Below are 56,355 nucleotides of genomic sequence, written 5' to 3'. Positions count from 1 at the left end.
AAGATATGGGCGGGGATAAACAAGCCGCCCATATCCTGCACTTTTTTTTGCAGGTTTAAGCCCGTTTCATAAATCCGCTGCGAGCTTAAATGAATATTTTTCAGCCGGGCTGACAGCCAGTTTGAAAACTGTTTCATATCAGCCAGCGTCGGCATAAATACGAGCACATGGATCGGTCCGCTACAGGCTTCATCATAAATCTCCAGTTCGCTCCCCAATAAAAGAGTCGTGCTGCGATAACGGATTCCTCCCCCGTCAAGCTCGCGATATTTTCCAGATGAAATGCCTTCCTCAAGCTCTAGAATGACTTCCGGAGAATGACAGTCGATAATGCCGAGGAGTTCAATTCCTTTATGTTCACTGGCTTCAACCAAAATTCTGTCCAGCGTTAATGTTTTGGCGCCTGTTATTTTGACAGCCCTTCCTGTAAAGGTCCGGCCGATATGAATGTGCAAATCCGCGTAAATCTTTTTCATTTTTGTGCTTGGAGCGCTTCTTTCAGTTGAAGATACTGAATCGCGTAGGCAGTTTTAGCATCATATACTTCACGCGATTCAACCAGCTTTAGCGCATCTTCAAGCGTCACCTCCATCACTTCAACAAACTCGTCCTCATCAAGCTCCCGTTTTTCTTCAAGCACAGAAAGCTCCTCAGCAAGAAAAACGTGAACGATCTCATCTGCAAATCCGGGTGATGTATAAAACGCAGTTATTTTTGTCAGTTTTTTTGCTGTATAACCGGTTTCCTCTTCAAGTTCCCGAAGTGCCGTATACTCCGGCTCCTCACCTTTTTCAAGCTTACCGGCCGGAATTTCAACGATCGTCCGCTCAAGCGGCTTACGGAATTGTTTGACCATGATGATTTTCCCTTCATCTGTGACGGCTAGTACCGCTACAGCTCCAGGGTGTTTCACAATTTCACGTTTACTTGCTTTGCCGTTTGGCAGCTCTACATCCTCGACATAAAGATCAATGACTTTACCCGAAAAGATCTGTTCTTTGGCAATTGTTTTTTCTTCTAATGATTTCATTTCTTCATCTCCCGTTCTGTCTCTATATGATGCCCCATACATTTTATCATACTAGAGCAAAAGGGGGCTTCTTCGTGAAAGTGCACCGCATGCCAAAAGGTGTTGTCTTAGTCGGAAAAGCATGGGAAATTCGGGCGAAGTTAAAAGAGTATGGACGCACATTTCAATATGTGAAAGATTGGATCTCAAAGCCATAAAAGTTGAAACTTTAGCTCCTTTATATTACGGTCAATACAAAGCCTAAAAAAGGAGTGTGCACATGAAAAAGCGCAAATTGGGTACATCTGATTTAGACATTAGTGAAGTCGGACTCGGCTGTATGTCTCTTGGAACTGAAAAAAACAAAGCATTGTCCATTCTGGATGAAGCGATCGAGCTTGGCATCAACTATTTGGACACAGCGGATTTGTATGACCGAGGCCGCAATGAAGAAATTGTCGGTGATGCGATCCAAAACAGACGCCAGGATATTATACTGGCAACAAAAGCGGGAAACCGTTGGGATGACGGAAGCGAGGGCTGGTATTGGGACCCTTCAAAAGCTTACATAAAAGAGGCAGTAAAAAAGAGCCTTACACGTCTGAAAACAGATTATATCGACCTTTATCAGCTTCACGGCGGCACGATAGAGGACAACATTGATGAAACGATCGAAGCGTTTGAGGAATTAAAACAAGAAGGTGTCATCCGCTACTACGGCATTTCTTCCATCCGCCCGAATGTGATTAAAGAATATGTAAAAAAATCAAACATCGTCAGCATTATGATGCAATTCAGCCTGTTTGACAGACGCCCTGAGGAATGGCTCCCGCTTTTAGAGGAACATCAAATCAGCGTAGTCGCCAGAGGTCCTGTTGCCAAAGGGCTCTTAACTGAAAAACCGCTTGATCAAGCTTCAGACAGCATGAAACAAAACGGGTACTTGTCCTATTCATTCGAGGAACTGACAAACGCCCGCAAGGCAATGGAGGAAGTGGCTCCCGATCTTTCCATGACAGAAAAGTCGCTGCAGTATCTGCTAGCACAGCCGGCTGTCGCTTCAGTGATTACAGGCGCCAGTAAGATTGAGCAGTTACGGGAAAATATTCAGGCAGCAAATGCACGGCGTTTAACCGAAGAGGAAATCAAAGCGCTCCAATCTCATGCGAAACAAGACATTTACAAAGCTCATCGCTCATAGCAGAAAAACCAGCACCCGTACAGGCAGGTGCTGGTTTATTTATATTGATGCCAATCCATTTGGCTTTCATTTAGGAGTTCTTCAAAGCTCTTATTTTTTTCGATCTCTTTTTTCTTTCTGATCTGTTCTGCTTTTTCTCTTTCCTGCCTCTTTTCATCCTCTTCCTTCAATTGGCTCTTCATCTCCATAAGCTTTGCTTTGATATCGGATTGAAGGCCGTCTTTTAGCTGGTGTTTGTCAGCGGATTTTTGTTTTTTCATTCAGACTTCCCCCTTGTTTTGTTTTGAAGACAGTTTATCACGGAGCATATACACTGAACAAGCATACTCTCTTCTGATTACTTTCTCAGCGAAGCAGTGTTTAGGTATAATGATTTTAAACACGAATTACCTATATTTAGTTGAAAGGTGCTGTGACTTGTTGAAGAAAATCTTTTTGGCCATTGGCGCTCTCGTAACAGCTGTCATCGCAATCGGAATTGTTTTTTCGAATATGATTCTATACATCAAGAAAAAAACGGATGAAGACATTATCAAAAGAGAGACAGACGACGGACATGATGTGTTTGAATCATTTGAACAAATGGAGAAAACCGCTTTTGTGATACCATCCGCTTACGGGTACGACATAAAAGGATACCATGTCGCACCGCATGACACACCAAATACCATCATCATCTGCCACGGGGTAACCATGAATGTGCTGAATTCTCTTAAGTATATGCATTTATTTCTTGGTCTCGGCTGGAATGTGCTCATTTATGACCATCGCCGGCATGGCCAAAGCGGCGGAAAGACGACCAGCTACGGGTTTTACGAAAAGGATGATCTCAATAAGGTTGTCAGCTGGCTCAAAAACAAAACAAATCATCGCGGATTGATCGGAATTCACGGTGAGTCGATGGGAGCTGTGACCGCCCTGCTTTATGCTGGTGCACACTGCAGCGATGGCGCTGATTTTTATATTGCCGATTGTCCGTTCGCATGTTTTGATGAACAGCTTGCCTACCGGCTGAGAGCGGAATACAGGCTCCCGTCTTGGCCCCTGCTTCCTATCGCCGACTTCTTTTTGAAGCTGAGAGGCGGCTATCGCGCACGTGAAGTATCTCCGCTTGCTGTCATTGATAAAATCGAAAAGCCGGTCCTCTTTATTCACAGTAAGGATGATGACTACATTCCTGTTTCTTCAACCGAGCGGCTTTATGAAAAGAAACGCGGGCCGAAAGCGCTGTACATTGCCGAGAACGGTGAACACGCCATGTCATATACCAAAAATCGGGATACGTACCGAAAAACAGTGCAGGAGTTTTTAGACAACATGAATGATTCAACAGAATAAAAAAGCGAAAGGCCTCTTCGGCTCTTTCGCTTTTTTATGTTACAGAACGTCGGTAATGCCATCCATATTTTCTCTGATCCATTCAATCGCAAGATCTATCGTTGTAAACTCCTGCGTCTCGAAGGTCATTTCATCCTGCAATAGCCAGACATCTTTCTTGATGGACTCTGCTCCTCCAATTGACCAGTGAAGCAAGGTATAGGGATGGTTTTGATTCAGGAAGGATACCCACGTTTTATTTTGTGCTGTGTTCTTCATTGCCTTCAGCTTTTGTTCCACGTTTCGCGTCTCCTACTTTACTAATATGCTCATTCTGGGGCTGAGCATTTCAGCCGGGCTTTTCAGCGCCAATGTTTTGGCTTTTTCATTGTAATCGATCGTCATTTGATCGTCAAAAAACACTTTTTGTGACGATTGGATATACAGCGGAACGCCGTTCGTTTCCAGCTGCTCGCACTGTCCCGTTAATTCTTCTGCCAGCCAGATTGTCGGGACACCGCTTACCGCGCAGCCGCATCCTTCTGCATCGTAACGAAGCTGGGCTTTTTTCCCCGGGTTGGCGTCAAACGCCTGCTGCAGTGCCTGTTTTGCTGCATCTGTCACATGTATGTTCATAAGGTGAAACCCCCGTTTTCATCATTTTCGCTATTGTAGCATACAACACTGCCATTCGCATTGTTTCTGCCTTTTTTCCACCGCTTCGCATTTTCTTCTGCAGTCTTGATCCACTCATCTTTCCCTTGTATGTACTGATTGATGCTGTCAGGATGCTGGGCCGCCAGCCGTTTTTTGAGAACGGCGTATTCCTTCGCTATGTTTGGATGAGCTCTGAGATAATCTCTGAATAACAGATGCCTTTCAATAGCAGGGTTTCCCTGTTCGTACATATGGACATGATGAGTGCGTTTATTTCCGCCCTTTTGGAAATAACGCCTGCCCGCTATGCCGTTCTCACCTTTTGGTATATAGCCGTTAGCCTTCATTTGTTCATCAAATTGGCTCACGGCTTCAATGCTTCTGACTTCAATTAACATATCAATGATTGGCTTCGCTGCCATGTTCGGTATTGATGTGCTTCCGATGTGATGAACAGCGATAATCTCCGACCCGAACACCAGCTTCAGCCGTTCTTTTTCTTCATCGAAACATTCTGCCCATTTTTCGTTGTAGAGAATGACCTCAACTTTTCTTTTCGGATACAAATGAAAGACCGACAGCAATAGACCCTGCGCTGCTTTGACGGTTTCTGCCTTTTGGAATCCGGCCTGTGTATAGAGTGACACGGCCGGGATATTGTTCTCGGCTGTGACTACTTCGATTTTCTCAGCGTCTTCATTATGATCAATGACAAATTGCAGAAGCGCTCGTCCAATTCCTTTTCTGAAACCGTCAGGATGTACAACAAGCCTGCAAATGGTGAGATGATGCATGTTTTTCTCATATGAAATGACACCGATCAGCTTGCCGTTTTCCCGATATCCCGCAAACCGTTCATGGGATGCTTGAATATCCTTCACCTTCTCTTGTAAAGCGGGAATACCGTCAAAACCGATAATCTCTGTTTCCTTTATGTAGGCGGGGATCTGTACGGCTAAAATCTCACGCGCTATAGCGGCTTCCTTATGCTGGAGAAATTCAATCATTCGTGTTCTCCTGAAACAGCCGCTGTCTGTCGACTTTTGCGACGCGGACTGCATACGACTCGTACCAAAGGCTTTTTCCTTTTTCTTTTGCTGCTTGATGTTCAGTGTGATGCCTCCAATGGTTAATTGCGTCCATACTGTCCCAATAGGAAACTGTGATGCCCCTTCCATCCGCTTCACGTACGCTTTCCACGCCTAAAAATCCAGGCTGATCCGCCGCAAGCGATACCATCCGCTCCGCTGTTTCTCCATATCCTGTGTCATTTTCGCTTTTGACAGAAGAAAAAATGACTGCATAGTAAGGAGGCTCAGGTGTTTTTGATAAAAAATTCATCATATTTCCCCCTCATATGTTTTTGACAAACAGTACCCTGTCTTGGCCTGGGCCATCATAGTTTGCAAACACTGAGATGCCATTTACCGTCTTGGTGCCCTTTTCAATATCAAACCCCAATTTTGTGTGATATGCGATTGATACCTTATTCACAGGTGAAGTGACGCACTTTACCCGGGTGCAGCCTCTTTGTTTTACTGTTTCGATAAATACATCATACAATTGTTTCCCAATTTGCATTTTTCTGAAATCTGGATGCACACCGGAAAAATGAATGTACGCCGTTTCAGAATCCGATTGCGATTGAAATCCGATTAAAAATCCCGTCATGCTGTTATGTTCGGATGTAATAAAGCTTGTGTCCTGAAAATGCTCAAAAAATAGTCTCGGCAATTTTTCTTTCAGCTGTCTGCCGCCCCACCATTCATTCAGTACAGACGTTACCATTTCATAATCTGAAGACGTGATTGTTCGAATATCCATTACGATTTGATCTCCCTCCGTCTGGCAAAACGAATGTCAGCTCTTTTTCTCACAATATAAAAATTATATTTTGCCTGGCTGGAATTGTAAATGCCTTCTTTCCTTTATCATACGTTTCCAGACTGCCGAGGGAACAATGTTTCATCATTTTAGCCTATTTCTCCCCCAAGCAGGAGGAGAGACTTTACAGCACAATATCAAGCACTTGATCAAGTCTCAGCTTATAAAGCTGATCCTCGTCTCCTTTTATCCATACTGCTTTTTCAAACTCTTCATACCGGCAGATCTTCCCGGTGCAGCGGACAATCTCACCGTCCTGAAAGCAGCTGACAGTGATATCCTGAGCGAACTCCATCGCGGCGCAAAGCGTTTGATTCATCTCTTCCAGCTTATCGGGGTCAAGGATCGGCTTTTGCAGCTTCTGTTTAAGCCGCTTTCTCTCCAGCAGGCTTTGCTTATGTTCCGGCAGAAACATCCTGCTCCCTTCCCACAGCAGGTTGCCCCTTTTTAAATGATCGTTCATTTATAATGCCCCCCTATTTTAGCCGCACGTTCAAATGCCTGGCCTGCCGCTGTCAGTGACGCCGCCCTGATGATTGCTGTGTCGCCGAATCGATTTTTAATGCCGTCCATCACATAGCCTAGGCTCATTTTCTTTGCATAATCCTGAAATAAATTGAGCTGCCATATGTCATCAGATGAGAGCTGAGACAGATTGACACCGAGACGGCGGACAGGTTTCCCGTCCCAAAATGTAAGAAACAGCCGGCGTACAGCCTCATATACATCCTGCGTAGAATTAGTCGGCTCTGCCAGCTTCACTTGCCGGTTGAAGCCCGTCGGCCAATCAAAATCAGCACCCCGGCAGCTCACTGACACCGTCTGCCCCATGACCCCGGCGTTTCGGCTTCGCCTGCACACTTCTTCACTCAGCTCAAGCAATACGACCTTGATTTCTTTGTCAAAGTGTTCGTAGTCTCTCGGGAGAGTCATTCCATGGCCTATCGCCTTTTGCCCGTCCAGAGACGAAGTTGACACAGGGGAATAGTCGATTCCGTTTGCCGTCATCCACAGCACGTGGCCGTTAATGCCCCATTTCTTTTTTAAAAGATCGAGCGGAAAAGCCGCGAGCCCGCCGATCGTGCTGATGCCCATTCGATTTAAATGATGCTTCATGCGGCTCCCCACGCCAAACATGCTGCCCACCGGGAGCGGCCACATTTCGGTTTTCATATTTTCTTTCGTTAAGGTAAAAATGCCGTTCGTATTCTTTTTGGCAAAATTGTCACACGCAATTTTGGCCAGCGCTTTGTTAGGGCCGATTCCGACCCGTGCATAAACGCCGATCTCCCGCATGATTCTGCCCTGAATGCTTTTCGCGATCTCCATCGGCGTCCCAAACAGCTTCTGGCTGCCTGTAATGTCCATGAACTGTTCATCGATAGAATAAGGCTCCACAAGGTCTGTATACTCCTCGAGAATGGCCGTAATTTGCAGTGATACATCAATATACCGCTGCATACGCGGCCGGAGCACAACAGCCTCAGGACACTTTTCCTGCGCCTCCCACAGCCGTGAAGCATTCACCACACCCTTTTGTTTCGCCAGCGGGCAGGCAGCCAGTACGACTCCGCCCCTTTTTTCAGGGTCACCCGAAACAATGACGGGCTTATTTTTCAAATATGGATTTTCCGCTTTCTCTACAGATGCATAAAACGATTGCATGTCAACGAGAAAAATCACTTTTTCTTTCATCATACACACCTCTAAAAAGAACTTATGTTCGTTTTTCATTATATGCGAAAGTATGTTCGTTTTATACTGGTAAATGATTCTTGTCTGACAGAAAATATGATCCAAGGGTTTGAGAGAAGAAAAACATTTAGTAGAATAAAAGCGAAGCATAAGGATAGGAGAGTCATGATGGAGAAATTTGTCGAAAAAATGATGGAACAGGCATTGCGGCAATACGGCAGAAACGTTGCTATAGATCCGTTAAGCCCGTATGAAAAACAAAGCCTGAAAGCGGCTCTACAAGAGAGACGGAATGAAGAACCAGATGAGGATTTGCATGCGCATATAGAAGATATCATTTATGACTATGTCACAAACCAAGGCCTGTTCTCTTAAACGCATGACTGTCAGTTCTTTCAGCCGCTGATGCGGCTTCCCTTTGAAAACACCGCCTGAAACAAATAAACAGTCTCAGGCTTACAGAAAAAGCAGGATTTTCTCACGCTCCATAGATTCATATGGCCTGGCGTAAAATTCCCCCTCAGAACTCGCGCAAAACGGAATAAGCTGTCCATGATCACGCGTATACACTTTTTCGAAGAGATGTGCTCTCTTGTTCTGTCATGCGGCCCATGCCGGTTTTCAGCGTACATCTTGATCTCATATCCGGTTTCACTGCCGATATGATCCACGTTCTGGCGGCTTAAACTAACACACTCTCACTGACCAATCGCTTTTCTTTTCATCGGACATCCCGTCATTTTCCTTCTTCAATTTCAAGATGTCAACCCCCCGCCACACGCATCCTCAACGCATAGTATATTGCCATCCATACAATCAGGCATACTACATGTCAATAACGAAATATTTTGAACGATCTATTGGAGAAGGAAATTTTTTCATATATGATAGAGAAAGATCATACATACAGGAGAGAATATAATTCATGAAGAAATGGAAAGATATCCACCCGATCAGCTGGACAATTATAATCGGAACCATTTTCGGCAGAATGGCAACATCGATGAGCATTCCTTTTTTAGCGATTTATTTGACAGCCGTCCAAGGCGCATCAGCTTCCTATGCAGGGCTGATCATCGCCGCGAGCTCATCAGTCGGCATCCTCGCAAGCTTTTACGGCGGATATATCTCAGATAAATTCGGCAGAAAAAACATGATGCTTGTATCGATTTTCGGATGGATGCTGGTATTTGCAGGCTTTGCGGCAGCATCTAATCTCTGGGTGTTTTTTGTAGTAAACGCATTAAACGGTCTTTGCAAATCACTGTTTGAGCCCGCTTCAAAGGCCTTGCTGTCTGATATGACAGAAGAAAAAACGAGACTGCTAGTTTTTAATTTACGCTATGCGGCTATTAATATCGGCGTTGTCTTCGGACCTGTGCTTGGCCTATATTTCGGCTCATCGCAATCGACTACGCCCTTTTTGGTGCCTGCAGTCATTTACGGACTATACGGAATTGTGCTTGCCCTCCAATTTAAAAAACATCCATCCTTATCAGCACCAGCCCAGTCCCGAAATATGAGCGTGCGGGAAGCGTTTATGGTCACGCAAAAGGATTATCTTTTTACCATTGCTTTGGTCGGCATTACGCTATGCACCTTCGGCTACTCACAATTCAGTTCCACATTCCCTCAGTATATGGCGCAGAACCCCTTGATCGGCAATGGAACGAAGCTGTATGGGCTGATGCTGACATTAAACGCAATCGTTGTGTTGGCGACGCAATTTCCCATTGTCCATTTTGCAAAGCGGTTTTCGCCGCTTTGTTCTCTTATGCTCGGTAATGTGATGGTTAGCATCAGCATGGCCATTTTCACCGTATCACACGGTGTTCCATCAATTGTGATGATTGTCATCACATTTACAATCGGCGAAGTGCTTTTATTCTCTCTGATGGATTTGTATGTAGACCAGATTGCAAAACCAGGATTAAAAGGCACTTATTTCGGGGCAATCGGTTTTTCACAGCTCGGAAACGTCATCGGCCCTTGGGTCGGGGGGATATGTATAGACCTGTTTGGCGCTGGCCGGCCGATTTATATTTTTTCTGTCCTGAGCGGCATTACCCTGCTCGGCCTGCCATTTTTAGCGTTCGCCTATCGGCAAATGAAAATGGAGACCACAAACACCGTTCCCGTCTGGAAAAGCCGCTTTAAATAAAAAACGGAAGAGAATGAATCTCTCCCGCAAACATGAGGTGAAGAACATGAATATAGGTGATGTGATGTTTCAGCTGTTTGTATTTATTATATTTGCCGCTGTCGTCTTTGCGGCTGTTACAGGCTTCAAGTATGCGAAAAACCGAAAAGCGCAGCTGGATCGCATTGAGAAAAAGCTGAACAGCCTGTCCGAAGATCACGATTAACAGCTTGGGGCAACGAGCTCTACCTTAATCCGGTCTGGATCCTCACAAAAGACTGCATAATGCCCGTCTCCTCCGGCAAAAGGATGCCTGTCTCGGTACAACACACGATAGCCTTTTGCCGTCAATTTTTCAGTCATCTGATCGACTTGAAGCTTGGATTCAGCATGAAATGCGAGATGGTTCAGACCGACTCGGCATCTATGGTATTCCGGCTCTAGAAATGGCTCTTTCGCCTGCACAATCACTAGGTAAAAACGATCTTTCTTCCAGCTGATGCCTGAGCTCCATTTTTGATACTCTTTATAGCCAAGTTCTTTTAAGAACCAGCCCCAAAACCGCCTAGACGCCTCCAAATCAGAGACATACAGTTCAATATGATGCACAATTTCATACCCTCCTTACCAGCACTTCCTCGACCTTATGCCCGTCTCCCTTACGCAAAATGAGATCTGACCTGAATTTAGTCGGCAAAATATTTTCATATAAATTCGGCCGGTTGACACTCTCCCAAATCGAGGCTGCCATCTCGTCAGCCTCCTGATCGGACAAGTCTTTAAATTTATGAAAATATGAATCAGGATTTTGAAAAGCAGTTTCCCGAAGAAGGCGAAAACGCTCTAAATACCAAGTGAAAATCCGGCTTTCCTCCGCATCCACATAAATCGAAAAATCAAAGAAATCGGAAACAAAAATACGCGGGTTTTCCCGGTCATCCTCCAAGGTGGGCGACTGAAGAACATTAATGCCTTCAATAATCACAATATCCGCCTGTTCTACAACCTCGAACACACCTTCCTCGCGGTCATAGGTTAGATGGGAATACACCGGGGCCTTTACGCTGTCCTTTCCTGATTTTAAGTCATTCAAAAACTCAAGCAGCGCCTTTACATCATAGCTTTCAGGAAACCCTTTTCTAGACATCATATTTTTCTTTTTCAGCTCGGCAGTAGGAAATAAAAAACCATCTGTCGTGATAAGGCTCACTTTTGGACGGTCAGGCAAACGCGAAAGCAGCTTCTGCAAGATCCGCGCCGTCGTGCTTTTTCCGACTGCGACACTGCCGGCAATGCCGATAATAAACGGAATTTTGGCTGAATGTGGGTGCTTCAAAAAAACATTGACATGCTTATTGCGTTCAGCCGCAGACTTGACATGCAAATGAAGCAAGCGAACAAGCGGAATATAGATCGTTTCCACTTCTTCAACAGATAGATAATCATTCAATCCTTCCACAGCTTTTGCCTCTTCTTCAGATACAGCAATCGACAAATGCCCCCCAAAACCAGACCAAGACTCCCGATTGTGCTGTGTATATAAAGTATGTAGGTTAAGTTCTTTATTTTTCACTGTTTACACCTGACTCTCTGTAGGTTAAAACCCTTACAAAGATTGTAACGGAAAACCTTTTCACTGTCTGCTTATTTTTCATTTCGTTTTTTTAGCAAATCAGCACCAATTCGGTTATACGCAGCCATTTCATCTTTTGGAACCATGCTTCCTCCCGTTCCCCAGACGACATGTACGGCATGTTCCATCTTATATTTCTGAGCATAGCGCCTTCCCTCTTCTGTCGAAAAAAGCTGAACCGGCCCGAACATGCCGGCAAGAGCAGAGGGCTCTAAATATTTATCTTCAGATACAGCCAGCATATGAAGCAAAGTATAAAGCGTATTGTCCTCTACCGTATAACAGCCGCTCAGAAGCGGTTCAATCAGCTTGCCGACAAATCCTGACGGCCTCCCTACGGCAAGTCCGTCAGCAGCAGTCTGATTATCCAGGCCGATATCCTGGACGGAGATTTTCTCGTGAAGTCCTGAATAAAGCCCTAACAGCATACAAGGTGAATGAGTTGGTTCTGCGAAAAACACATGAACATGATCTCCGTATAAAAGCTTCAGCCCAAATGCTACACCGCCCGGTCCTCCGCCGACTCCGCACGGCAGATACACAAACAAGGGCGTCTCAAGACTTGGCTTTATATTCATACAGTCAAGCTGTGTTTTTAATCGGCTTGCAGCAACAGCATATCCTAAGAACAGCTGTCGAGAATGTTCATCATCAATAAAATAACAGAATGGATCTTGTTCCGCCTGTCGTCTCCCTTCGTTCACCGCTTCGCTGTAATCTGTTTCGTACTCCATAACAGTGACTCCCTTTTGGCGGAGGAGATCCTTTTTCCACTGCTTAGCATCGGCGGACATATGCACTGTCACGCGAAAGCCGAGTGCCGCGCCGATGATGCCGATGCTTAAACCTAGATTTCCTGTCGAACCGACAGCAATCGAATAGCGGGAGAAAAACCCGGTAAACCGCTCTTCCTGTAAGATGCGGTAATCATCGGTTTCCTGAAGCATTCCTTCTTGAAGCGCGAGATTTTCAGCATGCTTTAACACTTCATAAATCCCGCCCCTCGCTTTAATCGATCCTGAAATCGGAAGCTCATGGTCGCACTTTAAAAGCCATCTTCCCGGAAATGGCTGCTGATATGCCGCTTCCAGCTTTCCCTTCATATGCTGCACCTCAAAAAGCGGAGACTCGATGATTCCTTTAGCGCCTTTCGTCTCAGGAAACACCTCGGCAATGTAAGGTGCAAACCGCCGCATTCTTTTTTCCGCTTCCGCTATCTCGGTTGCCCACTCATCTGCACGGGGTATTGGCCCCTCTTTCTTGCCTGAATTTGCCCAGAATACAGGCTCTGCATCAATCAGTTTCTGAATAAACGGATCTTTAAGCAGAGCATGAAGGACTTCTGAATGAACTAACATTCAACAATCTCTCCCTTCCACTATCAAAAACTGCCTCGTGAGAAACAAGCCACTCCACCACAGGCAGTTCTATCATTATTTTTTCATGAGCGCGCGTCCTGCCAGCTTTTCTACAAGAGCTGGAAACAGCTGATACAGCTTAGTGCCGGCATTCATTAAACGCGGAAGATTGATCTCCCGCTTTTTCGTAAAAATTGCAGCTGTAATTTGAGCTGCCACGTCATCAGGATCAAGCATCCAGCGGCCGACATTTTTGGCGTAGTCCCCGCCTTTATCAGCAATGGAAAAAAAGTCCGTCTGAATCGGTCCCGGGTTGACTGTTGTCACATAAATGCCGGTTCCCGAAAGCTCCATCCGCAAAGCGTTTGAGTAACCTAACACGGCATGTTTGGTCGCGGAATACAGGCTAGACTTCGGTGTTGCGATTTTCCCCGCTTGAGAGGCGATATTGATGATATGGCCCTTTTTTTGCTCAAGCATTTGCGGAAGCACCGCTTTTGTACAGGCGATCAGGCCGAAGACATTCACATCAAACATCGCTTTCATGTCATCCAATGTAGAGTCTAAAACCGTTTCAAATATACCGAAGCCTGCATTGTTAATCAGTACATCAACCGAGCCGATCTGATCGCGGACCCGGATGATATCCTCTAGGCGGCCGACATCCAGAGGAAAAAGCTCACACTGTCCGCTCCATTCCTCGGTTATTTTCCTTTTGATTTCTATCAAACGATCCTCGCGTCTAGCCGACAGAAGGACATGGGCTCCTTCAGCCGCGCATAAGTATGCGATTCTTTCACCAAGCCCTCCTGAAGCGCCGGTTATCCAAATCCTTTTTCCCGCTATATGTTTCACCCATTTCACCTCTTCATTGTTTTAAAGTATGCGGTATTTCCTTCCCAATATGACGTGATGGCTTCTTCAGCCTCCAACACATCAAGGTGACCTGCCGTTTCTGACATCGTTAAAAACAATTCTTTTTCATATACAGCAGGAAAAAGCTGCTGACAGACCTGAAAAGCGGTCATCGGCTTTTCATCCAGCATGCGACGAACATCCTCCGTCCTGTTCCTCTGCTTGTCAAAACGCTTCTCAATCAGCGCTTGTACACTGGTGATAGGCTCGCCGTGACCAGGAAATACGATTGTTGGATCAAGTTGAGACAGCCTTCGCAATGACCGCTGATAATCCACTAAAGGCTTTGACCTGACGTCTCCCGCTTTCGGCGCTTCCAAAATCGGATTAGATGAGCTGTTTGCCAGCAGTAGATCGCCGCCAAGCATCCTTCCGCTTTTTTCATGGAACAGAACGATATGCGATTCAGCATGTCCAGGCATCTCCAACACAGACCAGCCCTCAAGCCCATCTATGCCCATACCTTCTCTGATTGATTTTGTCAGAGATCTCGTACAGGAAAATGCGTACGCTGACCGAATCAGCTTTTCCGCCTTCCCCGTATCAAATGGAACGCCTAATTCAGGCAGCAGCTTTTGAAAAAAACGTTTTTGCCAATCCATAAAGGCTTGATTTCGGCTGATATAAGGTTCGTTGAATGTATGCCCAATCACTTCGATTTCATCTGAAAAGACATCAAGCAAGCCTGCATGATCAGCATGATGGTGAGTCAGTACAACCTGCTCGATATCTGACATTTTCACATTTACAGCGGCAAGCTGCTCTTGTAGGGCTCTGGCAGCCTCTTTTGTATTCGGCCCGGCATCGATAAGTGTCAGTGCATCACCTTTTACGAGGTAAACGATAACATCGCCGACAGCAAACGGCGTCGGGACGCGGATCGCAATTACATCTTCAGTTGTCATCCTTTCGCTCCTTGTCTTCATTCATTATTCATATTTTAGCTTTTTCTCGGTCTTGTGTCATTATTGCAGAATGAGAACAAACCTTTTTGAAAAAGCTATTGACATTAGCTTATCCGCCATTGCATAATGAACAACAAACTAAAACGAGAACCATTGGAACGCTATGACGAGGAATAGTATACAAGGCAATGGCCTAAGAGAGCGATACCCCCGGCTGAAAGGTGTTGCGGCCCGCTTGTTTGTAGAACCTGCCCTCAAGTCGCGGTTAGGAAAACCTAAACGTTTCCCGCGTTACGGGGATTTGAGCTGAGCACAATTTGTGCTAATGAGGGTGGTACCGCGAACCTTTTCGTCCTTTACGTGATGAAAAGGTTTTTTGTTGTTCTGATAGAAGGAGGATATCAATGAAAAAGATAGGATTTGTCGGCGCCGGGTCAATGGCAGAAGCAATGATCAACGGCATTTTGCAAAGCGGCATCACAAAACCAGAACATATCTATATTACAAATCGCTCAAATGACGAGCGTCTGATTGAATTAAAGGAAACGTACGGCGTGCGTCCATGCAGAGATAAAAATGAGTTTTTCACTCACACCGATATCATTATCCTCGCTTTCAAACCGAAAGACGCGGCGGAAAGCATCGACAGCATCCGGCCGTATATCAAGGACCAGCTTGTCATTTCAGTACTTGCAGGCCTTACCATCGAAACCATTCAGCATTATTTTGGCAGAAAGCTCGCGGTCATTCGCGTCATGCCTAATACATCAGCGGCAATCAGAAAATCAGCAACCGGATTTTCCGTAAGCACGGAAGCAAGCAAGAATGATATTATTGCCGCAAAAGCTCTATTGGAAACAATCGGTGATGCAACACTGGTTGAGGAGCGGCATCTTGACGCTGTCACTGCAATCGCAGGCAGCGGCCCGGCCTATGTGTATCGTTATATTGAGGCGATGGAAAAAGCAGCACAAAAAGTAGGATTAGATAAAGAAACGGCAAAAGCACTCATTTTGCAGACAATGGCAGGGGCAACAGATATGCTCCTCCAAAGCGGCAAACAGCCGGAAAAGCTGCGTAAAGAAATCACCAGTCCTGGGGGCACTACAGAGGCAGGTCTTCGCGCTTTACAGGACTCCCGCTTTGAAGAAGCAATTATTCACTGTATTGAAGAAACAGCTAAACGGAGCGCAGAAATCAAAGAACAGTTTGCCGGTGCCGCCTTAGAGAGACATTCTTAGATGTAAGGACAAAAACAGAAGGCACAGTGCCTTCTGTTTTTTATTTTTCCCGTAGCAGCTGGCCGGCAGATTCTGATTGCTTTAATAGCGCGGAGATCGTAAATGAAAGCAAATCGGGAAGCACTTCAAAGGAATAAGGCATATACAATCTTTCCGTCCATTTATGCGGGTCTTTACCAGCCGGACCGACATTTAAAACTGGGACATATAAAGCCTGATTTTTACCGCTTGGCAATGAATACCCTCTGTTAAAGAGCGGCATATTGCTTGAGTATGCATCAACCTCCTGCTTTTCCAGCTGAAGATAACTCAAGTCCGAAAGTCCGGGGAAGTACTGAACCTCCCTTAATGCAATGCCGTATCGCTCAGCCGCATAATGCTTTAACTGATCTGCTGTATTTCTGATCAATTGATCATCCTTTGAAGAAACAGCTGGATAAAGCGGCGGACTATAAAACAGAACGATGAGCGGCGCATCCTCCTTACAAAGCGAAGCAAGCTCAGAAACAATTTTCGTCGAAAAATCCCTGTCTCCAAGCTCGCCCCTGTTAGCAAAGGCATAATTTAGAGCCCGCTCTGTTTCCGAGATCCCCGCACGCTTTTTTGCACGCGAGACCAGCTCATTAAATGTCAAAACAGTGACATCCCGCTCAATCGGCTGAAATGGCTCAAATTGTTGAAAATCCTGTGTTTTCTTCCGAACGTTCGACATGATTTCCTCCGCCGCCTGTTCTGCTGTTTTAAGCAGCATCTGATGCAGCTCACTAGCTGAGCGTTTCATTGACAGCACATTAAATAATGTGACAGCTGTATGCGGTGTCTGGACTGAATATGCCTCTTTCAAGTCCTTTTGCATTAAGTTTACCGGCGGCGGAGTGACCTCGCCATCAACCTTTTCGCAATAATCAGCATTCAGTTCAAGCAAACGGTTAATCTCAGATACCATTAAATTTGCGTTTAGGCCTGAAAACGGCTCTCCAACATGTGTCTCAATCCCCTTGCAGAAAAAACCCGCAAGCACCTTTCCAATGCTTCCTGTATAAAAATATTGCTGCTGATCGCCGGGAAATTTTTCAAACATCGGTTCGGCATTCAGGCAAGCGGTTAATGTGATATCATGCTTTTTCTCCATTTCCTTCAATGCAGGAACCGCTTCAATCATGCCTCTTGAATTCACTTCCTCGTCCGGAACCGTTATCAACAGCAGATTGCCCTCAAAATGTCCGTTCATTGCCCTCTCCAGCATCGACAGTTGAACACAAAGCCCCGCTTTCATATCCATCGTCCCTCTTCCGAACAGCCAGTCTCCGCTTTCGGCATCTCTTCTCACCCGTTCCGGGAGCAGCTCTTTTTTCTCTAAAAAGGAGCTCAAAAGCTCAGCAGGCTTGCAAGCCATATGTTTAAATTCGCCGTAATCTTCTATGTCAACGACATCAAAATGACTCAGCAGAAGCACTGTCTTTTTGACATTCTTCTTTTTGACTAGAGCCGTAAGAAAAGATCTGCCATCGTCCATCGGATGAAGTGTTACATCATCAGGGTGCTTTTGAAAATAGGGCTTGTCCTTCAAAATAAAATAAAGATACTCTGCAAGCGCTGCCTCGCCCTTTGAACCGGTGATGCTTTCGTATTGCACAAGAGAAGTTAAAAGTGCCAGCAATTCGTCCTTCGTCTGCCAATTCATTGATTCCGCCCCTCCTATGAATAAAAATGCTTCAATACTGAAAAATAAACTGATTTCTCGTCTATTATACAGAAATGTTTGACAAAAGCGGTTCTTTTGAGCAGTTTATATGACGGGAAAGAAATGACTTGATATAATCAATCTCTAAAAACCTTACGGGAGGCGAAAGAAATGGCCAGAAAATTATTCACACCTATTACAATTAAAGATATGACGTTAAAAAACCGCATTGTCATGTCGCCAATGTGCATGTATTCTTCTCATGAAAAGGACGGAAAATTGACACCGTTCCACATGGCACATTACATATCGCGCGCAATCGGCCAGGTCGGACTGATTATTGTAGAGGCGTCAGCGGTTAACCCTCAAGGACGAATCACTGACCAAGACTTAGGCATTTGGAGCGACGAGCATATTGAAGGCTTTGCCAAACTGACTGAGCAGGTCAAAGAACAAGGTTCAAAAATCGGCATTCAGCTTGCCCATGCCGGACGTAAAGCTGAGCTTGAAGGAGATATCTTCGCTCCATCGGCGATTGCGTTTGACGAACAATCAGCAACACCTGTAGAAATGTCAGCAGAAAAAGTAAAAGAAACAGTTCAGGAGTTCAAGCAAGCGGCTGCCCGCGCAAAAGAAGCCGGCTTTGATGTGATTGAAATTCATGCGGCGCACGGATATTTAATTCATGAATTTTTGTCTCCGCTTTCCAACCATCGCACAGATGAATACGGCGGCTCACCTGAAAACCGCTATCGTTTCTTGAGAGAGATCATTGATGAAGTCAAACAAGTATGGGACGGTCCTTTATTTGTCCGTGTATCTGCTTCTGACTACACTGATAAAGGCTTAGACATTGCCGATCACATCGGTTTTGCAAAATGGATGAAGGAGCAGGGAGTTGACTTAATTGACTGCAGCTCAGGCGCCCTTGTTCACGCAGACATTAACGTATTCCCTGGCTATCAGGTCAGCTTCGCTGAGAAAATCCGTGAACAGGCGGACATGGCTACTGGTGCCGTCGGCATGATTACAGACGGTTCAATGGCTGAAGAAATTCTGCAAAACGGACGTGCCGACCTCATCTTTATCGGCAGAGAGCTTTTGCGTGATCCATTCTTTGCAAGAACTGCTGCGAAACAGCTCAATACAGAGATTCCGGCCCCTGTTCAATACGAAAGAGGCTGGTAATGCCCATAAGAGATATCCTGTAGAGGATATCTCTTTTTTTATTTTTAGAGAAACGATCGGCTAAGGTTCTCCGTCTCCCTAGTAGAACCAATTAGAGGAGATGACTCCAATGAAATCAGCTTGGATGGAAAAGACATATACAATTGACGGATGTGCGTTTCATACACAACACCGGAAAGGATCAAGCGGTGTAACGATTGTCTTTGAGGCCGGCTATGGTACTTCTTCTGAGACGTGGAAACCATTAATGGCGGACATTGATGATGAATTTGGCATTTTCACATATGATCGGGCAGGCATAGGAAAAAGCGGGCAAAGCAGAGCTAAACGAACAGCTGATCAACAAGTGAAAGAATTGGAGAGTTTGCTTAAAGCAGCTGATGTAAAACCTCCTTATTTGGCTGTTTCACACTCATACGGAGCTGTCATCACCGGTTTATGGGCCTGCAAAAACAAGTATGATATTATCGGCATGGTCCTTCTTGACCCAGCTTTAGGCGATTGCGCCAGCTTTACCTTTATACCCGAAGAAATGCACAAATCACATACGAGAAAGATGATGCTTGAGGGCACACATGCAGAGTTTTCAAAAAGTCTGCAGGAGCTCAAAAAGCGGCAAGTCCACTTAGGAAACATGCCTCTTCTTGTGTTGTCATCAGGAGAACGGACTGAGAAATTCGCTGCTGAACAAGAGTGGCAAAACTTGCACAGCAGCATATTGTCTCTATCTAACCAAAGCGGCTGGATTCAAGCTAAAAACAGCTCCCACAACATCCATCATGATGAACCTCATATCGTTCACTTGGCTATTTATGACGTATGGTGCGCAGCGTGTCAGCAGGCCGCTCCTCTTTACCAGGCAGTCAATTAACGTAAAAAAAGACCGGGCCATAAGAGATTCCCGGTCTTTTATATTATTTTGTTTCACGGTGAAGGGTATATTTCTTTAAACGCGGTGAATATTTTTTCAGCTCCAAACGGTCTGGATTGGTGCGTTTATTTTTTGTTGTGATGTAATTTCGGTCTCCCGTTTCAGTGCAGGCTAAAGTAACATTTACTCTCATAATTAACACCTCCTTATAAAACGTAATTATTACGTTTTATTATACAACGTCATCACAAATTGTCAAATAAGAGCTCCGCCTTCAGCCTCGCGGGACGTTTACCTCTAAGAAATCATATGCCGCCACGCTATTGGGGAAAACGTCAACCGCTTCTTTTTGAAGCTCCAAAGAAGCATCTCCCTGATATCTTGCGCTGATATGGGTTAAAATGAGCTGCTTCGCTCTTGCTTCTTTCGCTGTTACAGCCGCTTGTTCCGTTGTACTGTGAAAATAATCATAAGCAAGTTTACGGTCTTCCTTAGCAAAGGTTGCTTCATGAACAAGCACATCACAATCCCTCGCAAGCTCTTTTAGTTTGTCACTTACTCTCGTATCACCGGAGAACACAACAGATCTTCCCTTTTTAGGAGGCTCCAGAAAATCATTCCCATTGATGATTCGTCCGTCTTCAAGCGTTACCGTTTCGCCTTTTTTGATTTTCTGATATACAGGTCCGGGCGGGATGTTCATTTCTTTTAATACATCAGCCTTCAAGGAACCCGGTACGTCTTTTTCCTGCACACGGTACCCGAAGGCTTCCACTCCATGAATAACAGATACCGCTGTGACAATAAACTGATCGTCCTCAAACACGATTCCTTCTTCAATTTCCTGGACCGCAAGCGGATATGTCAAATGGGTCTTCGTGACGGCAAGGCTTGTTTCAATAAACGCCTTGATCCCTTTAGGTCCGTACACTGTCAGCTCGTCCTCTCCGCCTTGAAAGGAACGGCTCCCCAGAAGCCCCGGAAGTCCGTATACATGATCGCCGTGCATATGTGTAATAAAGATTTTCTCTATTTTACGAGGTTTAATCGTTGTATGTAAAATTTGATGCTGTGTGGCTTCCCCGCAGTCAAAAAGCCATACCGAACGCCTTTCTTCAAGCAATTTTAATGCCACCGACGTTACATTTCTCGCCTTGGCGGGAATGCCGGCTCCCGTCCCTAAAAAAAGTAATTCCACGTTTCCTTCCTCCTACTAGAACCAGATACCTACAAGAATACAGGATCAAGCTCAAAATGTGAATCTTGCCTCTGAAAAGAACAATCCTTTCGTGCTAGAAACATTTTTTCAGCATTCTGCTTAAAAAAGGGCTTAAATGTTTGCTTTCGTTGAATTTTAGATTTAAAATGAAGGAAATATACGGGGTGTACTAAAATAAAGCTTCGAATAAAGTGAGGTACTTTTAGTGAAAACAAACCAACAACCAAAAGCAGTAATTGTCATATTCGGTGCAACTGGAGATTTAGCAAAACGAAAATTGTATCCGTCTATTCACCGTTTATATCAAAACGGACAAATCGGAGAAGAGTTTGCAGTGGTAGGAGTTGGAAGAAGACCTTGGTCTAATGAGGATCTTCGCCAAACTGTTAAAACATCCATTTCCTCATCTGCAGATAAGCATATAGATGATTTCACGTCTCATTTTTACTATCACCCGTTTGACGTGACAAACCCTGGTTCTTATCAAGAGCTAAACGTATTGCTTAACCAGCTGGAAGATACATATCAAATTCCTAACAACAGAATGTTCTACTTGGCAATGGCTCCTGAATTCTTCGGAACGATTGCAAAAACATTAAAATCAGAGGGTGTAACAGCTACAACCGGCTGGTCCCGCCTTGTCATCGAAAAACCGTTCGGCCATGATCTGCCAAGCGCACAGGCATTGAATAAAGAAATCCGCGAAGCATTTACGGAAGATCAAATTTACAGAATCGACCATTATCTAGGCAAACAAATGGTTCAGAACATTGAAGTGATTCGATTTGCCAATGCGATTTTCGAACCGCTTTGGACAAACCGCTACATTTCAAACATTCAAATCACATCTAGCGAATCACTAGGCGTTGAAGACCGCGCAAGATATTACGAAAAATCAGGCGCCCTTCGCGACATGGTGCAAAACCATATTATGCAGATGGTTGCCCTTCTTGCAATGGAGCCGCCTATCAAATTGAACACAGAAGAAATCCGCAGCGAAAAAGTGAAGGTGCTGAGAGCACTGCGTCCTATTGCAAAAGACGAAGTGGATGAATACTTTGTGCGCGGACAATATCAAGCTGGTGAAATTGACGGTGTACCGGTTCCTGCTTATACAGATGAAGATAATGTCGCTCCTGACTCCAATACAGAAACCTTTGTTGCAGGCAAGCTCTTGATCGACAACTTCAGATGGGCTGGTGTTCCATTCTACATCAGAACCGGAAAACGAATGAAAGAAAAGTCCACAAAAATTGTCGTTCAATTTAAGGACATTCCGATGAATCTGTACTACGGTAATGAAAACAACATGAATCCGAACTTGCTTGTCATTCATATCCAGCCTGACGAAGGCATTACGCTTTACTTAAATGCTAAAAAGCTTGGCGGAGCAGCACACGCACAGCCAATCAAACTCGATTATTGCAGCAATTGCAATGACGAGTTGAACACCCCTGAAGCATATGAAAAACTAATTCACGACTGTCTTCTTGGCGATGCAACAAACTTTGCACACTGGGATGAAGTTGCCCTTTCTTGGAGCTTTGTCGACTCTATTTCTGAAACATGGGCAGCAAACAAAACCTTATCTCCTAACTACGAATCAGGCTCCATGGGACCGAAAGAATCTGATGATCTTTTGGCGAAAGACGGCTTACACTGGTGGAATATATAATAAGAAGAAAAAAGCCGAAAATGTTTACAAGCATTTTCGGCTTTTTTACGCTGAACAATCTCTTTAATAACAAAACCCCCAAAGCTTAAGAGCTTCGGGGGTTTCTATTGATTACTTCATCCATTCAGTATGGAAGATGCCTTCTTTGTCAGTACGCTCATACGTATGAGCGCCAAAGTAGTCGCGCTGTGCTTGGATTAAGTTTGCAGGCAGTACGGCTGTGCGGTAGCTGTCATAGTAGGCTAATGCGCTTGAGAATGATGGCACCGGCACACCTTGGGCAACTGCAAGTGAAATCACTTGGCGAAGCGCTCCTTGGTAGCTTTCTACAATATTCTTGAAATAGCTGTCAAGAAGCAGGTTGTCAAGCTCAGGCTCGCGATCGTAAGCTTCTTTGATCTTCTGAAGGAATGCCGCGCGAATGATGCAGCCACCGCGGAAGATCATAGCGATTTCACCATATTTCAGATCCCAGTTGTATTCTTCAGAAGCAGCTTTCATTTGGGCAAATCCTTGCGCGTACGAGCAGATTTTACTCATGAACAACGCTTTTCTGACCGCTTCAATCAGCTCTTCTTTATGTTCTGTAACAGGCTTCACTTCTGGTCCTGAAAGAAGGCCGCTCGCTTTCACACGCTCTTCCTTCATAGCTGAGATAAAGCGCGCGAATACAGATTCAGTAATAATCGGAAGCGGAACACCTAAGTCAAGTGCGCTTTGGCTTGTCCATTTTCCTGTTCCTTTTTGGCCTGCTTTATCAAGAATCACATCAACAAGCGGTTTGCCTGTTTCTTCGTCTTTTTTCGTAAAGATGTCAGCTGTAATCTCAATCAAGTAGCTGTCAAGCTCACCTTTATTCCATTCAGCGAAAACTTCGTGAAGCTCATCAGCAGAAAGGCCCAGCACCTGTTTCAGAATGAAATATGATTCAGAGATCAGCTGCATATCTCCGTATTCAATTCCGTTGTGCACCATTTTTACGTAATGGCCGGCGCCGTCCGGACCGATATATGTCGTACAAGGTTCTCCGTCAACTTTTGCAGAAATGGCTTCAAGAATCGGTTTTACAAGCTCATGTGCTTCTTTTTGTCCGCCAGGCATGATAGAAGGTCCTTTAAGCGCCCCTTCTTCTCCGCCGGAAACGCCTGTTCCGATAAAATGAATGCCGCTTTCAGCGAGTTCTTTGTTACGGCGCTGTGTATCTTTATAGTATGTATTACCGCCGTCAATTAAAATATCATCCTTCTCTAGATGAGGAAGAAGAGATTGAATTGTCGCATCTGTTGCAGTTCCCGCTTTAACCATTAATAAGATTTTGCGTGGTGTTTCCAAGGATTGGACAAATTCTTCAATGCTGTAAGTGCCAACAACATTTTTTCCTTTTGCCTCCTGTAAAAACTCCTCAGTTTTACTGCTTGATCTGTTGTAAACAGAAACAGAAAATCCCCGGCTTTCGATATTTAAAGCCAGATTTTTACCCATGACCGCAAGTCCGATAACGCCGATTTGTTGTTTTGACATATTCTAACGTCCCTTCTGCAAACGTTTAATCATTTTAAAATTTAAATTAAAATAAAATGATATTTATAATAAAGAAATTACCATACATTCACCCTTTTTTTCAAGCGATTCAGCTTTTCTTTTCATCTTGAAAAAAATCTTTATTAAAGCTTGTTCCCTTTGTTTTGCTCTCCTCTTTTTTTACCTTTGCCCCTTTTCTGATCAGTTTGGATCCATACTTTTCATTCAGCTTTTCCATCATCTGCTGAATGGGCTCATCCTTCGCATCTTCATTAAAGCTGAACAAATCGAGCTGTTTATAGGCCTGCTCTTTTTCTACTAAATCCGTTCCGGTAATGCCAAGCAGCCTGACAGGATTTTTATTCCAATGTTTAAAAAAGAGGTGCTCCGCTTCTTTCAAAATGTCATTTTTTTGATCGATCGGGTTTCTCAGCGTAGTGCTTCTTGTGATGGTTTTCCAATCCGCATATCTAATCATAATAAAAAGCTTCGAAGCCATGACTTCCTTGCGCTGTAAACGGTCACTCACAGAAGCGGCAAGCTTTCTAAAAACGCCTAACAGCTCTTCTTCATCACTGGAATCATGGGAAAGTGTCGATGAGTTGCCGACGCTTTTAAATTCGTAAATGCGCTCCGGGTCAACTGGCGCATGGTGAACGCCGTTTGCTTTATTTTTAAGGCGCGGACCGTTGATGCCAAGCAGGCGCTTCAGCGAGTGTTCATCAGCTGCAGCTAGCTCTCCGATTGTATGAATGCCGAGTCCTTTCAGTTTTTCCGCTGTCTTATTGCCAACTCCGTGCATCTCTCCAACAGGAAGCGGCCAAAGGATGTCGGGCACTTGCCTCTTTCTTAAAATCGTGATTCCAAGCGGTTTTTTCATATCAGACGCCATCTTAGCGAGAAATTTATTCGGCGCGATTCCTATGCTTGACGGAAGCAGCAGCTCTTTTTGCAATCTGCTTTGGATTTCTTTTGCCGTCTCCAGAGCCCGGCTGCTGTATGGTGTATCGGTCATGTCCATATAGCCTTCGTCGATGGAGACAGGCTCCACCAGGTCAGTATATTCACGAAGAATGGTAAACATCGCTCGTGAAGAGTTTCTATAGCGGTCAAAGTTCGGCGGAAGAACGATGAGCTCAGGACAATGGCGCTTCGCTTGCCAAACCGGCATCGTTGTTTTGACGCCGCGCGCTCTAGCCTCGTAGCTGCATGTCACCACGATGCCCTTTCGCTCCTTTACGTTTCCGGCAACTGCGACCGGCTTCCCCCGAAGGGCCGGATCATATGCCATTTCCACCGATGCGTAAAAGCTATTCATATCAATATGGAAAATAATTCGGCCCTTTCCCGACATACATAAATCTCCTTTTCGTTCATTAGACAACGGCTTGTACATATAGTAAAATGAAAGTATTGAATGGATGTGATTGCAATGTTTGTGGAATCGATAAATGACGTTTTATTCTTAGTCGATTTTTTCACAATTATTCTTCCTGCTCTAACGGCAATCGGGATTGCATTCCTCTTACGGGAGTGCCGTGCGGGCGAGCAATGGAAATCAAAACGAACAGATGAACATCAGACGGTCTTTCACATTAACCGAACAGACTTTCTTATTATTATATATCATCGCATTACAACTTGGATACGTAAAGTCTTCCGCATGAATTCGCCTGTGAACGATGAGGAAGACGCCGGTTCTCTTCTTTTATAAACCGCATTTATAAAAAGGAGGAGAACAAAATTGTTAAAAACATATCAAAAACTTTTGGCTATGGGTATCTTTTTGATCGTATTATGCTCGGGCAATGCTGCATTTGCAGCGACGAATCAGGTGGGAGGCCTCAGCAACGTAGGGTTTTTCCACGATTATTTAATCGAACCGTTTTCCGCTCTGCTTAAGGGTGTTGCCGGGGTGTTTCACGGAGAATACGGACTCTCTATTATCCTCGTAACCATTATTGTGCGTATGGTTGTACTGCCTTTGTTTGTTAATCAGTTCAAAAAACAGCGCGTGTTCCAAGAGAAAATGGCCGTTATTAAACCTCAGGTTGACAGCATTCAGGCCAAATTGAAAAAAACGAAGGACCCTGAAAAACAAAAAGAACTGCAAATGGAAATGATGAAGCTGTATCAAGAGAACAACATCAATCCGCTTGCTATGGGATGCCTCCCAATGCTGATTCAGTTTCCTATTGTGATTGGGTTTTATTACGCGATTCGCTCTACACCTGAAATTGCGTCACACTCGTTTTTATGGTTCAGTTTAGGACAATCAGATATTCTCGTGTCTCTTAGTGCGGGAGCAATGTACTTTATCCAGGCCTATATCGCTCAAAAACTGAGCGCGAAATATTCCGCTGTCCCGCAAAACCCAGCGGCACAGCAATCCGCAAAATTGATGGTGTTCATCTTCCCTGTGATGATGACGATTTTCTCGCTTAATGTTCCGGCAGCCCTTCCGCTGTACTGGTTTACAAGCGGACTGTTTTTAACAGTGCAAAACATCGTCCTTCAGATGACGCATCATAAAAGTAAAAAAACAGCCGCTCTTACTGAGTCGGTGAAATAAAAAAGCAACCCCGTGCGAAAAGCCGGGGTTGTTTTTTGTTACTTGCAAAGCATACCGCGCCAAACAGTCTTGTTTATCATGGCTGAAGCAGAAATGGCCATCCAAAAAATAGCCGTATCGTTTAAAAAGAAGGAAATAGGGAATACCTTTACTCATCTCCAAACGAAAGGAGCATATACGTTGACGGAACACTTTCAGCAAAAAAACATTTCTGTACCTGAAGGAATCTGGATCATGAGACAAACCTGGAATGATGTCTTATTTGCTCACTGGCCTGTTGATGTTTCTATCCTTCGCGCTTTGGTACCGTCCGTTTTAGAATTAGATACATATAACGGGCAAGCTTGGATCAGCATGCTTCCCTTTATGCTCACGAACCTGAGGGCGCGTTATCTTCCTGCCATTCCCGGTGCGCGTGCATTTCCTGAGCTTAACCTCCGCACCTATGTCACGTATAAAGGTAAGCCCGGCATTTATTTTTTTAGCTTAGATGCCGATCATCGTCTGGCGGTCCTTGGCGCTCGCACATTCTTTCATCTGCCTTATTTTTACGCGGATATGAAAGCCGAAAAAGACGGTGATGCCATTGACTATGTCAGCAAGCGGAAAGATGACAAAGAAGCAGCATTCCACGCCGCATACCGGCCCATTTCAGCGCCTTTTACAGCAGAAAAGGATTCGCTCGATTACTGGCTGACAGAACGGTATAGACTCTATACTACCAATCAAAGCAAACTCTATTACGAAGACATCCATCATCATCCGTGGCTGCTGCAAAACGCCGAAGCAGAAATTTCAGTCAATACGGTGACTGATGCTCACGGCATTACATTGCCGGAGTCAGACCCCTTGCTTCATTACGCTAAAAAACAGGATGTGTTATTTTGGCCGCTTAGGAAATGGAGCTAAAAAAACCCGATGCGGGAAATCGCACTCGGGTTTTCTTTTTTTATTTTGCCGCCTCTTCAATAATGGCAACAACCATTTCTGCCGTTTTAACGAGCTCTTCGATCGGCATTTTTTCATTTTTTGTATGAATTTGCTCATAACCGACAGCAAGATTGACCGTCGGGATGCCATGACCAGCGATTACGTTCGCGTCGCTTCCGCCGCCGCTCGTTTGCAGCTCGCTTGGACGTCCGATTTTAGCAGCCGCTTTTTTCGCGATTTCAACAACTTGGTCGCCGTCTTGATATTTAAAGCCCGGATACATAACCTCAATTTCGACTTCTGCGCGTCCGCCCATATCAGCAGCTGCCTCTTCAAAAGCAGCTTTCATTTTTTGAACCTGAGCTTCCATTTTCTCAGGAACTAAAGAGCGCGCTTCAGCAAGAATATGAACTTCGTCGCACACAATGTTTGTTTGTGTGCCGCCTTCAAACCGGCCGATATTAGCTGTTGTTTCTTCATCGATACGGCCCAATGGCATTTTTGAAATGGCTTTGCTAGCGATTGTAATCGCTGAAATGCCTTTTTCAGGTTCAACCCCGGCGTGAGCGGTTTTCCCGAAAATTGCCGCTCTTACCTTCGCCTGTGTCGGCGCGGCCACAATGATATTTCCAACTTTTCCGTCTGAATCAAGGGCATAGCCGTAGGATGCAGTGATCATAGAACGGTCAAGAGCCTTCGCTCCGATCAGACCCGATTCTTCCCCTACTGTGATGATGAATTCAATCGTGCCGTGTTCAATGTTTTCTTCTTTCAGCACCTTAATCGCCTCAAACATTGCAGCCAATCCCGCTTTATCATCAGCGCCTAAAATCGTCGTGCCGTCAGTTTTGACGTAACCGTTCTCTACAACTGGTTTTACGCCGTTTCCGGGTACAACTGTGTCCATATGAGATGTAAAATAGATCGTATCTGTTTGTTTTGTCCCTTTTAGCGTGCAAATCAGGTTACCGGCTCCGTGGCCCGTGATATCCATTGTATCGTCTTCTTTAACGTCCACACCTAAATCAGAAAATTTTCGTTTCAGCACTTTGCAGATTTCAGCTTCGTGCTTTGTTTCTGAGTCAATTTGGACAAGTTCTAAAAATTCTTCCAGCAGGCGTTTTTCATTCACCATTTGTAAGTCCCTCCATATTAAAGCGGTATGTTACCGTGCTTTTTTTTCGGTCTCTCTTCTGTCTTATGTGCAAGCATATGAAAAGCTTGAATCAGTTTTCCCCTTGATTCTTCCGGCAAAATGATGTCATCGACCATTCCACAAGCGGCCGCTTTGTATGGGCCGGCGTTTTGCTTTTTGTATTCAGCTGTTTTTTCGCGTTTCGTCTTTTGCGGGTCAGCTGAAGCTTTGATTTCCTTTTCATACAAAATCGATGCCGCACCTTCTAGACCCATCACTGCGATTTCAGCATTCGGCCATGCAAACACAAGGTCCGCTCCGATCGCTTTGCTGTTCATGGCCACATAGGCGCCGCCGTACGCTTTTCTAATGATGAGTGTGACTTTTGGGACAGTCGCTTCAGCATAAGCAAACAATAATTTTGCTCCATGCCTGATGATTCCATTGTGCTCTTGCTGAATACCCGGCAGAAACCCCGGGACATCTTCGACAGTCAATAGCGGGATATCAAATGCGTCACAAAAACGGATGAACCTTGCTGCTTTATCAGCAGCGTCAATCGTCAAGCTTCCCGCCAGATGCTTCGGCTGGCTCGCCACGATGCCGATTGTTTTTTCACCCAGCCTTGCAAACCCAATGACAATGTTCTTCGCAAAAAATGGCTGAATCTCAAAAAAAGACTGCGGGTCGGCCAGCTCCCTGATCACCTTCCGAACATCATAAGGCTTTGTCGTATCAGCAGGGACAAGATGGTTTAATAATGGTCTGGACGCCTCTTTCGCTGGCTTCGGCTCTGTTGTCCGGCCATTCAGCGGCAAATAAGACAGCAGTTTTCTCACCCCTGTCAGAACCTCCTTCTCCGTATGTCCGGAAAAGTGGGCGTTTCCGCTGACGGCATTATGTATCCCCGCTCCGCCTAAGCTCTCCGCATCAACCTGTTCCCCTGTCACTTTTTCAATCACCTTCGGGCCGGTAATAAACATCCGGCCGGTCTGTTCAGCCATAAATATAAAATCTGTGAGTGCCGGAGAATATACAGCGCCTCCAGCGCACGGCCCTAAAATAACCGATATTTGCGGAATGACTCCGGAATATAAGACGTTTCGGTAAAATATGTGACCGTATCCATCTAATGATACCACACCCTCTTGAATTCTCGCACCACCTGAGTCATTCAGCCCGATAATCGGCGCCTTATTTTTTGCTGCCAGATCCATCAAAGCGCAGATTTTCCTGGCATGGGTTTCGCCAAGCGCCCCTCCGAACACTGTGAAGTCTTGCGCAAATACATAAACTGAGCGGCCGTCAATTGTGCCGTACCCTGTCACGACCCCATCCCCTAACATGCGCTGTTCTCTTGTTAACACTTGACTTTCCATGAAGGGATGTAATTCGATAAAGCTGTCCTGATCTAGAAGAAATATGATCCTTTCCCGAGCAGTGAGCTTGCCCTTTTGCCGCTGCTGAGCCAGCTTTTCCTGTCCTCCGCCTTCTTCTGCCTGCTTGCGTTTCGTGTATAAATGATCCATGTGCTCATTCATGCTCATTGTGTTGATCTCCTTTCGGTTCACAAAGCTCTACAAGAACACCGTTTGTTTCCCGAGGGGAAATAAACGCGATCTTTTTCCCGTTCGCCCCCTGTCTTGGAAACCTGTCAATCAATTGAACATGCCGGTCAGACAATGCTTGAAGCTGTTCAGATAGGCCGTTGCACAAAAACGCAATATGATGCAGTCCCTGCCCTTTCTTCTCCAAAAATAAACGGACGGGGCTGTCAGCTGTCAACGGCTCTATCAGCTCAAGTTTGACGCTACCAGCTTGAAAAAAAGCAACATTCACCTTTTGTTCTTCAACCGTTTCTTGATGAAGAAATGCAAGCCCCAATACATTTTCATAAAAGCTTCTAGCATCTTTTATCGAAAAAACGGCTATCCCGATATGGTCAAGCCTGTTCATTTGCATCCCTGCTTTCGCTAATAGATATCGCTTGTCCACCCATTCAAAACACGCTAAAATATAGACAGATTGTTTAAGGAGTGAAAATCATGTCTCAAAAACTGATGAAAAGCGTTTTGATCGTGATTTTGGGAGTTTTTATTCTTTCAACTGTACTCTCAGGAATCGTCATGTTTTTATAACGATAAAAAAGCAGGCGCCTTATTCAATGGGAATATCCTGCTTTTTTATCAGAGCTTTATGCTCGATGGCAATCTCCTCAAAAGAGCGGTTGTCGTCCGTGATCAGCACTCTCGTTCCTACTGGTATCGTTTGAAACAAATGAACGACCTCATCGTTATGCATACGTATACAGCCGTTAGACACAAATTTCCCTACTGATTCCTCTCGGTTTGTCCCATGAATTCCATAAATCCGCCCGTCCGTTCCTTTCGCGTCAAATCCGATCCATCTGGCCCCAAGCGGGTTGTCAGGAGATCCCCCTTCAATATTTTTCTTTCTGTAGTAAGGATTTTCCGCTTTTACCGTTACCGAAAACTCTCCTTCAGGCGTCAAATCATCTGTTTTTCCAGTCGCCACACTATACACGCCTTCTACTCTGTTGTCGAGGATAACAGCAAGTTCATTTGTTCGCTTGTTGACAATAATATACGGATCACCCGGCAGCGGATTTTCGCCGAGCGGCCAAATCGGTGAAATCATCATAAAAATCGAACATAAGAAAAAACGCATAAGCTCCTCCTTTTTCATTAGGTTGACCAATGAAGGAAGAGCTCATGCGAATCATCCGAGTGATTTTTGCGCTTTTATTCCTTTAAAATAACTTTTAATCACTAAATATTGTTCCATTTCGCCGAGAAGATGGAAGAGAGCGGCCCTCGCTTCAAATTCCTCTCTAGTCGCCGGAAGCGGCATCTCCTCAAATTCTTTTCTCATGTCAGCAAGTCTTTTCAGAAATTTGTACGCTGTATTCCCAGGGTGTATCGCCTCCCGCAAATCATGAATAAATTCAGCGATCATTTTTCCCTGATCTACCGTAATGGAGATCGATGTCACTTTAGGGAGAAGGCGTTCGATAATTTCAAATTGCTTTTCTCTCATTTTAAAATAATGATAATGCAGATTTTCATAACGCAAAATGTGGTTTTGCACATCTCGATATGCCAGGTTTTTAGCCTCCGTAATGAGCTGGTGCGTTTCCGGAATTTCTTTTCCTGACCAATCTTGCTCACCAGTTAACAAATACCGTTCGATTTCTGCAAAAATGACAGCAAAGTTATCCTCTATCTTTTTGCGGTAGGCAATCAGTTTCCGGTCAAGACTAGGCATATACAAGTTCATCAATAGAGCGACGCCGATGCCAACCGTAATCAGCTGAACTTCATTCCAGATGAAAGCAAGCGTAATGCCGCCGGACATGTATAAATGAAGGATAATAACGGAACTGGTGACGATACCCTCGTTAATTTTTAACAGAACCGTTATCGGAATGAATATCAAAAGAAGCGCTCCGATCACAAACGGGTGGTAGCCAATAAGCTCGAAAAAGAGATAAGAAAAAACAATTGCCAGACAACATGCCGCAAAGCGGGCCCATGAGGCCTGAAGCGACCGTTTTTGTGTGATTTGTATGCACAAAATGGTGATGATTCCTGCTGATGCGAAGTTTTGCAAATGCAATAACTGGCTTATATAAATAGCCAAAGCTGTTCCTAGCGCGGTCTTTATTGTGCGATAACCAATTTTAAACATGTCGGACTCCATTTCTATTTGTTTCTTCAATAAAAAAGAAGAGGCGGCCAGCCTTCTTCTTTTTTATATTCTATAATATTTTCTCTAAAAAGTCCTGCGCTCTTTTGGATTTTGGCGACATAAAAAATTCCTTCGGATTGCCGTCTTCGACAATCATTCCTTGGTCCATAAACAGCACGCGGTCTGCCACTTCTTTTGCGAAGCCCATTTCATGTGTGACAATCACCATGGTCATGCCGGTTTCGACCAGCTCTTTCATCACCTGTAGCACTTCTTTGACCATCTCTGGATCAAGGGCGGAGGTCGGCTCGTCAAACAGCATGATGTCCGGATTCATCGCAAGAGCCCTGGCAATCGCGACACGCTGTTTTTGTCCGCCAGACAAACGGTTTGGATAGTCATTTCGCTTTTCAAACAAACCGACTTTGCGGAGCAGGTCCTCAGCTTTCTCCTGTGCAGCCTGTTTTGTTTCTTTTTTTACATTGACAGGCGCGTACATGATGTTTTCGAGAACCGTTTTGTGCGGAAAGAGATGAAAATGCTGAAAAACCATCCCGATGTTTTCCCGGACCTTTAATGTGTTGGTTTTTGGCTTCGTAATCTCTGTGTCTTTTATTGTAATGGTTCCGCCGTTAGGCTTTTCCAACAGGTTTAAACAGCGTAAGAACGTTGATTTGCCTGAGCCTGAAGGACCGATCACGGCAACAACCTCACCCTCAGCGATTGTTGTTGAAATGTTTTTTAATACTTCGTGTTTCCCAAATGATTTTGACAGCTTTTCAACCTTAATCATTGGATTTCAGCTTCCTTTCTACAGCCTTGCCGATAAACGTTAAAATCAGGACAAGCACATAATAAATCAATCCCGCGATAATGAGCGGCTCAAGGTAATTGTAAGTGGCGGCGCCAGCTTGATATGCGCGTCTCATGACATCACCAAGCCCGATGACGGTAACGATCGCCGATTCTTTTGTTAACGTAATTAATTCATTCACAATTGCAGGTGATATATTTTTGAAGGCCTGCGGCAGCAGCAGATCCTTCATCATTTTTCCATACGGGACACCGAGTGCAACAGCAGCTTCTTTTTGCCCTTTATCAATGGCATTGATTCCGGCTCTAATAATTTCCGATACATAAGCGGCGGAATTCAAAGACAATGCGACAACCGCAGCCCAAAACTGGTCAATTTGAAATCCGAGCAGCTGAGGAAGGCCAAAATAGACAATCATAAGCTGCAGCACTAAAGGCGTGCCTCGGAACACTGATGTATAAAAATCAGCGATCCAGATAAACGGGCGGAATGTGCTGATCTTGCATAAGCTTAGCACAATACCGAGTATAAGTCCGATAATAGCAGATACAACAACAATTTTTAATGTAATTGCCAAGCCTTCTAATATAAAAGGAATTTGGGGGATCGTTGCTGAAAAATCCAAATTCATAGCCTTTGTCTCCTTTTCTTACAGGAAAAAAGTTTCCTATTCAATAAAAAGGCTCAACGAAAAAGTTGAGCCGCTTTTTTTACTTCTCGCCAGTGAACCATTTTTTCTTCAATTTCTCAAGCTCTCCGTTATCTTCCATTTCCTTGAGCGCTTTATTGAATTTGTCTGTCAGTTCACTGTCCTTTCTGAAAGCAATTGCTGAACCGGCTTCTTCCGCTTTCGCATCAGGAATCACAAAGCCTTGCAGGTCATCATTTGATTTGAAATACCCTTCTGCAACAATGTCTTCAATAATCGCGGCATCAAAGCGGTCAGATTTGATTTCCTGCACCAAATCAGAAATTCTGTTGCGGTCTTCTGTTTTAAAACCATATTCCGGAGAAAGCTCTTTCCCCTTCTCTTCCTGAATAGAGCCAAGCTGAACGCCAACTGTTTTTCCTTTCAGGTCTTTCAAAGATTGAATGCCGCTGTCTTTTTTGCTGACAATCATATGGTTCGCTGTGTAATACACATCTGAAAAATCAACTTGTTTTTTACGCTCAGGCGTTGGTGTCATTCCTGACAGAACGAGATCCACCTGTTTTGATTTAAGCGCTGTAATTAAGCTGTTGAAGTCCATATCCTGCACTTCAATTTCATAGCCTGCCTTCTTTGCCAGAGCTTTTGCCAGCTCTACATCAAAGCCGACAATATTATCGCCTTCTTTATATTCAAACGGTTTGTAATCCGCCGAAGTACCCATAATTAATTTTTTCTTTCCGCTTTCTGAACCTGAATTGCTTGAGCCGCACGCAGTTAATGCAAAGGTGATGCAAGCAGCTACAAGTAATAAGAGCCATTTTTTCATGATCCATTTCCCCCGTATTCATTACTTTTGGTGTATTTGAATATTTATTCGTTAATTTGTATTTTAAACAGTTTCTTATTTTTATGCAATACTATTTTTAAAAATTATCTTCAAGCTTATCTTTCCAGTGATCTCTTTTTGATATTACTAGATAAAAATAAAATCACTGTACAATCCGATTGAATAATCCCTTAATATTTATTCATATACTCTTGGAAATTTATGCACAAAAAAACCCGGGCCGCTTGGGCATCCGGGTTGTTCGTCTTATACTTCTTCACAATATTCTTCAAAGGCTTCCTGCAGCTTTGCCACTACGGCCATCGGCTCATGGCCTTCAATTTCATGACGCTCTACCATTTTCATGATCTTTCCGTCTTTCAAAATCGCAAAGGACGGAGAAGATGGCGGATAACCTTCAAAATAGTCACGCGCACGCGCTGTCGCTTCTTTATCCTGTCCGGCAAAAACGGTGACGAGCTGATCAGGTCTTTTATCATAGTGAACGGAATGGTAGGCTGCCGGTCTTGCAATTCCTCCGGCGCATCCGCAAACAGAGTTTACCATGACAAGCGTCGTTCCTTTTTTCGTAAGTGCCTCATCCACCTCTTCAGCTGTTTTCAGCTCAGTGTATCCAGCAGCTGTAATTTCCTGTCTCGCTTGGCGGACAATATCATTCATAAATAAATTAAAGTCCATATTCAATGAAGACCTCTCCTTTTTCATCATCTGTTCTTATGATAGCAAGGAAACGTCCATATCGGCAAATGACTTTGCTTCGCCATGCACTTTTTTTGCTCTTCGTTTACTGCTTACAAAAAAAGGGGATTATATAACCAGAAGTAAAATAAAGGAGCAGTTGTATATGAGCCACCGGAAAGCGTTACTGATTCATAACGGAAATGCCGGCAACAAAAATATAGAAAAAGCACTTGGTGCTGTCGTGCCGGTTTTATCTCACCATTTAGATGAGGTGATTATTAAACAGACAAAGAAAAAGGATGATGCGTATCATTTTTGCCGATCCATTGATGATTCTGTCGACACCGTCTTCATTCTCGGCGGCGACGGCACGATCCATCAATGCATAAATGCTATCAGCGCTCTAGAAAGAAAACCCGCGGTCGGAATTTTGCCCGGAGGCACGTGCAATGACTTTTCAAGAGTGCTTGGCATCCCTCAAAATCTTGCAAAGGCCGCGGAAGCACTTATGTCAGGAAAAAAAACCAGCGTAGACGTATGTCAGATGAATGACCGTTATTTTTTGAATTTCTGGGGGATCGGCTTAATTGCAGAAACGTCGAATCAAATCAACGAAACGGAAAAAGCATTATTGGGAAAAATCAGCTATTTTACAAGTGCCTTGCGAACCGTCTCATCCGCTGCATCGTTTCCGATGACATTAAAAATTGATGGAGAAGAAATTAAAGAAGAAGCCGTTATGCTGCTTGTGATGAATGGCCAATACATTGGAACTAATCGAATTCCTCTGCCCGATGCCAGTATTGAAGACGGCTTACTTGATGTTCTCATATGCCGCAATACCAACCTCACCGCGCTGCGGGAGCTGATGAGCATGGAACAGGGTTCAATTGATCGTTTTACCGGAGAGTTGTCCTATGTCCAGGCTTCCCGTATCGAGATTGAAACAGACACTGCCAAAAAGGCGGATATGGATGGAGAAGTTTATACACATACACCCGCAGTCATTCAGGTCCTGCCGCAGCATATCGACATGCTTATTCCCGCAAATGAATAACTGTCATAAGGCTTTAGAAAGATTTTGCAAATCCGTTGACTCTCCCCTAGGAGGAGGTCTTACAGTATAAGGGATACACACTTGAAAAAGGGGAAGTCATATGGAGAAGAAAAATATTACCTTAACGATATTATTAACCAATTTATTTATTGCTTTTTTGGGGATCGGGCTTGTGATTCCAGTAACGCCGACCATTATGAATGAATTGCATTTATCGGGGACCGCGGTCGGCTATATGGTTGCCTGCTTCGCTATTACACAGCTCATTGTCTCACCAATAGCCGGACGATGGGTTGATCGCTTCGGGCGCAAGATCATGATCGTAATCGGCCTGTTGTTCTTTAGTGTGTCGGAGTTTTTGTTCGGCATTGGAAAAACAGTTGAGATGTTATTTATCTCCCGTATGCTGGGCGGTATCAGCGCTGCCTTCATTATGCCCGGGGTCACGGCTTTTATCGCAGATATCACGACCATTAAAACACGGCCGAAAGCACTCGGTTATATGTCAGCCGCTATTTCAACAGGATTTATTATCGGCCCCGGCATCGGGGGATTTTTAGCAGAAGTCCATTCCCGGCTGCCTTTTTTCTTTGCGGCAGCTTTTGCACTGTTAGCAGCCATTTTATCAATCCTCACGCTGCGCGAGCCGGAACGAAACCCTGAAAATCAGGAAATAAAAGGGCAGAAGACAGGCTTTAAACGGATTTTTGCCCCCATGTATTTCATTGCTTTTCTCATTATCTTGATTTCGTCTTTTGGTTTAGCATCATTTGAATCTTTATTTGCATTATTCGTGGATCATAAATTCGGATTTACGGCCAGCGACATTGCCATTATGATTACAGGAGGAGCGATTGTTGGCGCCATTACGCAAGTCGTCTTATTCGACCGCTTCACAAGATGGTTTGGCGAAATCCATTTAATTCGGTACAGCTTAATTCTCTCGACGAGTCTGGTATTCTTGCTGACAACAGTCCATTCATATGTTGCGATTCTGCTGGTTACAGTCACCGTATTTGTCGGATTTGATCTCATGCGGCCTGCGGTAACGACTTACCTGTCAAAGATTGCGGGAAATGAACAGGGGTTTGCCGGCGGTATGAATTCAATGTTTACAAGTATCGGCAATGTATTCGGGCCTATTATCGGCGGAATGCTGTTCGATATTGATGTAAACTATCCTTTCTACTTTGCAACGGTCACCTTAGCCATAGGGATTGCACTGACCATTGCTTGGAAAGCGCCTGCACATCTTAAAGCCAGCACGTGATAAGAAGCGTATTCTTTGTGTACTGCAAAGAATGCGCTTCTTCTTTATACTGATGACAGAAGGAGTGATGGCATGAAGGAATCGTATTACTCAATTGGGGAAGTATCAAAACTGGCAAACGTGTCGATAAAAGCGCTCCGTTATTACGATAAAATTGATTTATTTAAACCCGCCTACGTCGACCCGGATACCAGCTACCGCTATTATACAGATTCTCAGCTCATTCATCTGGATTTGATCAAATCATTGAAATATATCGGCACACCTTTAGAGGAGATGAAAAAAGCACAGGACTTAGAGATGGAAGAACTGTTTGCTTTTTATACAGAGCAGGAGAGGCAAATCAGGGAGAAATTAGACTTTTTATCAGCACTGGAGCAAACCATTTCATTGGTGAAAAAGCGGATGAAACGGCAGATGGAATATCCCGCGCTCGGTGAGGTGTTTGTTTTAGATGAAGAAGAAATACGGATCATTCAGACAGAGGCAGAAGGAATCGGGCCTGAAAACGTGCTCAATGCCTCCTACAGCAAATTAAAAAAATTTATCGAGTCAGCAGATGGATTTACGAACAATAGCTACGGCGCTACTTTCTCTTTTCAGCCCTACACCAGCATTGATGAAATGACTTACCGTCATATTTTCACGCCTGTATTGACGAATAAACAGATTTCATCAATTACGCCGGATATGGAAATCACAACGATCCCTAAAGGGAGGTATGCGTGTATCGCGTATAATTTTTCGCCTGAACATTATTTTCTCAACTTACAGAAGCTTATCAAGTATATCGCAGACCGCCAATTAACAGTTGTCAGTGATGTTTACGAGTTAATCATACCGATTCATTACTCCCCGAAAAAACAAGAAGAATATCGTGTCGAAATGAAAATACGAATCGCTGAATAATAGAAAAAGAGCATTTTTTGAAACAAAACTTCAAAAAATGCTCTTTTTTCTTATTTAGTAAACAGATGTCTTCTCGTCAATCGATTCTAAAATTTGTTTCACTCGTCCGAGGAATCGTCCGCACACGAGACCGTCAAGCACTCTGTGATCTAAGGACAGACACAGATTAACCATGTCTCTGACAGCAATCATGCCATTGTCCATGACAACCGGGCGTTTGACGATGGATTCTACTTGAAGAATCGCAGCCTGAGGGTAGTTGATAATGCCCATTGACTGAACAGAGCCGAACGAACCTGTGTTGTTGACGGTAAACGTGCCTCCCTGCATGTCATCTGCAGTGAGTTTTCCGTCTCTTACTTTTTTGGCAAGACCGGTAATTTCTTTCGCAATGCCTTTAATTGTTTTTTCATCAGCGTTTTTAATCACCGGAACAAATAAAGAATCCTCTGTGGCAACTGCAATTGAAATATTGATATCCTTTTTCTGAATAATTTTGTCGCCCGCCCACATGCTATTCATTTGCGGGAATTCTTTTAACGCCTGAGCGACCGCTTTTACAAAAAAGGCGAAGAACGTTAAATTAAAGCCTTCTGTCTTCTTAAAGGAATCTTTTATACTGTTGCGATATGCAACCATATTTGTGACGTCGACTTCCATCATCGTCCAAGCATGCGGAATTTCTGTTTTGCTGCGCTTCATATTGGAAGCAATTGCTTTTCTTACACCTGTGACAGGAATTTCTTTATCACCGGCTGCAGACGCAGGATATGATGTCTCTTCTTTTGGCTCAGGTTTTGATGCAGACTTCGGTGCAGGAGCTGCTGTTTTCGGCTCCTCAGCCTTCTGTTCTTGCGCGCCGCCTGTTTCAATTAAGCGCTGAATATCTTTTCGGGTGATGCGCCCGCCGGCACCTGTTCCTGTTACTTGTTCTAGATCAATGCCGTGCTCTCCGGCCAAACGGAGTACAGCTGGCGAGTAGCGCTTTTTATTGGGCTGATCAGCGGCTTCGGCACTTTTTGCAGCAGGCGTCTCAGCGGCTTTTGATGCAGCTGGCTGTTCTTGTTTTTGTTCAGCCGGATTCGCGCCTTCTGTTTCAATTTTGCAAATCACTTCTCCGACTTGCAGGGTTTGGCCTTCTTCTCCCACAAGCTCTGTTATTGTACCAGTAAAAGAAGACGGAACCTCTGCATTTACCTTATCTGTCATGACTTCCGCGATCGGATCGTATTTGTTCACTTTATCACCGGGGCCGACAAGCCATTTGCTGATCGTCCCCTCTGTTACGCTTTCTCCAAGCTGCGGCATCGTCATTTGTTCAATTGCCATGATTGTATCCTCCCTTACGTCTTTAAAACTCCGCTAATTCTCTCATCGCCGCTTCCACTTTATCAGGGTTGACCATAAAGTATTTTTCCATTGTCGGCGCATAAGGCATAGCCGGAATATCAGGACCTGCAAGCCGTTTGATCGGCGCGTCTAAGTCGAACAGACAATGCTCGGATATAATTGCGGCTACTTCGCTCATGATGCTGCCTTCTTTTGTATCTTCTGTGACCAAAAGAACCTTTCCAGTTTTGGACGCAGCTTCGATGATGGCTTCTTTATCAAGCGGGTAAACTGTTCTTAAATCCACCACATGCGCTGAAATGCCATCTTTTTCGAGACGTTCTGCAGCTTGTAAGGCGAAGTGGACACACAGACCGTATGTGATCACTGTGATGTCGTCGCCTTCCCGTTTTACGTCAGCCTTGCCGATTGGCAGGACATAATCATCAGCCGGAACCTCTCCCTTTATCAGACGGTATGCCCGCTTGTGCTCAAAAAACAGCACTGGGTCTTCATCACGAACTGCGGCTTTTAAGAGCCCTTTCGCGTCATATGGTGTTGATGGCATGACAATTTTTAGTCCGGGCTGGTTGGCGAAAATTGCTTCGACTGATTGAGAATGATACAGGGCCCCGTGCACGCCTCCGCCGTATGGCGCTCTGACGACAATCGGACAGCTCCAGTCATTGTTGCTGCGGTAGCGGATTTTAGCCGCTTCAGAAATAATTTGGTTGACTGCCGGCATAATGAAATCAGCAAACTGCATCTCAGCAATCGGTCTCATTCCGTACATTGCCGCTCCGATACCGACTCCTGCGATCGCAGATTCAGCAAGCGGCGTATCCATAACGCGCTCTTCCCCAAATTGTTCATAGAGTCCGGCTGTCGCTTTAAACACACCGCCTTTTCTTCCTACATCTTCCCCAAGGACGAAAACGCGAGAATCTCGTTCCATTTCTTCTTTCATCGCCAAATTGATTGCATCAATATATGACATTACTGACATTTGTTCTTCCTCCCTACTTCGCATACACATAATCAAGCGCTGACTCAGGAGCTGCATAAGGGGCGTTCTCCGCTTCATCCGTCGCTTCATTTACGATTGCCATAATTTCATCCAGCATGGTTTGTTCCATCTCATCGGACAGCAGGCCTGTTTCCTTTAAGTAAGCTTGATAAGTAAGCAGGGGATCACTTTTTTTCGCTTCCTCTACTTCTTCACGGCCTCTGTAGCTGCTGTCATCGTCATCACTGGAATGTGGTGTAAGGCGGTAAGAAATCGTTTCAATTAATGTCGGGCCTTCTCCTCTGCGTGCCCTTTCGCGTGCTTCTTTGACCGCTTGATAAACTTCCAGCGGATCATTTCCATTCACAGTTACGCCAGGCATCCCATAGCCTATGGCACGGTCGGAAATGTTCTCACATGCGACTTGCTTATCGTAAGGCACTGAGATTGCGTATTTGTTGTTTTCACACATGAAAATAACCGGCAGCTTATGGACAGCGGCAAAGTTTGCCCCTTCGTGGAAATCGCCTTGGTTTGAAGACCCTTCCCCAAATGTAACAAAGGCTGCGATATCCTTTTTCTCCATACGTCCCGCAAGCGCAATACCGACTGCGTGCGGCACTTGCGTTGTAACCGGAGATGATCCCGTCACAATGCGGTTTTTCTTTTGTCCGAAATGTCCCGGCATCTGGCGGCCTCCTGAGTTCGGATCTGCTGCTTTTGCAAACCCGGACATCATTAAGTCCTTTGCTGTCATGCCAAACGCGAGCACGACACCCATGTCTCTGTAGTACGGCAATACATAATCCATTTCACGGTCAAGTGCGAAAGCCGCTCCTACCTGTGCTGCTTCCTGTCCTTGACAAGAGATTACAAATGGAATTTTGCCAGAACGGTTTAAGAGCCACATTCTTTCATCGATTTTTCTTGCTAACAGCATGGTTCTATACATATCAACGGCTTCCTGATCAGTCAGCCCTAGTGCTTGATGTCGGTTTGTACTCATTCAAGCCCCTCCTTTATGCTTTTAAAAATGAATGGCTTTGCCATCTGCGGCAAGCGCTGCTTCTCCAATTGCTTCAGAAAGCGTTGGATGCGGGTGAATCGTTTGCCCAACCTCCCACGGCGTTGCGTCCAGCACTTTGGCAAGACCCGCTTCAGAAATCATGTCGGTGACATGCGGGCCGATCATATGAACGCCGAGAATATCATCTGTATCTCGGTCCGCCACGATTTTGACAAAACCGTCGCTTTCACCGTATACAAGCGCTTTTCCAATCGCCATAAACGGGAACTTGCCGATTTTGACATTATGCCCGTTCGCTTTTGCTTCGTCTTCGGTTAAGCCGACACTGGCAGCTTCAGGGCTTGAGTAAATGCACTTCGGCACAAGCGTCGGATCAAGCGGATGCGGATTGAGACCTGCAAAATGCTCAACAGCAATAATTCCCTCATGTGAAGCAACGTGAGCTAACTGCAGGCCACCGATTACGTCTCCAATTGCATAAATATGAGATTCCTTCGTTTGGCAGCTTTCATTGACTGAAATCATGCCATTTTCAGTAACAATATCGGTGTTCTCTAGGCCAATGCCTTCGATATTTGCCTGTCTGCCGATGGAAACAAGCATTTTCTCAGCAGAGTAGGTAACGGTTTCTCCGTCTTTTTCCGCTTGTATGCTGATATCATCTGATGTTTTTGTCATTGTGTCAGGCAGCACTTTTGCCCCTGTTATGAACTGGATGCCTTTTTTCTTAAGAAGACTTTCCATTTCTTTTGAAATCTCTAGATCTTCAGTCGGCAATATGCGATCCGCGTATTCAATAACCGTTACCTTCACACCAAAATCATGAAGCATAGACGCCCATTCGATACCGATAACTCCTCCGCCGACAATGATGATTGATTGTGGCAGCTCCTCCATTTGGAGCGCCTCATCTGAAGTCAGTACAGACTTACCGTCGGCTTCAAGACCCGGAAGCATTCTCGGTCTTGATCCTGTTGCAATGATCACTTGTTTCGGGATCAGCATGTCATTTTCTTCGCCATTTCCCCGCTCAACAGAAATTGTTCCCGGCAGCGGAGAGAAGATTGACGGTCCAAGGATACGACCGTATCCTTTGTACACGTCAATTTTTCCTTTTTTCATTAAATGATTTACACCCGCTGCAAGCTTATCAACAACGGCTTGCTTACGCTGCTGCACTTTTTCAAAGTTGAGGGACACGCCAGCCGTTTCTACCCCGAATTGATCGGCTTCACGAGCTGTCCGGTATACCTCTGCGCTTCTAAGCAGCGCTTTACTCGGGATACAGCCTTTATGCAGACATGTTCCTCCAAGTTTTTCCTTTTCCACAACGGCTGTTTTTAAGCCGAGCTGAGCGGCTCTGATGGCCGCAACATAACCGCCAGTACCGCCGCCCAGAATGACTACGTCATACTCAGTTGCCATGGTGACTCACTCCTGTCTGTCTATTCAATACGATATTGTTTGGATTGCTCTTCGCCCAGCAACACTCTGAGCGCCCCTTGGGCAAGAGACTGCAGTTCATTTTCACCCGGATAAACTAAAACGTCTGAAATCCAATCTATGTATGATCTGATAGCAGAAACAAAGCTTTTGCCGTACGCAAGGCCTCCCGTCAGCACAATCGCTTCAACTTCGCCTTTTAACGCCGCGCTGGCTGCCCCGATTTCCTTTGCTACCTGATATGCCATGGCATCATAAATGAAGCGGGCTTTTTCATCGCCCCCCTGAATCATTTGTTCCACTTTTACTGCATCATTTGTACCGAGATAGCCTAAAAGTCCGCCGGTGCCAACAAGCTTTTTCATGATTTCTTCTTTTGTATATTCCCCTGAAAAACATAGATCAACAAGATCTCCCGCAGGCACTGTTCCTGCTCGTTCAGGACTGAATGGTCCCTCGCCGTGCAGGCCGTTATTGACATCTACCACTCGCCCGCGGTCATGGACGCCAATTGTAATACCTCCGCCCATATGGGTAATAATCATTTTCATGTTCTCATATCGTTTGCCAAGAGAGACTGCCGCTTTACGAGCGACAGCTTTTTGGTTTAACGCATGGAAAATGCTTTTCCGTTCAATTTCAGGCATGCCTGAAACTTTCGCAAGCACTGACATTTCGTCTACGACAACAGGGTCGACGATATACGAAGGGATATTCAGGCCATCAGCGATTTCCCGCGCGATAATACCGCCGAGATTAGAAGCATGCTGACCGGCGTAGCCGCTTTTCAAATCCTCAATCATCTCATCATTCACCACGTAGGTCCCGCCTTCAATTGGCCGGAGAAGGCCGCCTCTTGCGCAGACTGCATCAAACTTTGAGATATTGATTCCCTGTTCATGAAGCGTTTCGAGAATATGGTTTTTACGAAATTCATACTGATCAATAATTCGGTCAAATCGCTGCAGCTCTTCTATGTTGTGTCTCAATGTTTTTTCAAAAATGCTTCTTTCGTTATGAAAAACACCGATTTTCGTTGAAGTTGAGCCTGGATTAATTGTGAGAATGCGTTTTTCGTCATGTAGCACTTTCATAACCTCCAGATCAATTTCTTAACGTCTGCTTAATACACTGTGGCCGTTTTGCAAAAACTGGCTTCTTGAGCGGCGCATGCGTTCAATTCGTTCCTCTGCCAAGCGGTCAGCCGCTAAATATGCAGGAATGCCGTCACGCTGAGAAATCTCTAGTACACGCTCGATATTGCCGTAAATGCCTTCAACTTTTTTCAATGCACGTTCTGCATTATAGCCGTAAAGCTCATCTGCCACGTTGATAACACCGCCCGCGTTAATCACGTAATCCGGTGCATAAACGATGCCCATTTCGTGAATTTGATCACCATGGCGTGTCTCTTTTAATTGGTTGTTAGCCGCACCTGCGATCACTTTCGCCTTCAGCTGTTTAATGGTGTCGTCGTTAATAGTTGCACCAAGGGCACACGGCGCATAAATATCGCAGTCTTGTGAATAAATGTCATCAGGATCTACAGCACGGGCGCCAAAATCTTCAACTGCACGCTGTACAGATTGTTTGTTGATATCCGTAACGATTAAGTTTGCTCCTTCTTCATGCAGGTGGCGGCAAAGGTTATAGGCTACGTTCCCAACACCCTGTACAGCAATGGTTTTTCCTTCAAGAGAGTCGGTTCCAAAAGCAGCTTTAGCTGCTGCCTTCATTCCTCTGTACACCCCGTACGCTGTGACTGGGGACGGATTTCCAGAAGAGCCGAAAGCAGGAGAAATCCCTGTGACATAGTCTGTCTCATCATGAATGATATCCATATCCTCGACCGTTGTGCCCACATCTTCAGCCGTGATGTATCTGCCGTTCAGCCCTTGAATATAGCGGCCAAACGCGCGGAACATTTCTTCATTTTTGTCTTTGCGCGGATCGCCGATAATGACTGTTTTTCCGCCGCCAAGGTTTAAGCCGGCCGCCGCGTTCTTATAGGTCATGCCTCTAGCCAATCTGAGCGCATCTTCAATTGCCGCTTCTTCATTTTCATATGTCCACATTCTCGTTCCGCCAAGCGCCGGACCAAGCGTTGTATCATGAATGGCGATAATCGCTTTTAATCCAGATTGTTCATCCTGGCAGAATACCAATTGTTCGTAATCGTATTTCTCCATATATTTAAAAAGTTCCATGTTCGTTCCTCCTAATGTGTGTATTCTTCAGATGCGCATATTGCCAGCGCAATGGAATACAGTTTATTTTCAGCAGAGTCCGCTCTGCTTGTTAAGGCAATCGGTGCTTTTGCTCCTGTAATGACAGCCGCCACGCTGGCCTTGGCAAAATAAATCAGTGATTTATATAAAATATTGCCGGCCTCAATTGTTGGGACGAGAAGGATATCTGCGTTGCCCGCTACGTCTCCCGAAATTTTTTTCTGGGCCGCGGCAATTTGTGAAACTGCGTTATCCAAAGCAAGCGGTCCATCAACAATGCAGCCTTTGATCTGGCCCCTTTTGTACATTTGAGCTAGAGCAGCTGCATTCACGGTTGCTTCCATTTTTGGGTTCACCGTTTCGACCGCTGCAAGGGCAGCTGCTTTTGGCATATTGTTCCCTACTGCATGGGCCACATGAACGGCATTTTGCAAAATCTGCCGGAGCTCTTCCAGCGAAGGAGCAATATTCATTGCCGAATCTGTCACAAACATCAGCCGGTCAAAATCCGGTATATCGAAGACAGCCACGTGAGAAAGGACACTTGCTGACCGAAGCCCCTCCTGTCTGTTCAATACCGCTTTAAGCAAAACAGAAGTCGGCACATTGCCTTTCATTAAAACGTCCGCTGTTTTATGATGCACAGCACGAACCGCTAATTTCGCCGATTCCTCAGGAGTATTGGCATGGACGATTTCCACTTGATGCCCTTGCATGGATGATGTCAGCTCGTTCAGTTTTTTGCTGTCGCCCGTTAACAAGAAACGGGCGGATAGGTGCTCGGCTGCCAGCTTTACAGCCCGGATCACTTCCTCATCCTCAGCATGAGCAACCGCAATGGTCTTATTTTTGTGTATCGACGCTTTGCCGATTAAATCTTTCAGCTTCATCTGTTACCACCTTTCTTGTTTCGACTCCGCCTTTTATTATGCAAGTTCCATGCCAGCTCTTAAGGGTGCTGTCATACCAGGTATACCGAAACATTCGTGCAGATGTTTGCGTTTATTCTGCAAATTATTGCATGCCTTCATTTGCAAGGCCATATTTATCCATTTTGTAATATAAGTTCCGAATGCTGACACCGAGAGCTTTTGCTGTTTTTGTCCGGTTAAAATGATGCTTTTCAAGCGTTTGCTGGATCAAATGCGCTTCAAATTTTTCTACTGCGACAGACAGCTTTTCGCCTTCAATATCCGGAAAATCAAAACCTGTTCCCTGGTCTGTGTCATTTTCTTTTTGCTCAAGTTCGAATACAGGCAAGTGATCTTTTTCAATCCATTCCATATGCGGATTCAGAAAAATCATGGCTCGTCCAAGGACATTTTCAAGCTCCCGGACATTCCCAGGCCAATGGTAGGCAGATAAGGCGCGCAAAGCTTGCTGTGAGAGCCCTTTTACATTCCTGCCGTAATCCCGGTTGATCTTTTGGATAAGTCTGACGCTCAATGCTTCAATGTCCTCCAACCGCTGCCGCAAAGGCGGGATGGAGATCGGATAGCGATTGATCCGGTAATACAGGTCTTCCCGGAATGTTCCGTCCGCCATCGCCTTTTCAATATTTACATTTGTCGCCGCAATCACTCTGACGTTGACAGGGATCGCTTTCGTGCCGCCCACTCTGACGATTTCCTTTTCTTGAAGGACGCGTAGCAATTTGGCCTGCATATTTTGTGTCAGCTCACCGATTTCATCTAAGAAAATACTGCCGTTATTTGCTTCCTCAAATAAACCCTTTTTACCGCCGCGCTTCGCTCCTGAAAACGCACCATCCTCATAGCCGAACAATTCTGATTCGAGCAGGTTTTCAGAAAGGGCTGCACAATTCACGCGAATAAATTTATTGTATTTCCGGTCACTTTCGTTATGGATGGCATGGGCGAACAGTTCTTTTCCTGTTCCTGATTCCCCGCGCAGCAAGATGGTTGCAGGTGTTTTCGCACCGAGCTTCGCCTGCTCAAGCGCAACCAGCATTTGCTCGCTTTTGCCGATAATGTCGTCAAACGTGTATTTCGCTTCAAGCGTGCGAATAATTTGTCTGGCGCGGTTAAGCTCCGCTGTCAGCATTTTAATTTCGGAAACATCGTGAATCACGCCGACGCTGCCTTTCAAAATCCCGTCCACAATCACCGGTGCTACATTAACGATGACCTCTTTTTCATTCGGGCCGACCTTCATTCTGACACCGCGGACAGGACGTCTTGTTTCAAGCACCTTTAAATGCATGCTTTCGCCTTCGGAAATATCAGTGTTTGCAGGCTTGCCGATGACTTCTTTTTCAGAAAGCCCCGTCATTTTCGTATACGCTTTATTGATTAGCAGGCCGATGCCGTTTTCATCAACGACAGAAATCGCCTCATCGGAGGATTGAATAATTGCCTCCAGCATCGTACGGACCTGCTTTAAGTTGGTCACTTCCTCTGCCAGCTCGACCGCATCAGTGATATCTTTAAACACACAAAGAGCCCCGAGCAGACGTCCGCCTTCATCAATAATCGGCAGTCTTGTGGTCACAATTTGCAAATGATCGCCTAACAGCTGCTTCTGGTTGTATTCAGGCACTCTTGTTTTTAAAATCCGCGGCATCTTAGTGCTCGGAATCACTTCTTTTATTGGGCGCCCAATGACTTCCTCACGTTTTTTTTCGACCATTTTTTCGGCCATATGGTTAAAGAGAATGATTTCTTCATTGATATCAATAAAAATCATTCCATCATGGGTGGAATTAAAAATTCTGTCATATTTATAGGTTTGCTCTTTTAGCATTTGAATCAGGTGCTGCTTTTCTTCCATCAGCTGAAAAACGATGTATGCCATTTTCCCTGGCATGACAATGGTATCTTCATGCTTTCTTTGAAGGAGCTCGTCAAACACGGCTTGATCGCCGGTGGTATGAATGACGATATCCGGTTTTTGTTGTATGTAAGGTTTCCAATCAGATGATACGGCAATCCCATACTGTTCTGCTTCTTTCAATCCCGGCGCTTCGGGGTCTTTGTCAACTACGGCAATGATATCTATGATGGCTGTTTTAATCAGAATATGTAATAACGCCGTTCCCCTTTTGCCGGCACCTACTATCAGTACCTTTTGCATCCCGATACCCCTTTGTATGAAAAAATTTGCACACCTATTTATTCCGTTGCAATAATTTGCACAACCCTATGTTACCACGTTTTCTTCTCTTGACAAAATATTTTTTCCGCTGGACAATAAAGGAAATGAAAAGATAAAGGGGTTTTCTGAAGATGAGCCGACTTCTTGCGCTTTTAATATTAGTCATCCCCGGGGCTATTTCTGCTTTAGGCATTAAACTGATGAGAGATACACTTTTCGGCCATACAATCAAGCCATTTTCAGCTCTTTGGCTCCAAGGGTTGTCAGGATTCATCTTTTTTGCGATCGGCCTCTATGTGCTGGCCGGGTTCATTTTATACAGAGACAGAAAACGCAATCAAGTCAGCCCGCGATTCAGAAAACGATAGCTGCAAAAAAGCCGGAGGATGCTCCGGCTTTTTTTGTTGCACTATTCGTCAGGCAAAACGGTCTTGGCAATCGTTTTGTCTAACGCTTCATAATCATAATAAGAAATCGTATCGTACAGTTCTTTTCGTGTCTGCATATCATGAAGTCCTTCTTTTTGTGAGCCGTGCTCCTTCATCAAACCAAACATCCGCTCACAAGCTTTTGCCGCCGCTCGAAGCGAGGTGACAGGATATATCACCATGTGAAACCCCATATCTTTGAATTCATCGGCACGATAATACGGCGTTTTCCCAAATTCAGTCATATTCGCAAGGAGCGGAACGGAGATACGCTCAGCAAACTGGCGGAATTCATTCTCCGCCTGTAGCGCTTCCGGGAAAATTGCGTCCGCTCCCGCCTCAATGTAAACCTCTGAACGTTTTATTGCGGCAGCAAGCCCTTCCTGCGCCCTGGCATCAGTACGGGCAACAACAATAAGGGAGGGTGCCGCTTGTTTAATGGCTTTTATTTTTTGCGCCATTTCCTTTATCGGAACTAGCTGTTTGCCATTTAAATGTCCGCATTTTTTTGGGAGCTGCTGGTCTTCTATTTGAACGGCTGCTACCCTGGCTTCAAGCATCTCCCGGGCTGTTCGGGCGGCATTTAAGACACCGCCAAATCCCGTATCGATATCCACAAGCAAAGGCAGATCAGCTGCACGCACAAGATCTTTGGCCCGTTCAGCTATCTCTGCCGATGTGATGATCCCTAAATCAGGCAGCCCCCTGCTGGCTGTATAGGCAGCACCGGACAAATAAATAGCAGAAAAACCGGCTTCTTTCGCAAGCAAAGCGGCCATCCCGTCATGGGCGCCGGGAATTTGAAGAATGTCCGGTGCTGACATCAGCTTGCGGAAACGCCCGGCAAGCTCCTCTTGTGACGATTGCTTATTGACGATCCACGACATGAAACAAAATCCCCCTTTTACATGCAGAACATGTCTACGAATTCATTTACGCGCATCGTTTGTAATGTCTCATAGCTGGTACAGCGCTCATAAATGTGTTTGTGCTGTTTATCAGGAAAATGGGTTTTGAGATTGTCAGAAAACTTTTCCAGCAGTTTAGGCACTGCTTCCTCTCTTCGAAAACGATGGCCGAGGGGAAACTCACATTCCACCATTTCCGTGCTCGTTCCGTCTTTAAAATGAACCTGAACGGCATTTGAGATGGAACGTTTATCAGGCTTCAAATAATCCTCGGTATATATTTTATTTTCAGTCACTTCCATTTTATCACGAAGTTTATCTATTCTCGGATCACTCGCTGTTTCAGCTTCATAATGCTGTGCGGTGATATCACCAAAAAGCAAACCGATTGCTGTAATGTATTGGAGACAGTGATCGCGGTCTGCCGGATTGTGGAGCGGGCCTTTTTTATCAATGATTCGGATAGCGGATTCATGCGTTCTGATGACAACTCGGTCTATCTCGTCAATCCGGTTCTTTACCTGCGGGTGAAGAATGACGGCGCACTCCGCCGCTGTCTGGGCGTGAAATTCCGCAGGATAAGACACTTTAAATAACACATTTTCCATGACATAAGCGTCGAGCGGACGGGCAAGCTTGATCTCTTTCTTATTGAATAAAACGTCTTGGAACCCCCAACCCGGTGCACTCAGGGCTGTCGGATAACCCATTTCCCCTTTTAACGACATCAGCGCCAAATGAACACCTCTGCTCGTTGCATCTCCTGCCGCCCATGATTTACGCGAGCCTGTATTCGGTGAATGGCGGTATGTCCTCAATGCTGCATTGTCAATCCATGCATTCGAAAGCGCATTTTTGATTTCTTCTCTTCCGCCGCCCAAAAGCTTTGCCGCAACAGCGGTTGTCGCAACTTTGACAAACAGCACATGGTCAAGGCCAACTCGATTTAAGCTGTTTTCTAACGCCAGCACACCTTGAATCTCGTGTGCTTTGATCATCATCTCAAGTACGTCGCGTACTGTTAACGGCTCTTTTCCTTCAGACAGCCTCACTCTTGATACATAATCAGCAGCGGCAAGGATTCCTCCCAAGTTATCGGATGGATGCCCCCACTCCGCCGCCAGCCACGTATCGTTGTAATCGAGCCAGCGAATCATGCAGCCGATATTAAACGCTGCCCTCACAGGATCGAGAACATATGACGTTCCCGGCACTTTGCTTCCATTCGGCACAGTCGTTCCTGGAACAATCGGGCCAAGCAGCTTTGTGCATTCCGGATACCGTAGCGCCAAGATCCCGCAGCCCAGGGTATCCAGCAATACATGCCCCGCTGTAGTATACGCTTCGGTACTAGTAATCTCTTTTTCAAGCACATAGTCTGTGATTTCTACGATTACACGATCCGTTTTCGGCATTCTACCAGCTCCTTTCATGATTTTGTTTGATATCGCGGGCCCATGTAACTGACACGGGGACGGAAGAGCCGATTATTGGCATGCTGTTCGATCACATGGGCGCATAAACCGGACGTTCTCGCGCTGAAAAAGACCGGCGTATATAAAGGAATCGGTATGCCGAGCATCCAATACACCGGGGCAGCATAGTAATCCAAATTCGGGTAAAGCCCTTTTTCCTTCTCCATCAGCCGCTCACCCGCTTCACACATCTCATATAAACGATGGTCACAGGCTTTATCGCATAATTGCTGCAGCGCCTCTTTCATCATGAGTGCTCTTGGGTCCATTTTTTTCATATACACCCGGTGGCCGAAGCCCATGATTTTTTCTTTTCTTTTCAGTTTTGTTTGCAGAAGCTGCTCAAAATCAGATGTCGTTTTTGCCTCCAAAAGCAAATACATCACAGCTTCGTTTGCTCCTCCGTGAAGATTCCCTTTCAGGGAAGCGACAGCCCCAGTCAAAGCCCCATAAAGATCTGAATGTGTAGATGCAATGACCCTGGCCGCAAAGGTTGAATTCGGCATCTCATGCTCACTATACAGGACGAGCGACCGGTCAAAAATCTGTTCTTCCAATGAAGACGGCAATTTCCCTGTCATCATGTATAGAAAATTCGCACTGTAGGATAAGGTATGAAGCGGAAGAATCGGTTCTTTCTTATTAATGATCCTGTAGCTGGCAGCAGTGAGGGCAGGCATTTTCCCAAGAAGCTGATAGGCGCGTTCTTTGTTTGCGGAAGGAGACCGATCATCAATTTGCCGATCATAGCCAGCAAGTGCCGACAGGCCGGTACGCAGACTATCCATTGGATGAGTGTCCTCAGGGAGCAGCTCAAGCAGACGGAGATGATCAGCAGGCAGGCTTGCGGCACTGTTTATTTTACGTTCCAGCGTCTCCATTTCACTTTCTTCTGGCAGCCTGCCCTCCAGCAATAAATGGACAAGCTCCAGATAGCTTTTTGTTTCAGAAAGTTCTATTAAATCATAGCCTCTTATCAAAATCTGGCTGGACTGCGTGTCAAGATAAGAAATATGAGTTTCTGCCGCAATCACACCGTCCAACCCTGGAGAATATTGCTGTTTCTCCTCCATATCCTCAACCTCCGTTTATGCGTTTTTTGTCTATCAGGTTCCGCCAAGCAAATACTTAGAAATAATCAGTCTTTGAATCTCGTTCGTCCCTTCATAGATTTGCGTCACCTTTGCATCGCGAAGCAAGCGCTCAACCGGATAATCCTTCATATAGCCATATCCTCCATAAATTTGAACGGCGTCTAACGCTGCCTTCACGGCTGCATCGGAAGCAAATTGTTTAGCCATAGACGCTTCTTTTCCACAATTTAGGCCGCGGTTATGAAGGTCTGCGGCGTGGTAGACAAGATGTCTTGCCGCCTCTGCCCTAGTCGCCATGTCAGCCAGCTTAAATGATATGCCTTGATTGGCTGCGATCGGCCTTCCAAATTGCACTCGCTGCTTCGCATAATCAACGGCATGCTCAAGAGCCGCCTCTGCAATTCCGAGGGCCTGTGCCGCAATGCCGATCCGGCCGACATTTAAATTCGCCATGGCAATGTGAAAGCCATCCCCCTCTTTGCCAAGCAAATTGGCTTCAGGCACTTCTGCATTATCAAAAATCAGTTCCGTAGTATTGGAGCCATAAAGCCCCAGCTTTCTTTCTTTTTTTCCAACGGTAAAACCGGGTGTGTTTTTTTCAACAATAAAAGCCGAAATTCCGTGCCTGCCTTGATCTGGAGCTGTTAAAGCAAATGTGATATAGATATCAGCTGCTCCGCCATTCGTTATGAATATTTTCGATCCGTTTAATAGATATTTGCCGTTCTTTTTGATTGCTGTTGTGCGGAGGCTCCCGGCATCCGACCCCGAGTGAGGCTCCGTTAGTGCAAATGCGCCCAAATGGTCTCCTGACGCGAGCTTTGGTATATATTTCATCTTTTGTTCTTCGTTGCCGAAATACAGAATTGGATTTGTGCCGACTGAGGTATGAACGGAGAGTATCACGCCGACAGCCGCACTGATTCTAGAAATCTCATGAATCGCCAAAATATAAGAAACAACGTCCGCCCCGGCACCGCCGTATTGTTCCGGCACCGGTATTCCCATCAGTCCGTGTTCACCCATTTTTTTGATCAGCTGAAAGGGAAATTCGTCCGTTTTCTCCATGATTTCCGCAGCGGGAGCAATTTCTTTTCGTGCAAAATCACGCACCATTTTTCGCATCATGACTTGCTCTTGCGTTACATGCAACTCGGCCACCCCCGGATGGAATAGACTTCAGGAAGTCCTCTCCTCATAGTCATAAAAACCGCGTCCGCTCTTTTTGCCAAGCCAGCCTGCTTTGACATACTTGCGGAGCAGCGGGCATGGACGGTATTTGGAATCGCCAAGGCCTGAGTGAAGGACTTCCATAATTGATAAACACGTATCCAGTCCGATAAAATCCGCTAATGCAAGCGGACCCATCGGATGATTCATGCCCAGCTTCATCACTTCGTCTATTGCCTCCGGCTTCGCCACTCCCTCATACACGCAATAGATGGCTTCATTAATCATTGGAAGAAGCACACGGTTGGAAACAAACCCAGGAAAATCATTGACTTCTACCGCTGTTTTCCCCATCTTTTCCGCTAATGCCATAACATCTAAGGCCGTTTCTTCTGATGTAGCCAAGCCGCGAATCACTTCAACCAGCTTCATTACAGGGACGGGATTCATAAAATGCATGCCAATAACCCGTTGAGGCCGGCTTGTTACAGCAGCGATTTCTGTAATAGGCAAGGAAGATGTATTGCTGGCCAAAATCGTATGAGGCGGGCACATGCGATCAAGTGTTTTAAACATCTCAGTTTTTGCCGCCATGTTTTCTGCGATAGCCTCAATCACAATGTCCGCATGCTCTGCCTCCTCAAGCGTTTGAGAAATCGAAATGCGGCTGATTACGCTCTTCACTTCCGTCACGGTCCTTTTTCCTTTCTCAGCATCACGGTCCAGCTGTTTCTTCAGCCGTTTCAATCCTGCCTCAGCGGCCTCTGGATTCACATCATACATCCGCACATAAAAGCCCGCGTCGGCAGCTGTTTGAGCAATTCCGCTTCCCATCTGACCTGCGCCAGCTACCATGATTTGTTTGATTTCCATTCAAATCCCCTTTTTCATCATGTTTTAATGAACCTGCACTAAGACGGCGTCTCCCTGTGCTGCCCCGCTGCAAATAGCGGCAACGCCCAGCCCCCCTCCCCGCCGCTTTAATTCATAAACAAGCGTCATGAGAATTCTCGCCCCGCTCGCGCCGATCGGATGGCCGAGCGCGATCGCACCGCCATTTACATTTACTTTTTCAAGATCGAAACCTACGATTTTTTCACATGTCAAAACAACTGAAGCAAAAGCTTCATTTACTTCAAACAAGTCAATATCTTGGACAGTTAAACCGTTCTTTTTCAGGAGCTTGTTAATGGCAAATCCCGGCGCTGCCGCCAGCTCGTGCGCTGGCATTCCCGTAGTTGAAAAACCAAGAATTGTAGCCAGAGGCCGTTTGCCAAGCTCAGCAGCTTTTTCCTCAGACATCAGCACGAACGCGCCGGCTCCGTCATTGACTCCAGGAGCATTGCCGGCTGTGATAGAACCGTCACTTGCATAAATAGGAGCAAGTTTCGCGAGCTGATCCAGACTTGTGTCACGGCGAATCGCTTCATCTTTATCAACAACGTTTGGTTTTCCTTTTCGACCGATCCAGTTGACAGGAACAATTTCATCCTGAAACTTCCCTTCATCGGCGGCCTTAGCTGCCCTTGCATGACTTCTCAACGCCCATTCGTCCTGCTCTCTTCGTGAGATTGCATATTCCATGGCAGCTATATTTCCGTGAACAGCCATGTGCACCTCGTCAAATGCGCACGTTAATCCGTCATACACCATTAAGTCCCTAAGCTCGCCGTCCCCCATCCGTGCTCCCCAGCGCCCGGCGGGAACGGCATACGGAATATTGCTCATGCTTTCCATTCCCCCCGCAACAAGTATGTTCGCATCCTGCGCCCGAATCATTTGATCACATAAAGTGACAGCACGAAGGCCGGAAGCACAGACTTTATTCAGTGTTTCTGACGGCACACTCCAAGGCATTCCCGCCAGACGGGCAGCTTGACGGGAAGGTATCTGCCCTGAGCCGGCCTGGACAACCATGCCCATGACGTTTCCTTCTACATCATCTCCAGAGACTCCAGCCCGTTGCAGCGCCTCCTTCATCACAATGCCCCCAAGCTCAGCAGCTTTCACCTCTTTCAAAACTCCGCCGAATTTGCCAAATGGAGTTCTTGCAGCACTTACAATGACTGTTTTCCTCATGGTTTCACCTCATTCAGAAGATAGACAGCGCTTACAATTTCTAGTTGTCTTCTATGAATGTATGCTTTGAAAAGGGCATGAATGAATGAAAAAAGAAGGCTGCATCAAACAGCCTCCTTCTAACAACTATTCATTTTTCAGCAATGCCGAAGCCTTTTCTGGAAAGTCGGTAAACATGCCGTCTGCTCCCGCTTCAATGAGACACTTCATATCTTCCGGACGATTGACTGTATACGGCCTTACCTTAATCGAACTGTTCCTCATTTTCTTCAGCACTTCATCTGTGACCCCTGGGCTGTTTAACTTCGGGTGATAGCCGGAAGCCGGAATAGACGCGATATATCGATCTGCCTGATAAAGCACATC

General features: G+C 45.3%; 61 protein-coding genes and 1 pseudogene (2 of these 62 running past the window's edge). 18 read left to right on the top strand and 44 right to left on the bottom strand.

Going from position 1 to position 56,355, the window contains the following annotated elements; all coding sequences use genetic code 11:
- Positions 1 to 476 carry the beginning of a TIGR00375 family protein gene (locus FB592_RS14605; RefSeq protein WP_103803316.1) on the bottom strand. 688 nt of this gene lie to the left of the window's left edge, so 476 of the gene's 1,164 nt are visible here — the first part of the coding sequence; its start codon is at positions 474 to 476; its stop codon lies beyond the left edge, outside the window.
- Complete coding sequence (gene nudF / locus FB592_RS14600) at positions 473 to 1,030, bottom strand: ADP-ribose pyrophosphatase (protein WP_004398600.1); 558 nt, start codon at positions 1,028 to 1,030, stop codon at positions 473 to 475. The genes FB592_RS14605 and nudF overlap by 4 nt, the downstream gene beginning before the upstream one ends.
- A 74-nt stretch (positions 1,031 to 1,104) precedes the next feature.
- Between nudF and mciZ the strand changes: the two genes are divergently transcribed.
- Entirely contained in the window at positions 1,105 to 1,227 is a 123-nt protein-coding gene (gene mciZ / locus FB592_RS14595) for a Z-ring formation inhibitor MciZ (protein ID WP_003230420.1), read from the top strand.
- Positions 1,228 to 1,289: 62 nt separating this feature from the next.
- On the top strand, positions 1,290 to 2,210 hold the full coding sequence (locus tag FB592_RS14590) for an aldo/keto reductase (protein ID WP_021479963.1): 921 nt from the start codon (positions 1,290 to 1,292) through the stop codon (positions 2,208 to 2,210).
- Between the two features lie 35 nt (positions 2,211 to 2,245).
- Here FB592_RS14590 and FB592_RS14585 read toward each other — a convergent pair whose 3' ends face one another.
- The gene (locus tag FB592_RS14585) at positions 2,246 to 2,470 is read right to left on the bottom strand and encodes a YqkE family protein (RefSeq protein ID WP_003230416.1); all 225 of its coding nucleotides are present in this window, start codon (positions 2,468 to 2,470) and stop codon (positions 2,246 to 2,248) included.
- 160 nt (positions 2,471 to 2,630) lie between these two features.
- Here FB592_RS14585 and FB592_RS14580 point away from each other — a divergent pair, with 160 nt between their 5' ends.
- Complete coding sequence (locus FB592_RS14580; protein WP_031315200.1) at positions 2,631 to 3,548, top strand: alpha/beta hydrolase; 918 nt, start codon at positions 2,631 to 2,633, stop codon at positions 3,546 to 3,548.
- A 39-nt stretch (positions 3,549 to 3,587) separates the two neighbouring features.
- On the opposite strand, the gene FB592_RS14575 is transcribed toward FB592_RS14580, so the two are convergent.
- From FB592_RS14575 to FB592_RS14545, 7 genes are all read right to left on the bottom strand, one after another.
- Positions 3,588 to 3,827, bottom strand: coding sequence for a YqkC family protein (locus FB592_RS14575; RefSeq protein ID WP_003230411.1), 240 nt, complete (start codon positions 3,825 to 3,827; stop codon positions 3,588 to 3,590).
- A 12-nt stretch (positions 3,828 to 3,839) separates the two neighbouring features.
- Positions 3,840 to 4,163: an iron-sulfur cluster biosynthesis family protein gene (locus FB592_RS14570; RefSeq protein ID WP_032726078.1), complete on the bottom strand. Its 324-nt coding sequence runs from the start codon at positions 4,161 to 4,163 to the stop codon at positions 3,840 to 3,842.
- Positions 4,160 to 5,191: a GNAT family N-acetyltransferase gene (locus FB592_RS14565; protein WP_032726079.1), complete on the bottom strand. Its 1,032-nt coding sequence runs from the start codon at positions 5,189 to 5,191 to the stop codon at positions 4,160 to 4,162. Before FB592_RS14565 ends, FB592_RS14570 begins: the two co-directional genes overlap by 4 nt.
- On the bottom strand, positions 5,184 to 5,528 hold the full coding sequence (locus FB592_RS14560) for an antibiotic biosynthesis monooxygenase family protein (RefSeq protein ID WP_044144006.1): 345 nt from the start codon (positions 5,526 to 5,528) through the stop codon (positions 5,184 to 5,186). Before FB592_RS14560 ends, FB592_RS14565 begins: the two co-directional genes overlap by 8 nt.
- Before the next feature lie 9 nt (positions 5,529 to 5,537).
- On the bottom strand, positions 5,538 to 6,008 hold the full coding sequence (locus FB592_RS14555; RefSeq protein ID WP_015384025.1) for a GNAT family N-acetyltransferase: 471 nt from the start codon (positions 6,006 to 6,008) through the stop codon (positions 5,538 to 5,540).
- Between the two features lie 184 nt (positions 6,009 to 6,192).
- The gene (locus FB592_RS14550; protein WP_003230403.1) at positions 6,193 to 6,531 is read right to left on the bottom strand and encodes a YolD-like family protein; all 339 of its coding nucleotides are present in this window, start codon (positions 6,529 to 6,531) and stop codon (positions 6,193 to 6,195) included.
- Positions 6,528 to 7,766: a DNA polymerase IV gene (locus FB592_RS14545; RefSeq protein WP_072175567.1), complete on the bottom strand. Its 1,239-nt coding sequence runs from the start codon at positions 7,764 to 7,766 to the stop codon at positions 6,528 to 6,530. The genes FB592_RS14550 and FB592_RS14545 overlap by 4 nt, the downstream gene beginning before the upstream one ends.
- Positions 7,767 to 7,931: 165 nt before the next feature.
- Between FB592_RS14545 and FB592_RS14540 the strand changes: the two genes are divergently transcribed.
- The 3 genes and pseudogenes from FB592_RS14540 (at position 7,932) to FB592_RS20955 (ending at position 10,129) form a co-directional block, all read left to right on the top strand.
- Positions 7,932 to 8,138, top strand: coding sequence for a YqzH family protein (locus FB592_RS14540; RefSeq protein WP_014477257.1), 207 nt, complete (start codon positions 7,932 to 7,934; stop codon positions 8,136 to 8,138).
- Positions 8,139 to 8,688: 550 nt separating this feature from the next.
- A pseudogene (locus tag FB592_RS14535) lies at positions 8,689 to 9,920 on the top strand (MDR family MFS transporter).
- Between the two features lie 50 nt (positions 9,921 to 9,970).
- Complete coding sequence (locus tag FB592_RS20955) at positions 9,971 to 10,129, top strand: hypothetical protein (RefSeq protein WP_004398585.1); 159 nt, start codon at positions 9,971 to 9,973, stop codon at positions 10,127 to 10,129.
- Here FB592_RS20955 and FB592_RS14530 read toward each other — a convergent pair.
- The 5 genes from FB592_RS14530 to FB592_RS14510 all read right to left on the bottom strand — a co-directional run bounded on the left by FB592_RS14530 (position 10,126) and on the right by FB592_RS14510 (position 14,714).
- Positions 10,126 to 10,512, bottom strand: coding sequence for a VOC family protein (locus tag FB592_RS14530; protein ID WP_004398989.1), 387 nt, complete (start codon positions 10,510 to 10,512; stop codon positions 10,126 to 10,128). The genes FB592_RS20955 and FB592_RS14530 overlap by 4 nt on opposite strands.
- Before the next feature lie 4 nt (positions 10,513 to 10,516).
- The gene (gene coaA, locus FB592_RS14525; RefSeq protein ID WP_003245966.1) at positions 10,517 to 11,476 is read right to left on the bottom strand and encodes a type I pantothenate kinase; all 960 of its coding nucleotides are present in this window, start codon (positions 11,474 to 11,476) and stop codon (positions 10,517 to 10,519) included.
- 71 nt (positions 11,477 to 11,547) lie between these two features.
- Positions 11,548 to 12,894: a D-serine ammonia-lyase gene (dsdA, locus tag FB592_RS14520; RefSeq protein ID WP_141949695.1), complete on the bottom strand. Its 1,347-nt coding sequence runs from the start codon at positions 12,892 to 12,894 to the stop codon at positions 11,548 to 11,550.
- A gap of 75 nt (positions 12,895 to 12,969) precedes the next feature.
- The gene (locus FB592_RS14515; RefSeq protein ID WP_021479974.1) at positions 12,970 to 13,749 is read right to left on the bottom strand and encodes an SDR family oxidoreductase; all 780 of its coding nucleotides are present in this window, start codon (positions 13,747 to 13,749) and stop codon (positions 12,970 to 12,972) included.
- A gap of 5 nt (positions 13,750 to 13,754) precedes the next feature.
- Positions 13,755 to 14,714, bottom strand: a complete 960-nt coding sequence (locus FB592_RS14510) for an MBL fold metallo-hydrolase (RefSeq protein WP_043857773.1) — start codon at positions 14,712 to 14,714, stop codon at positions 13,755 to 13,757.
- A 404-nt stretch (positions 14,715 to 15,118) separates the two neighbouring features.
- On the opposite strand from FB592_RS14510, the gene proC reads away from it, so the two are divergent.
- The gene (gene proC, locus FB592_RS14505) at positions 15,119 to 15,955 is read left to right on the top strand and encodes a pyrroline-5-carboxylate reductase (RefSeq protein WP_014477264.1); all 837 of its coding nucleotides are present in this window, start codon (positions 15,119 to 15,121) and stop codon (positions 15,953 to 15,955) included.
- 40 nt (positions 15,956 to 15,995) lie between these two features.
- Here the strand turns inward: proC and FB592_RS14500 are convergent, their stop codons facing one another.
- Positions 15,996 to 17,639 carry a M20/M25/M40 family metallo-hydrolase gene (locus FB592_RS14500; RefSeq protein WP_141949692.1) on the bottom strand — a complete coding sequence of 548 codons (1,644 nt, stop codon included), beginning with the start codon at positions 17,637 to 17,639 and terminating at the stop codon, positions 15,996 to 15,998.
- A 171-nt stretch (positions 17,640 to 17,810) separates the two neighbouring features.
- Between FB592_RS14500 and namA the strand changes: the two genes are divergently transcribed.
- Together namA and FB592_RS14490 are read left to right on the top strand one after the other, a co-directional pair.
- On the top strand, positions 17,811 to 18,827 hold the full coding sequence (gene namA / locus FB592_RS14495; RefSeq protein WP_003230377.1) for an NADPH dehydrogenase NamA: 1,017 nt from the start codon (positions 17,811 to 17,813) through the stop codon (positions 18,825 to 18,827).
- A gap of 109 nt (positions 18,828 to 18,936) precedes the next feature.
- A complete protein-coding gene (locus FB592_RS14490) occupies positions 18,937 to 19,698 on the top strand; it encodes an alpha/beta fold hydrolase (RefSeq protein ID WP_014477266.1) in 762 nt (253 codons plus the stop codon).
- A 43-nt stretch (positions 19,699 to 19,741) separates the two neighbouring features.
- Here the strand turns inward: FB592_RS14490 and rpmG are convergent, their stop codons facing one another.
- Entirely contained in the window at positions 19,742 to 19,891 is a 150-nt protein-coding gene (gene rpmG, locus FB592_RS14485; protein WP_003226511.1) for a 50S ribosomal protein L33, read from the bottom strand.
- A gap of 81 nt (positions 19,892 to 19,972) precedes the next feature.
- Positions 19,973 to 20,896, bottom strand: a complete 924-nt coding sequence (gene rnz / locus FB592_RS14480) for a ribonuclease Z (RefSeq protein WP_103803311.1) — start codon at positions 20,894 to 20,896, stop codon at positions 19,973 to 19,975.
- 226 nt (positions 20,897 to 21,122) lie between these two features.
- On the opposite strand from rnz, the gene zwf reads away from it, so the two are divergent.
- Positions 21,123 to 22,592, top strand: a complete 1,470-nt coding sequence (zwf, locus tag FB592_RS14475; protein ID WP_014114310.1) for a glucose-6-phosphate dehydrogenase — start codon at positions 21,123 to 21,125, stop codon at positions 22,590 to 22,592.
- A gap of 111 nt (positions 22,593 to 22,703) precedes the next feature.
- On the opposite strand, the gene gndA is transcribed toward zwf, so the two are convergent.
- A complete protein-coding gene (gene gndA / locus FB592_RS14470; protein ID WP_041849996.1) occupies positions 22,704 to 24,113 on the bottom strand; it encodes an NADP-dependent phosphogluconate dehydrogenase in 1,410 nt (469 codons plus the stop codon).
- 109 nt (positions 24,114 to 24,222) lie between these two features.
- Positions 24,223 to 25,467 (bottom strand): DNA polymerase IV, encoded by a 1,245-nt coding sequence (locus FB592_RS14465; protein WP_021479979.1) that lies wholly within the window; start codon positions 25,465 to 25,467, stop codon positions 24,223 to 24,225.
- A gap of 72 nt (positions 25,468 to 25,539) precedes the next feature.
- Here FB592_RS14465 and mifM point away from each other — a divergent pair, with 72 nt between their 5' ends.
- The 3 genes from mifM to FB592_RS14450 all read left to right on the top strand — a co-directional run bounded on the left by mifM (position 25,540) and on the right by FB592_RS14450 (position 27,594).
- Positions 25,540 to 25,827: a membrane protein insertion/folding monitor MifM gene (gene mifM / locus FB592_RS14460; RefSeq protein WP_080332543.1), complete on the top strand. Its 288-nt coding sequence runs from the start codon at positions 25,540 to 25,542 to the stop codon at positions 25,825 to 25,827.
- A 30-nt stretch (positions 25,828 to 25,857) separates the two neighbouring features.
- Entirely contained in the window at positions 25,858 to 26,685 is an 828-nt protein-coding gene (locus FB592_RS14455) for a membrane protein insertase YidC (RefSeq protein WP_041849997.1), read from the top strand.
- A 180-nt stretch (positions 26,686 to 26,865) separates the two neighbouring features.
- On the top strand, positions 26,866 to 27,594 hold the full coding sequence (locus FB592_RS14450) for a YqjF family protein (RefSeq protein WP_041850194.1): 729 nt from the start codon (positions 26,866 to 26,868) through the stop codon (positions 27,592 to 27,594).
- Between the two features lie 40 nt (positions 27,595 to 27,634).
- Here the strand turns inward: FB592_RS14450 and FB592_RS14445 are convergent, their stop codons facing one another.
- The 3 genes from FB592_RS14445 to mce are packed head-to-tail and all read right to left on the bottom strand — an operon-like array spanning position 27,635 to position 30,706.
- Complete coding sequence (locus FB592_RS14445) at positions 27,635 to 28,750, bottom strand: tripeptidase T (RefSeq protein WP_003230352.1); 1,116 nt, start codon at positions 28,748 to 28,750, stop codon at positions 27,635 to 27,637.
- 17 nt (positions 28,751 to 28,767) lie between these two features.
- Positions 28,768 to 30,291 carry an acyl-CoA carboxylase subunit beta gene (locus FB592_RS14440; protein WP_103803323.1) on the bottom strand — a complete coding sequence of 508 codons (1,524 nt, stop codon included), beginning with the start codon at positions 30,289 to 30,291 and terminating at the stop codon, positions 28,768 to 28,770.
- Entirely contained in the window at positions 30,284 to 30,706 is a 423-nt protein-coding gene (mce, locus tag FB592_RS14435) for a methylmalonyl-CoA epimerase (protein ID WP_017696450.1), read from the bottom strand. Before mce ends, FB592_RS14440 begins: the two co-directional genes overlap by 8 nt.
- Before the next feature lie 89 nt (positions 30,707 to 30,795).
- On the opposite strand from mce, the gene prli42 reads away from it, so the two are divergent.
- Positions 30,796 to 30,888, top strand: coding sequence for a stressosome-associated protein Prli42 (gene prli42 / locus FB592_RS20950; RefSeq protein ID WP_003226489.1), 93 nt, complete (start codon positions 30,796 to 30,798; stop codon positions 30,886 to 30,888).
- Positions 30,889 to 30,907: 19 nt separating this feature from the next.
- Here the strand turns inward: prli42 and FB592_RS14430 are convergent, their stop codons facing one another.
- From FB592_RS14430 to brxB, 6 genes are all read right to left on the bottom strand, one after another.
- Positions 30,908 to 31,438: a L,D-transpeptidase gene (locus tag FB592_RS14430; RefSeq protein ID WP_032726102.1), complete on the bottom strand. Its 531-nt coding sequence runs from the start codon at positions 31,436 to 31,438 to the stop codon at positions 30,908 to 30,910.
- A 51-nt stretch (positions 31,439 to 31,489) separates the two neighbouring features.
- Positions 31,490 to 32,458 (bottom strand): aromatic acid exporter family protein, encoded by a 969-nt coding sequence (locus FB592_RS14425; protein ID WP_014480207.1) that lies wholly within the window; start codon positions 32,456 to 32,458, stop codon positions 31,490 to 31,492.
- Between the two features lie 70 nt (positions 32,459 to 32,528).
- Complete coding sequence (artM, locus tag FB592_RS14420; RefSeq protein WP_003230342.1) at positions 32,529 to 33,251, bottom strand: arginine ABC transporter ATP-binding protein ArtM; 723 nt, start codon at positions 33,249 to 33,251, stop codon at positions 32,529 to 32,531.
- The gene (gene artQ / locus FB592_RS14415) at positions 33,244 to 33,903 is read right to left on the bottom strand and encodes an arginine ABC transporter permease ArtQ (RefSeq protein ID WP_003230340.1); all 660 of its coding nucleotides are present in this window, start codon (positions 33,901 to 33,903) and stop codon (positions 33,244 to 33,246) included. The genes artM and artQ overlap by 8 nt, the downstream gene beginning before the upstream one ends.
- Positions 33,904 to 33,982: 79 nt before the next feature.
- On the bottom strand, positions 33,983 to 34,750 hold the full coding sequence (artP, locus tag FB592_RS14410) for an arginine ABC transporter substrate-binding protein ArtP (protein ID WP_004398706.1): 768 nt from the start codon (positions 34,748 to 34,750) through the stop codon (positions 33,983 to 33,985).
- Between the two features lie 267 nt (positions 34,751 to 35,017).
- Positions 35,018 to 35,455 carry a bacilliredoxin BrxB gene (brxB, locus tag FB592_RS14405; protein ID WP_003226477.1) on the bottom strand — a complete coding sequence of 146 codons (438 nt, stop codon included), beginning with the start codon at positions 35,453 to 35,455 and terminating at the stop codon, positions 35,018 to 35,020.
- Positions 35,456 to 35,615: 160 nt separating this feature from the next.
- Here brxB and FB592_RS14400 point away from each other — a divergent pair, with 160 nt between their 5' ends.
- The 3 genes from FB592_RS14400 (at position 35,616) to bmrR (ending at position 38,688) form a co-directional block, all read left to right on the top strand.
- A complete protein-coding gene (locus tag FB592_RS14400) occupies positions 35,616 to 36,509 on the top strand; it encodes a diacylglycerol kinase family lipid kinase (protein ID WP_103803309.1) in 894 nt (297 codons plus the stop codon).
- A 100-nt stretch (positions 36,510 to 36,609) separates the two neighbouring features.
- Complete coding sequence (gene bmr, locus FB592_RS14395; protein WP_003230328.1) at positions 36,610 to 37,779, top strand: multidrug efflux MFS transporter Bmr; 1,170 nt, start codon at positions 36,610 to 36,612, stop codon at positions 37,777 to 37,779.
- 72 nt (positions 37,780 to 37,851) lie between these two features.
- Positions 37,852 to 38,688, top strand: coding sequence for a multidrug efflux transcriptional regulator BmrR (bmrR, locus tag FB592_RS14390; protein WP_003230325.1), 837 nt, complete (start codon positions 37,852 to 37,854; stop codon positions 38,686 to 38,688).
- 54 nt (positions 38,689 to 38,742) lie between these two features.
- On the opposite strand, the gene bfmBB is transcribed toward bmrR, so the two are convergent.
- From bfmBB to FB592_RS14350, 8 genes are all read right to left on the bottom strand, one after another.
- Positions 38,743 to 40,017 carry a branched-chain alpha-keto dehydrogenase complex dihydrolipoyllysine-residue (2-methylpropanoyl)transferase gene (gene bfmBB, locus FB592_RS14385; protein ID WP_103803308.1) on the bottom strand — a complete coding sequence of 425 codons (1,275 nt, stop codon included), beginning with the start codon at positions 40,015 to 40,017 and terminating at the stop codon, positions 38,743 to 38,745.
- 22 nt (positions 40,018 to 40,039) lie between these two features.
- Positions 40,040 to 41,023, bottom strand: coding sequence for a 3-methyl-2-oxobutanoate dehydrogenase subunit beta (gene bfmBAB, locus FB592_RS14380; protein ID WP_004398638.1), 984 nt, complete (start codon positions 41,021 to 41,023; stop codon positions 40,040 to 40,042).
- A 13-nt stretch (positions 41,024 to 41,036) separates the two neighbouring features.
- Positions 41,037 to 42,029: a 3-methyl-2-oxobutanoate dehydrogenase subunit alpha gene (bfmBAA, locus tag FB592_RS14375; protein ID WP_032726106.1), complete on the bottom strand. Its 993-nt coding sequence runs from the start codon at positions 42,027 to 42,029 to the stop codon at positions 41,037 to 41,039.
- Positions 42,030 to 42,050: 21 nt separating this feature from the next.
- Complete coding sequence (gene lpdA / locus FB592_RS14370) at positions 42,051 to 43,475, bottom strand: dihydrolipoyl dehydrogenase (RefSeq protein WP_141949690.1); 1,425 nt, start codon at positions 43,473 to 43,475, stop codon at positions 42,051 to 42,053.
- 20 nt (positions 43,476 to 43,495) lie between these two features.
- Positions 43,496 to 44,587, bottom strand: a complete 1,092-nt coding sequence (gene buk, locus FB592_RS14365) for a butyrate kinase (protein ID WP_141949688.1) — start codon at positions 44,585 to 44,587, stop codon at positions 43,496 to 43,498.
- Positions 44,588 to 44,605: 18 nt separating this feature from the next.
- Positions 44,606 to 45,700, bottom strand: a complete 1,095-nt coding sequence (gene bcd / locus FB592_RS14360) for a branched-chain amino acid dehydrogenase (protein WP_003230309.1) — start codon at positions 45,698 to 45,700, stop codon at positions 44,606 to 44,608.
- An 11-nt stretch (positions 45,701 to 45,711) separates the two neighbouring features.
- Positions 45,712 to 46,611 (bottom strand): phosphate butyryltransferase, encoded by a 900-nt coding sequence (gene yqiS, locus FB592_RS14355; RefSeq protein ID WP_004398694.1) that lies wholly within the window; start codon positions 46,609 to 46,611, stop codon positions 45,712 to 45,714.
- A 124-nt stretch (positions 46,612 to 46,735) separates the two neighbouring features.
- Positions 46,736 to 48,814, bottom strand: coding sequence for a sigma-54 interaction domain-containing protein (locus tag FB592_RS14350; RefSeq protein ID WP_038829750.1), 2,079 nt, complete (start codon positions 48,812 to 48,814; stop codon positions 46,736 to 46,738).
- Positions 48,815 to 48,966: 152 nt separating this feature from the next.
- On the opposite strand from FB592_RS14350, the gene FB592_RS14345 reads away from it, so the two are divergent.
- Complete coding sequence (locus FB592_RS14345; RefSeq protein WP_003230304.1) at positions 48,967 to 49,203, top strand: DUF2627 domain-containing protein; 237 nt, start codon at positions 48,967 to 48,969, stop codon at positions 49,201 to 49,203.
- 41 nt (positions 49,204 to 49,244) lie between these two features.
- On the opposite strand, the gene prpB is transcribed toward FB592_RS14345, so the two are convergent.
- From prpB to FB592_RS14310, 7 genes are all read right to left on the bottom strand, one after another.
- Positions 49,245 to 50,150: a methylisocitrate lyase gene (gene prpB / locus FB592_RS14340; RefSeq protein WP_038829749.1), complete on the bottom strand. Its 906-nt coding sequence runs from the start codon at positions 50,148 to 50,150 to the stop codon at positions 49,245 to 49,247.
- Positions 50,151 to 50,167: 17 nt separating this feature from the next.
- On the bottom strand, positions 50,168 to 51,586 hold the full coding sequence (locus tag FB592_RS14335; protein ID WP_103803306.1) for a bifunctional 2-methylcitrate dehydratase/aconitate hydratase: 1,419 nt from the start codon (positions 51,584 to 51,586) through the stop codon (positions 50,168 to 50,170).
- A gap of 14 nt (positions 51,587 to 51,600) precedes the next feature.
- A complete protein-coding gene (gene mmgD / locus FB592_RS14330; protein WP_041850006.1) occupies positions 51,601 to 52,719 on the bottom strand; it encodes a citrate synthase in 1,119 nt (372 codons plus the stop codon).
- Positions 52,720 to 52,752: 33 nt separating this feature from the next.
- On the bottom strand, positions 52,753 to 53,892 hold the full coding sequence (locus FB592_RS14325) for an acyl-CoA dehydrogenase (RefSeq protein WP_032726112.1): 1,140 nt from the start codon (positions 53,890 to 53,892) through the stop codon (positions 52,753 to 52,755).
- 27 nt (positions 53,893 to 53,919) lie between these two features.
- Positions 53,920 to 54,783 (bottom strand): 3-hydroxybutyryl-CoA dehydrogenase, encoded by an 864-nt coding sequence (locus FB592_RS14320; protein ID WP_041850007.1) that lies wholly within the window; start codon positions 54,781 to 54,783, stop codon positions 53,920 to 53,922.
- Positions 54,784 to 54,807: 24 nt separating this feature from the next.
- Positions 54,808 to 55,989, bottom strand: a complete 1,182-nt coding sequence (locus tag FB592_RS14315; RefSeq protein WP_041850008.1) for an acetyl-CoA C-acetyltransferase — start codon at positions 55,987 to 55,989, stop codon at positions 54,808 to 54,810.
- Between the two features lie 126 nt (positions 55,990 to 56,115).
- Positions 56,116 to 56,355: the 3' portion of a glycerophosphodiester phosphodiesterase gene (locus FB592_RS14310; protein ID WP_041850009.1), read on the bottom strand. The gene runs 492 nt beyond the window's last position; only the last 240 of its 732 coding nucleotides appear in the window; its start codon lies beyond the right edge, outside the window; its stop codon occupies positions 56,116 to 56,118.

The sequence above is a fragment of the Bacillus sp. SJZ110 genome, from assembly GCF_006715455.1.
Lineage (GTDB): Bacteria > Bacillota > Bacilli > Bacillales > Bacillaceae > Bacillus > Bacillus subtilis.
Note: the sequence above shows the minus strand (reverse complement) of the source record. Positions and strands in the feature narration are given on the sequence as shown.

What these genes read in the sequence shown, in the direction of transcription:
- nudF (WP_004398600.1), bottom strand. Translation starts at nt 1,030, where the DNA reads ATGAAATCATTAGAAGAAAAAACAATTGCCAAAGAACAGATCTTTTCG.
- FB592_RS14590 (WP_021479963.1), top strand. Translation starts at nt 1,290, where the DNA reads ATGAAAAAGCGCAAATTGGGTACATCTGATTTAGACATTAGTGAAGTC.
- FB592_RS14585 (WP_003230416.1), bottom strand. Translation starts at nt 2,470, where the DNA reads ATGAAAAAACAAAAATCCGCTGACAAACACCAGCTAAAAGACGGCCTT.
- FB592_RS14570 (WP_032726078.1), bottom strand. Translation starts at nt 4,163, where the DNA reads ATGAACATACATGTGACAGATGCAGCAAAACAGGCACTGCAGCAGGCG.
- FB592_RS14565 (WP_032726079.1), bottom strand. Translation starts at nt 5,191, where the DNA reads ATGATTGAATTTCTCCAGCATAAGGAAGCCGCTATAGCGCGTGAGATT.
- FB592_RS14560 (WP_044144006.1), bottom strand. Translation starts at nt 5,528, where the DNA reads ATGATGAATTTTTTATCAAAAACACCTGAGCCTCCTTACTATGCAGTC.
- FB592_RS14555 (WP_015384025.1), bottom strand. Translation starts at nt 6,008, where the DNA reads ATGGATATTCGAACAATCACGTCTTCAGATTATGAAATGGTAACGTCT.
- FB592_RS14550 (WP_003230403.1), bottom strand. Translation starts at nt 6,531, where the DNA reads ATGAACGATCATTTAAAAAGGGGCAACCTGCTGTGGGAAGGGAGCAGG.
- FB592_RS14545 (WP_072175567.1), bottom strand. Translation starts at nt 7,766, where the DNA reads ATGATGAAAGAAAAAGTGATTTTTCTCGTTGACATGCAATCGTTTTAT.
- FB592_RS14540 (WP_014477257.1), top strand. Translation starts at nt 7,932, where the DNA reads ATGGAGAAATTTGTCGAAAAAATGATGGAACAGGCATTGCGGCAATAC.
- FB592_RS20955 (WP_004398585.1), top strand. Translation starts at nt 9,971, where the DNA reads ATGAATATAGGTGATGTGATGTTTCAGCTGTTTGTATTTATTATATTT.
- dsdA (WP_141949695.1), bottom strand. Translation starts at nt 12,894, where the DNA reads ATGTTAGTTCATTCAGAAGTCCTTCATGCTCTGCTTAAAGATCCGTTT.
- FB592_RS14510 (WP_043857773.1), bottom strand. Translation starts at nt 14,714, where the DNA reads ATGACAACTGAAGATGTAATTGCGATCCGCGTCCCGACGCCGTTTGCT.
- proC (WP_014477264.1), top strand. Translation starts at nt 15,119, where the DNA reads ATGAAAAAGATAGGATTTGTCGGCGCCGGGTCAATGGCAGAAGCAATG.
- FB592_RS14500 (WP_141949692.1), bottom strand. Translation starts at nt 17,639, where the DNA reads ATGAATTGGCAGACGAAGGACGAATTGCTGGCACTTTTAACTTCTCTT.
- namA (WP_003230377.1), top strand. Translation starts at nt 17,811, where the DNA reads ATGGCCAGAAAATTATTCACACCTATTACAATTAAAGATATGACGTTA.
- FB592_RS14490 (WP_014477266.1), top strand. Translation starts at nt 18,937, where the DNA reads ATGAAATCAGCTTGGATGGAAAAGACATATACAATTGACGGATGTGCG.
- rpmG (WP_003226511.1), bottom strand. Translation starts at nt 19,891, where the DNA reads ATGAGAGTAAATGTTACTTTAGCCTGCACTGAAACGGGAGACCGAAAT.
- gndA (WP_041849996.1), bottom strand. Translation starts at nt 24,113, where the DNA reads ATGTCAAAACAACAAATCGGCGTTATCGGACTTGCGGTCATGGGTAAA.
- FB592_RS14465 (WP_021479979.1), bottom strand. Translation starts at nt 25,467, where the DNA reads ATGTCGGGAAAGGGCCGAATTATTTTCCATATTGATATGAATAGCTTT.
- FB592_RS14445 (WP_003230352.1), bottom strand. Translation starts at nt 28,750, where the DNA reads ATGGTGAATGAAAAACGCCTGCTGGAAGAATTTTTAGAACTTGTCCAA.
- FB592_RS14440 (WP_103803323.1), bottom strand. Translation starts at nt 30,291, where the DNA reads ATGAATGAGCACATGGATCATTTATACACGAAACGCAAGCAGGCAGAA.
- mce (WP_017696450.1), bottom strand. Translation starts at nt 30,706, where the DNA reads ATGAACAGGCTTGACCATATCGGGATAGCCGTTTTTTCGATAAAAGAT.
- prli42 (WP_003226489.1), top strand. Translation starts at nt 30,796, where the DNA reads ATGTCTCAAAAACTGATGAAAAGCGTTTTGATCGTGATTTTGGGAGTT.
- FB592_RS14430 (WP_032726102.1), bottom strand. Translation starts at nt 31,438, where the DNA reads ATGCGTTTTTTCTTATGTTCGATTTTTATGATGATTTCACCGATTTGG.
- FB592_RS14425 (WP_014480207.1), bottom strand. Translation starts at nt 32,458, where the DNA reads ATGTTTAAAATTGGTTATCGCACAATAAAGACCGCGCTAGGAACAGCT.
- artM (WP_003230342.1), bottom strand. Translation starts at nt 33,251, where the DNA reads ATGATTAAGGTTGAAAAGCTGTCAAAATCATTTGGGAAACACGAAGTA.
- artQ (WP_003230340.1), bottom strand. Translation starts at nt 33,903, where the DNA reads ATGAATTTGGATTTTTCAGCAACGATCCCCCAAATTCCTTTTATATTA.
- artP (WP_004398706.1), bottom strand. Translation starts at nt 34,750, where the DNA reads ATGAAAAAATGGCTCTTATTACTTGTAGCTGCTTGCATCACCTTTGCA.
- FB592_RS14400 (WP_103803309.1), top strand. Translation starts at nt 35,616, where the DNA reads ATGAGCCACCGGAAAGCGTTACTGATTCATAACGGAAATGCCGGCAAC.
- bmr (WP_003230328.1), top strand. Translation starts at nt 36,610, where the DNA reads ATGGAGAAGAAAAATATTACCTTAACGATATTATTAACCAATTTATTT.
- bmrR (WP_003230325.1), top strand. Translation starts at nt 37,852, where the DNA reads ATGAAGGAATCGTATTACTCAATTGGGGAAGTATCAAAACTGGCAAAC.
- bfmBB (WP_103803308.1), bottom strand. Translation starts at nt 40,017, where the DNA reads ATGGCAATTGAACAAATGACGATGCCGCAGCTTGGAGAAAGCGTAACA.
- bfmBAB (WP_004398638.1), bottom strand. Translation starts at nt 41,023, where the DNA reads ATGTCAGTAATGTCATATATTGATGCAATCAATTTGGCGATGAAAGAA.
- bfmBAA (WP_032726106.1), bottom strand. Translation starts at nt 42,029, where the DNA reads ATGAGTACAAACCGACATCAAGCACTAGGGCTGACTGATCAGGAAGCC.
- lpdA (WP_141949690.1), bottom strand. Translation starts at nt 43,475, where the DNA reads ATGGCAACTGAGTATGACGTAGTCATTCTGGGCGGCGGTACTGGCGGT.
- buk (WP_141949688.1), bottom strand. Translation starts at nt 44,587, where the DNA reads ATGAAAGTGCTACATGACGAAAAACGCATTCTCACAATTAATCCAGGC.
- bcd (WP_003230309.1), bottom strand. Translation starts at nt 45,700, where the DNA reads ATGGAACTTTTTAAATATATGGAGAAATACGATTACGAACAATTGGTA.
- yqiS (WP_004398694.1), bottom strand. Translation starts at nt 46,611, where the DNA reads ATGAAGCTGAAAGATTTAATCGGCAAAGCGTCGATACACAAAAATAAG.
- FB592_RS14350 (WP_038829750.1), bottom strand. Translation starts at nt 48,814, where the DNA reads ATGCAAAAGGTACTGATAGTAGGTGCCGGCAAAAGGGGAACGGCGTTA.
- FB592_RS14345 (WP_003230304.1), top strand. Translation starts at nt 48,967, where the DNA reads ATGAGCCGACTTCTTGCGCTTTTAATATTAGTCATCCCCGGGGCTATT.
- prpB (WP_038829749.1), bottom strand. Translation starts at nt 50,150, where the DNA reads ATGTCGTGGATCGTCAATAAGCAATCGTCACAAGAGGAGCTTGCCGGG.
- FB592_RS14335 (WP_103803306.1), bottom strand. Translation starts at nt 51,586, where the DNA reads ATGCCGAAAACGGATCGTGTAATCGTAGAAATCACAGACTATGTGCTT.
- mmgD (WP_041850006.1), bottom strand. Translation starts at nt 52,719, where the DNA reads ATGGAGGAGAAACAGCAATATTCTCCAGGGTTGGACGGTGTGATTGCG.
- FB592_RS14320 (WP_041850007.1), bottom strand. Translation starts at nt 54,783, where the DNA reads ATGGAAATCAAACAAATCATGGTAGCTGGCGCAGGTCAGATGGGAAGC.
- FB592_RS14315 (WP_041850008.1), bottom strand. Translation starts at nt 55,989, where the DNA reads ATGAGGAAAACAGTCATTGTAAGTGCTGCAAGAACTCCATTTGGCAAA.